The following is a 57,671-nucleotide window of genomic DNA, read 5'->3' on the forward strand; positions in this document are numbered from 1 at the left end:
GGGAGGCATGGTCGCGGGTCGGCGGCATGCTGACGGAGGCGTACCTGCCGGCCGCACAGCGCGCGGCGCTGTTCCGCGCCGCCGCGACCATCCCGCGGCGACGGCGCCGGGGAGGTCGTCGATCGGGCCGAGGGCGACCAGCCGGTCGCGAAGCCGAGCGGGATCGGCCCCGAGTCCGTCGAGCGCGGCGGCGTGGACGACGAGGACCGGTCGGACCAGCGCGGCGCGGAGCCGGGACCAGCCGTCGGCGAACGCCGGGAACAGCCTCTTGCGCGGCACCTGATCGACGTGGACCCAGGCGACGTCGGCGGTCTCGAACGACGCCCGGCGGACGTCGGGCCGCTCGGCGACGGACGCGATCACCGTTTCGTACGACCAGCCGCCGTGGTGCTCGCCGATCAGGCCGTGTACCCGGACGACGGACGGGTCGAGCGTGCTCTCCTCCCCCGCCTCGCGCAGCGCGCCGGCGATCGCGTCCTCGTGGCTGTGCCGCGCGCCGCCGAGGATCCCCCAGGTGCCGCCGCCGATGGACAGACGGGCGCGCTTCTGCAGGAGCACGTGAGGCTCGGGAGCCAGGTGGTACAGGAGCAGACCGGCCGCGCCATGGCGGCCCCAGTGCCGATGACCGGCGTCGCAATTCACCCAGCCGTCCCCGTCGCCCATACCAGTGAGGGTAATGGGCAGGTCGGGACGGCTACCGCTGAAAACCACCCTTACCACCCGGCTGACCACTGGTTTTTCGGGCATTGACGGCGTCTCTCGACCGGGTTAGCTTCCGAGCACTGAAAAGAAAGTTTCTTTTCAGTGAGTACGGCGCCGTGCTCCTCCCGCCACACCGAGGAGCCAACTTGAGACGGAACATCCTCCGGCTCGTCGTCGCGTTCGCGGCGGCGGCCCTCCTCACCCTGCCCCATTCGACCCCGTACGCCCACGCGGCCACCGCCCCGACCGCCACGTTCACCAAGGACTCCGGCTGGGGCAGCGGCTACCAGGGCAAGTACACGATCACCAACGGCGGTTCCACGACCCTCAACGGCTGGAAGGTCGAGTTCGACGTGCCCGCCGGCGGCTCGGTCGGCGCGTACTGGGACGCCCTGATGACCCAGAGCGGCACCCACTACACCTTCACCAACCGGGAGTACAACGGCACGCTGGCGCCCGGCGCGTCGGCGAGCTTCGGCTGGACGGGCGCGCCCGAGTCGGCCACGCCGCTGAACTGCAAGCTCAACGGGCAGCCGTGCGACGGCAGCGGAGGCGGAGGAGGCGGTGGCGGTGACACGTCGCCGCCGACGGTGCCCACCGGTCTGCGCGTGACCGGTACGACGTCCAGTTCGATCAGCCTCTCGTGGACGGCGTCCACCGACAACGTCGGCGTCACGGGCTACCGGGTCTACGAGGGGTCCACGGTGGTCGCCACCACGACCTCGACCAGCGCCACGATCGGCGGGCTGGCCGCGAGCAGCAGCCACACCTACTCCGTCACCGCCCGGGACGCGGCCGGGAACGAGTCCGCCAAGAGCGCCACCGTGTCCGGCACGACGCAGTCCGGCGGCGGGGGCGGCGGCGGGACCTACCAGAAGGTCGGCTACTACCCCCAGTGGGGCATCTACGGCCGCAACTTCTGGATGAAGAACCTCGACACCGACGGCGCGGCCGGCAAGCTCACCGTGCTGAACTACGCGTTCGAGAACCTCGACCCGAACAACCTGACCTGCGCCGAGACGACCAAGGGCACGACGTCCAACCCGGAGGACCCCGACCAGGGCACCGGGGCCGGTGACGCGTACGCCGACTACGGCGCCTCGGTGTCGGCGGCCAACAGCGTCGACGGCGTCGGCGACACGTGGGACCAGAAGCTCAAGGGCAACTTCAACCAGATCAAGAAGTTGAAGGCGAAGTACCCGAACCTGAAGGTGCTCGTGTCGATCGGCGGGTGGACGTACTCGAAGTTCTTCTCCGACGCCGCCAAGACCGACGCCGGGCGCAAGAAGCTCGTCAGCTCCTGCATCGACATGTTCATCAAGGGCAACCTGCCCGTGTCGTCCGACGGTACCGGCGGGTCGGGCACCGGCGCGGGCGTGTTCGACGGCATCGACGTCGACTGGGAGTGGCCGGGCAGCCCGGACGGCCACCCCGGCAACCACTACGATCCCGCCGACAAGGCGAACCTCACCGCGCTGCTGGCGGAGTTCCGCAGCCAGCTGAACGCCCTCGGCAGCGGCTACCTGCTGACCGCCTTCACCCCGGCCGACCCGGTCAAGATCAACGCGGGCTGGGACCTGTCCAAGATCTTCAACTCCTTGGACTTCGCCAACGTGCAGGGGTACGACTTCCACGGCTCGGGCAGCGACAACTCCTGGGAGCCGAACCGCACCGGCCACCAGGCGAACCTGTACGTCGACACGGACGATCCGTACTCCACCCACTTCAGCGTCGACTCGGCCGTGAAGGTCTACACCGACGCCGGGGTGAACACCCGGAAACTCACCATCGGGATCCCGTTCTACGGCCGGGGCTGGCAGCAGGTGGCCGACGGCGGCAAGAACGGCGAGTGGCAGGCGGCGAACGGCGCGGCGCCCGGCGACTTCCCCGAGGAAGCGGGCACGCGCGGATACAAGAACATCGCCACGAACGTCCCGGGCTGCACCGTCTACCACGACGAACAGGCCATCGCGACGTACTGCTACACGGGCGCGAACGGCCAGTGGTGGTCCTTCGACGACCCGTGGTCGATCGGCAAGAAGACCGACTACATCAAGTCCAAGAACCTGCTCGGCGCGATGATCTGGGAGATGTCCGGTGACACCGGCCCCCTGATGACCGCCCTCGACAGCGGCCTGCACTGAGCCGTGCGGGCCGGCGCTCCCTCCGTGAGCGCCGGCCCGCACGGGGCGGTCCGGGGCCGCCGGGTGACGCGAACACCCCGCGACCTGATCACCAGGCCACGCCCCGGTACGTGCGCGTGCCGCATAGGGTTGGGCTCATGGTGGATGCCGGAGCAGTGGTCGACCTGCTGAAAGACGCACGGGAGCGGCGCACCGCCCCGCTGATTCTCGAGTTGGACCTCACCGACGGGATCGTCGAAGGGCCGCCCGCCGACCCGGTGTCCGCGCTGGTCTCGATGCGCCGGGCACACCTGCGGGACGTCCTGGCCGGGCTGCGGAAGGGCGGTTCCGACCCTCGCGTCAAGGCGCTCATCGTACGGATCGGCGGCGGCCGGCTCGGCCTGGCCGTGGCCCAGGAGCTCCGGGCGGCCGTCCAGGCGTTCCGCGACGCGGGCAAGCTGACCGTGGCCTGGGCCGAGTCCTTCGGCGAGACCGGCCGCGGGACCGTCCCCTATTACCTGGCGACCGCGTTCGAGCGGATCTACCTGCAGCCGTCGGGGGACCTCGCGCTGACCGGCGTCGCGCTCGAAGAGCCCTTCTTCAACGAGGCGCTGGAGAAGGCCGGGATCACGCCGCGCTTCGCCAAGCGGCACGAGTACAAGACGGCCGCCAACACCTTCATGGAGCGCACGTACACCCCCGAGCACCGGGAGATGTCCGACCGCATCGTCTCCTCCATCGGTGCGCAGGTGGTCGCGGGGGTGGCCGCCGGGCGCGGGCTGCCGGAGGAGCGCGTCCGTGAGCTGATCGACCAGGCGCCGCTCCTGGGCCCCGAGGCCCTCGAGGCCGGGCTGGTCGACCGGCTGGCCTACCGCGACGAGGTTTATGCCGAGGTCCGCGCCGCGGCCGGCGGCGTCCGCGGCGGCGAGGTCCGGCTGCGCTACGTCGCGCGGTACAACCGGGGTCAGAACGTGACCAAGCGGATACCCCGCCCCCAGCAGGACGTCGTCGCGCTGATCCAGGGGCATGGGCCGATCCGGCTGGGCCGGAGCGGTCGCGGCCTCCTGCCGGGACAGGGCGCCTCGATCGGCTCGGACACCATCGCGGCGGCGTTTCGCGCGGCGGCCCGGGACGACAAGGTCAAGGCGATCGTGTTCCGGGTCGACAGCCCCGGCGGTTCGTACGTCGCGTCGGACACGATCTGGCGCGAGGTCGTCCTCGCCCGCAAGGCCGGCAAGCCCGTCATCGTGTCGATGGGCAACGTCGCCGCGTCGGGCGGCTACTTCGTGGCGGCGCCCGCCGACACCATCGTGGCGCAGCCGGGCACGCTGACCGGCTCGATCGGGGTCGTCATCGGCAAGCCGGTCATCGGTGACCTGCTCGACCGGCTCGGCATCGGGCTCGGCAGCGTGGAGCACGGCGCGCACGCCCGGATGTACGCGCCGACGCGTGACTTCACCGACGAGGAGTGGTCGCGGATCAACACCTTCCTCGACCGGGTGTACGACGACTTCGTCGGCAAGGTGGCCGAGGGCCGCGCGATGTCCCGCGAGCGCGTGCACGAGCTGGCCCGGGGGCGGGTGTGGACCGGCGCCGACGCCCACGAACGCGGCCTGGTCGACGAGCTCGGCGGACTGGCGTACGCCCTCGACCTGGCGAGGAAGAAGGCCGGGCTGGCCGCCGACGCGCCCGTGCGGGCCTACCCTCGCGTCTCGCCGCTCGATCGTCTTCGTCCGGCCGAGTCCAGCGACGACCGTACGGCCGCGAGCGCGCGCGTGGACGCGTGGGGCCCGCTCACCGGAGTCGCCACGCGTATCGGCCTGCCCTCCGGCGGCCCGCTGATGCTGCCGGGCGCCTGGGAGATCCGCTGATGGGGACCGGGCGCACGCCCGGGCCCGGCACGGCGTGACCGTGGGCGAGGTCACGCCGGCCGACTTCACCGAGGCGCTGGCGACGTTCGCGACCGGCGTCGTGGTCGTGACCGTACGGGACGGACGCGACGACATCGGCACGACCCTGACCGCGTTCTCCTCCGTCTCCCTCGACCCGCCGATGGTCCTGATCGGCGTCGGCACCGGCTCGTACCTCGGCGAGGTCCTGCACCGGTGCGATCGCTGGGCCGTGACGGTGCTGTCCGCGGCCCAGCGGGCGATCGCCGGCCGGTTCGCGGCGGCGGGCCGGCCCAGCGCTCGGCTGCTGATCGCCGGAGAGCCGCACCATCGGGGCCCGAGTTCCGGCGCGCTGGTGATCGAGGGAGGCTCGGCCGCCCTGGAGTGCGAGACCCGGCAGCGCGTCACGGCGGGTGACCATGTCCTCTTCATCGCCGAGATCCTCGCGGTCGACTACGTCGACGTCGGACGGCCGCCCCTGATCCGCGTCAACCGCCGATACCGCTGACGATAACGATCACGGCCAGCAGGGCGACGACCCCGAAGATCGCCCGAGCCGTCTACCGCACGCATAGGCCGCGCATCGCCTCGCGAGCTGATTCCCTGTCAGCTTCTCGACCGTGAACGTTCGAGCTTGGGGCTCGGGTGTTCACGCCTTGTTGCGCTCCCCGTCGCGGCTGGGTGTCGTGCCGGGGTCGATTCTCCCCTCCCCCTTTGGGGGTGGGGACGGGCATGCTGACGAATGCCCACGCCACGCACGCCCGTTTCCGATGGTGGCGGCGATGACGTCGGCGGGGCCAGCGAACCCGCACCGGCGACAACAAAAAGTGTTCCGGTCGGGCCGGTTCGCGCGCTCGGTGTGTCCGCACCAGGGCACGGGACACCGCTGGGAGGTGTAGGCCGGGTCCACTGCCGGGCGAACACGCACTGGGCGAACGCGACCGCCGACACCTCATTCGCCGCGGTGTTGCACAGGGACAGGGTCGCCGCCAGCGCCGCCGCCTGCTCAGGCGTCGGCAGCAGCTTCACCCGCACCACCAGCTTCACACTACGTGACCATACCAATACGACCCGTTGATGTCACCGTGAGGGACATCAGACCCGGACGTTCGCCGAGGGCCGCAGTGTTGTCCACGACAGCGGCCGTTACTCAGATGACCGGCGGGACCCCGTCGGCCGTCTGATCGTCGCCGCCGCCTCGCCTGATGGCGATCGCAAGACGCGCGAACGAACGCCGGCAAGGCTCAGTCGCTGGATGGCCCCGAAGTGTCGGCCCCGCGTGCGTCAGCTGCGCTCGCAACCGGACCCGAGCGCAGGACCTTCGCGACGGCGGCCTCGACACAGGCGCCCGATGCGCTGCGCGTGCTTTTGCGCCAAGGTGTTGCCAGGGCGAGTGAGCCTGGATCGGCAGCCATGTGCCTTCTCCTCACCGGATAGCCGGTCGAACAGCCCAGCTGACCGGCATGCTTGATACGCGTAGTCATTACCGTCGGACACCGTGTAACGGATACCCGAAGGTGACGCTGATCTAACCAGACCGGCGAGGCCTCTGGCAGAAGATCATCGGGTTTCATCCAACGCAATACAGATCCATTGCCCGGCCGACCGGCACCCGGTCCGTCGTCGCCCCATCCTGCCATCAGTCGTCGTCGCGCGCATTGCCGTCGGGTCCCTTCGCCCCGGCCGGAACGGGCCGCTTCCCCCGGCCTGCGTCGCGCCCGCCCCACAGGCAGGGCGGCGAACCGAGCGGCGAGACCTGGCGCGGGGCCGGCGGTGCCCGCGGAGCGCCACCGGACGCGTCCCAGAACGAAGGTCGCGAGTATCGCCCATATCGTTCGATACCGCCTGGTAGCCATTCCCGAAAAGGCAGTCATCTGGGCAGATGCCCTGTCCACCTGCTTGCTCCCTTTCACGGTCACATGTCGCCATAGGACATGTTCACGAGTCATTCGTGACACTTGTCCCTAGGCGGCGCATAGCGCGCCCTGCCATTCTCTCTTCTCGTAACACCCGGAACTCACCGGACCAGCCCACTCCTCCGAGCAGAGGACACAGCGGTGGAAAAGCAGTACGAGGTGTATTGCCAGAAAGACCGGCTCTTCTATGACGTCATGGACGGTCAGGAGAGCCCGGCTTTCGCCATCGCCGACGAGCCTCTCCCCGAGGGATGGCAGCGGATTCGCCGTAGCGAATGGCTGGTCTACGTCCCGCCGGCCCAGGAGATCCCCCGGCAAGGTTGGAAGATCCACGTGTCGGCCTGTCACGAGAACGCCGAAGACGTGCTCGTCCGAGTCCGGGACTACTGCGTTCCGAGGACGGTTTCGTTCAAGCACCTGCGCAGTTCCGACGTCCTTCTGATGCGCAACGCGAAATACGCGGGACGCGGGGGGAGCGGGAAACTCATCACCATTTACCCGCGGAATGACGCCGAGCTCGAGCGGATCCTGCACGACCTCGGCGAACTCCTCGCCGGCGAGCCCGGTCCGTACATCCTCACCGACCTGCGGATCGGGGACGGCCCGCTCTACGTGCGCTACGGTGGCTTCGCCGAGCGCCACTGCAAGGACGAGGACGGACGGCTCGTCTCGGCCATCGAGGACGGCGAGGGACGGCTCGTACCCGACCGCCGGGACCCGGTCTTCCGGGTGCCGGACTGGGTTACCGTGCCGGACTGCCTGCGCCCTCACCTGGATGCCCGCAACGCGGTGACGATGGCGGGCCTGCCGTACCAGGTGACCGAGGCGCTCCACTTCTCCAACGGCGGCGGCGTCTACGCCGCCGAGGACACCCGGACCGGCGAACGCGTCGTGCTCAAGGAAGGCCGGCCGTACGCCGGACTGGCGGCCGACGGCGCCGACGCGGTGACCCGGCTCCGCCGCGAGCGCGACATGATGCGGCGCCTCGCCGACATCGACGGCGTGCCCGCGGTGCGCGACTACTTCACCCTCGGCGACCATGAGTTCCTCGTTCAGGAGTTCGTCGAGGGACGGCCGCTCAACACCTTCTTCGCCGAGCGGCATCCGCTGCTCGACCCCGAACCCGATCCGAGCCGGGTCGCCGAGTACACCGCGTGGGCGCTGCAGGTCTACGAGAGCACCGAACGCGTCGTCGAGGCCGTGCACTCCCGCGGGATCGTCTTCAACGACCTGCACATGTTCAACATCATGGTGCGCCCGGACGACACCGTCGCGCTGATCGACTTCGAGACGGCGGCGCCGGCCGCCGACGAGGGCCGGCAGATCCTCGCCAACCCAGGATTCCTCGCCCCGCCGGACCGCCGGGGCGTCGCCGTCGACCGATACTGCCTCGCGTGCCTCAAGCTCGCGCTGTTCGCACCGCTGACCACGATCTTCCAGCTCGACCGTACGAAGGCAGCCCACCTCGCCGAGGTGATCGCCGAGCGGTTCCCGCTGCCGGACGGCTACCTCGAGTCGGCCGTGGCGGAGATCTCCCGTGACGTCGCCACGGGAAGCCGGATCGTCGGGTCCATCCCCTCGATCCAGCCCGATCCGGACGGTTGGGAGGAGGCGCGCTCGGCGCTGAGCAGGGCGATCCTGGCCAGTGCCACGCCGGACCGCGACGACCGGCTGTTCCCCGGCGACATCCAGCAGTTCGGCGGCACCGCCCTCGGCCTGGCGTACGGCGCGGCGGGCGTCCTTTACGCCCTGGACGTCACAGGATGCGCGGTCGAGCACGATGGCTGGCTGATCGAGCACGCCACGAACCCCCCGCCCGGCAGCGGTCTCGGTCTGTACGACGGGCTGTACGGCGCCGCCTTCACGCTGGCCCACCTCGGGCACCTCGACGCCGCGGGCAAGGTCGTCGACATCTGCCTCAGCGAGCGGTGGGATCGTCTCGGCACCGACCTGTACGGCGGACTGCCGGGCATCGCGCTCACACTGGAGCGGCTCGCCGGCCCGCTGGAGGCGCCGGCCCTCCGGGACGCGGCGACGCGGGCCGCACAGTCGGTCGCCGACCAGGTCGTGGCGGCGACCGAGGCGCCCGCCCGGCCCGGGCTGCTGCGCGGGATGTCCGGCCCGGCGCTGATGTTCGTCCGGTTCTACGAGCGCACCGGCGACCCGAACCTTCTCGACCTGGCCGCTGCGGCCATCCGGCTGGACCTCCAGCGATGCGTGACCGACAAGAACGGCGCGCTGCACGTCGACGAGGGCTCACGGATCCTGCCGTACCTCGGCCGGGGCAGCGTGGGGATCGGTCTCGTGATCGACGACTACCTCGCCCACCGGGAGGACGAGCGGTTCCGGGAGGCTCGCGAGGCGATCCGGGTCGCCGCCCACTCGGTCTACTACGCCCAGTCCGGCCTGTTCAGCGGGCGCGCGGGAATGCTCCTCCACCTCGCCCGGCAGGGCGATCCGCGGGCGGCGGCGCACATCCGCGACCTGGCCTGGCACGCCGTCTCGTACGAGGGCGGCCTGGCCTTCATCGGCGAGAACCTGCTCCGGCTCTCGATGGACCTGGGCACCGGGACCGCCGGCGTCCTGCTCGCGCTCGGCGCGGCACTGCACGACCGGCCGGTCCACCTGCCGTTCCTGGCGGCACCAGAGCAACCCGCGAGAACCCTCGCGGGTGTCGGAGACACGAACACGGCGAGGAGGTGAAACACGATGACGCTTCTCGACATGCAGGGCATGGAGTCCACCCCGGGTGGTGGCGGCGAGACGAACAGCAGCCTGAGCCTGCTGTGCCACAGCTCGCACAGCATCACTGTCTGCCTCTGATGAAGGACATCTGGTCCCGGGAACCATGGCCCGGACCGTGAAGGCAGGGAGACCGATGACGGCGAGTGGGCTCGTGATTCGGGCGATCCGCGACGGCGGCGTCTGGGCGAGCCTGCTCGCCGTCACCTCTTTGGTACGGGCGGGAGCGGAGACGCTCCTGCCGGCCGTCCTCGGCCGCGCCGTGGACGGCGTTCTGCATGACGGCGGGACGTCCACCTGGCCGCTCGCCTACGCCGCCCTGGTGGCCGCCGCCATGACCGGCGACGTCCTCACCGAACTCGCGGTCGGGACCAGCGCGGCCGCCGCCACCGCCCGGATGCGGCACCGCTTCGTACGCCGCCTGCTGGCCCTCGGCCCGTCGGCGTCCGGTCTCGCGGCGGGCGACGTGACCAGCCGGGCCGTCACGGCCACCACGGACACGGGCCTCGCCCCGTCCGCCGTCGTCCTCGCGGTCACCGCCGTCCTGCCGCCGGTCGGCGGGATGATCGCCCTCTTGGTGCTCGACCCCTGGCTGGCGCTGACGTTCGCGCTGGGCCTCCCGGTCATCGTCGTGGTGCTGAACGCCTTCGTCCGGGACACCTCCGCCATCGTCGGCCGCTATCTGGCCGTCCAGGGCGTCATCGCCGCGCGACTCGTCGAGGCGCTGGCCGGCAACCGGACGGTCGCGGCCGCCGGCACCGCCGATCGCGAGACCGCCCGGATCCTCGCGCCTCTTCCCGAGCTCGCCGCGCACGGGCACCGGACCTGGCGCGTGCAGGCCGCGACCGCGGGCCGGGGCACCCTCGCGCTTCCGCTGCTGCAGATCGCGGTCCTGGCCGTCGCGGGCTACGAACTGGCCGCCGGGCGGCTGACCGCGGGCGGGCTGCTGGCCGCCACCCAGTACGCCGGGCTGGGCGCCGACATCGGCCCGGTGATCACACAGCTCGGCCGGCTGGCCCGCGTCCGCGCCGGGGCCGCCCGCCTCGCTCCGGTGCTGGACCGGGAGCCGCCCGCCCACGGCACCGCATCGCCGCCGGAGGGGCCGGGACGCCTGGAGTTCCGCGGGGTGTCGGCCGCACCGGTCCTCGACGGCCTGGACCTCGCGGTTCCCGGTGGCCAGGCCGTCGCCGTCGTCGGCCGGTCCGGGTCGGGCAAGTCGCTGCTGGCCGCGCTGGCCGGTCGCCTCGCCGAGCCGGACACGGGCGAGATCCTGCTCGACGGCGTCCCGCTGCGAGACCTGAGCCGTACGGCGCTCCGGCAGACGGTCGGATACGCATTCGCCCGGCCCGCCCTCTTCGGGGCCACCATCGCCGAGGCGATCACGGGCGACGTCACCACCGCCGACGTCGTGCGGGTGAACGGGTCGACGTCGAGCGAGAAGGCCGCCCCGGCGGCCCACCCCGCACGGGCGACCGATGGGGAGGCCGTCCTAGCGGCCCGTGCGGCGCAGGCGGACGGTGGAGAGGCCATCCTGGCGGCCCGTGCGGCGCAGGCGGACGGGTTCATCCGGCGCCTGCCCGCCGGCTACGCGACTCCCCCGGACGCCGCCCCGCTCTCCGGCGGTGAACTGCAGCGGCTGGGCCTGGCCCGGGCGTTCGCCCATCCCGGACGGGTGCTCATCCTGGACGACGCCACCTCCAGCCTCGACACCGCCACCGAGGTGCACATCGGCGACGTCCTCACGCGCGACCCGCGCACCCGGCTGATCATCGCGCACCGGGCGGCGACGGCGGCCAGAGCCGACCTGGTGGCCTGGCTCGACGGCGGGCGGATCCGCGCCTGCGCTCCGCACCGGGAGTTGTGGGCCGATCCGGAGTACCGGGAGGTGTTCCGCTGATGCCGCGGCGGTGGAGACGTCTCGGCGGCACCCGGGTGCTGATCGCCGCCGTACGCCACCATCCTCGCGAGGCGGTGCTGCTCGCGGTGTGGTCGGCGGTCGAGGCCGCGCCCGTCCTGGTCTTCGGCCGGTCCGTCGCGGGGGCCACCGACGCGTTCCTGGCCCACCGCGTCGAGGCGGGACTGGTCTGGCTGGCCGCGCTGGCCGTGGCGGCGGCCGCGGGCGCGGTCGGCAGCGCCGCCGCGTATCGGCCGCTGGCCGGGATCGTCGAACCCTTCCGGGACGCGCTGGTCCGCCGGGTCGTCCGCGGCGCCGTCCACGAGGCCGTGCGCACGGGCCGCCCCGGCGACGCCGCCGTCGCCCGGCTCACCCAGCACGTCGAGATCGTCCGCGACACGTTCGCGGGCCTCCTCGTGGTCGTCCGGGGATTCGTGTTCACGCTCGTGAGCGCGCTGATCGGCCTGACGGCGCTGATGCCGGTGACGCTGCTCCTCGTGGTGCCGCCGGTCGCGGTGGGACTCGGCCTGTTCCTCGGCATGGTGTCGCGGGCGATGACCCGTCAGCGGGAGCTCATCCTCGCCGAGGAGCGGATCGCCGGATCCGCGACCGCGCTGGCCACCGGCCTCCGCGACATCGTCGCCTGCGGCGCGGAGGACGCCATGGCCGCCGACGTCGGACGGCTGATCGACGCTCAGGCTGCGGCGGCCCGGTCGGTGGCGCGACTCGCCGCCGGACGCACGATCGCGCTGGCCGTCGGCGGGCGCCTGCCGCTCCTGGCGATCGTCGCGGCCGCGCCGTGGCTGCTGCGGCACGGCGCGACGCCCGGCGCGGTGCTCGGCGCGCTCACGTACGTCCTGCAGGGACTCGCCCCGGCGCTGCACACCGCCATCCGGGGGCTGGGCGGCAGCGGGCTGCGTCTCGCGGTGACCCTCGACCGTCTGGTCGAGACCGGTGAGGTCCCCGCCGTGCCGCGCCCCACCGGAGCCGGTGGCGACCTGCGGCTGACCGGCGTGACCTTCACGTACGGGCCGGACGCCGAGCCCGTGATCGACGACCTGTCCCTGGCGGTCCCCGACGGCGACCACCTGGCGGTCGTCGGCCCGAGCGGCATCGGCAAGTCGACCCTGGCCCTGCTCGTCGCCGGGCTGCTCACGCCCTCGCGCGGCACCGTGCTCCTGGGCGGCACGCCCGCCTCGGACGTCGCGCCGGAGGCCCGTACGCTCATTCCCCAGGAGGCGTACGTCTTCGCCGGCACGCTGCGGGACAACCTGTGCTACCTCCGCGGGGACGCCGCGCGTCCGGATGACGACGAGCTCGCCGCGGCGGCGGCCGCAGTCGGCCTGACGGCCCTGGTCGAACGCCTCGGCGGGTACGACGCCGAGGTCGACCCGGCCGCGCTGTCCGCCGGCGAGCGCCAGCTCGTCGCGCTGACCCGCGCGTACCTGTCCCCGGCGCGGCTCGTCCTGCTGGACGAGGCCACCTGTCACCTCGACGCCGCGGCCGAGGAACGCGCCGAAGCGGCCTTCGCCGCGCGGCCCGGCTCCCTGATCGTCATCGCGCACCGGATGACCTCGGCCCGGCGGGCCCGCCGGGTGCTCATGCTCGACGGTACGCGGGCCTGGCTCGGCCGCCACGAGGACCTGCTGACCCGCTGCGGGCCGTACCGGGACCTGCACGGGCACTGGGCCGCGAACGGCGTCGGCTCAGAACCGGCCCGCGTCGTCGGCGATGCGGACGGCGTCGGCTCAGAGCCAGCCCGCGTCGTCGGCGATGCGGATGGCGTCGACCCGGTTGCGCGCCCCTATCTTCCCGATGACGCGCGACATGTGGTTCCGGACGGTGCGGACCGACAGGAACAGGTGGTTCGCGATCTCGGCGGATGACGCTCCCTGCGCGGCCAGTCGCAGGACGTCGAGCTCCCGGTCGGTGAGGGGGCTCTCGACGGTCTCGAGGGCCGCGAAGGCCAGCTCCGCGTCGATGACCCGCTCACCCTGCGCGACCCGCCGGACGGCGTCGGCCAGGTCCTCCGGAGGGGTGTCGATGAGGAGATAGCCCATCACTCCGGCGGCCACCGCGCGGCGCAGGTCACCCGGCCGGCGGCGGTCGGCCATGATCAGGACGCTGCAGGAGGGCAACTCGTCGTGCAACGCGCGCGCGACCCCGAATCCGTCCCCGAGCGCCAGGCCGGTGCCGATCAGGGCCACGTCGGGGTTCGTCTCCAGGGCGGTGGGCAGTGCCTTGTCCGCGGACTCTAAGGCGGCGCCGACCAACATATCGGGCTGTGCGTTGAGCAGGGCGACGAGCCCGCCGCGGACCAGGTTCGTATTCTCTACGATGAGAACGCGTATCATTTCCGCCTCTTGGCATTTTTGATTTCACCGGGCCGTCGATTTCCGAGGCTCGCTGAAATCTTTCGTACGTCGACTCAGGCGATCACGCCGTCGGCGACTAAACGTGAGAGGCAGGAAGCAGGCAGTAGGTGGCCACGGATGAACATCAGGAGGCTCCCGAGGGGCTGGGGGCGATCCCCTCAAGAGTGGATGACGATGGGTTAACAGTCAATCCCGCATCGTGGCGCGGCCACCTCGGGCCGCACGATAACTGGTTACACAGCAAGATCAATTATTAGAATAATTGACGCTTACCATTTCTCGATTGTCAGACCGATAGTCCGGCCCGCCAAACCCGCGCCACCTGCGGCACGCCCGGACGGTAGGCCAGGTGGATATGCGAGGGAGCGTCGAGCAGCAGGACGTCGGCCCGCGCCCCGGGCCGCAGGTGCCCCACATCGGTGCGGCGCAGGGCCCGCGCGCCCCCTTCGGTGGCCGCCCGTACCGCCTCCTCCGGGGTCATGCGCATCTCCCGTACCGCGAGGGCCACACAGAACGCCATGCTGGAGGTGTAGCAGGAGCCCGGATTGCAATCGGTCGCCAGCGCGACCCGCGCGCCCGCGTCGATGAGCCGCCGGGCGTCGGGGTACGGCTGGCGGGTGGAGAACTCCACACCGGGCAGCAGCGTCGCCACCGTCTCGGAGTCCGCGAGCGCGGCGACGTCGTCGCCGGTCAGGAACGTGCAGTGGTCGGCCGACGCGGCGTCGTACTCCACCGCGATCCGGACGCCGGGGCCGTGGCCGAGCTGGTTGGCGTGCAGGCGCGGCACCAGCCCGGCGGCGCGGCCCGCAGCCAGGATCTCCCGCGTCTGGTCGGCGTCGAAGGCCCCTCGTTCGCAGAACACGTCGATCCACCGGGCATGCGGCGCGCACGCCTTCAGCATCTCCCCGGTGACGAGCCGGACGTAGTCGCCGGGGTCCGTCCCGGCGGGAACGACGTGCGCGCCCAGGTAGGTGACCTCGTCGACCAGTTCGGCGGCGATGCGCACCGCGCGCTCCTCGTCGGCGACCGTCAGCCCGTACCCGGACTTGCACTCGATCGTGGTGGTGCCCTGCCGGACCATCTCCGTCACCAGCCGCCGTACGTTGGCGCGCAGCTCGTCGTCGGAGGCGGCGCGGGTCTTCGCGACGGTCGTGCGGATGCCGCCGGCGGCGTACGGCCGCCCGCTCATCCGCGCCGCGAACTCCTCCGCGCGCTCCCCCGCGAAGACCAGGTGCGCGTGCGAGTCGACGAACCCGGGCAGCACCGCCCGGCCGCCCGCGTCGACCACCTCGTCCGCGTCGGGCGCGTCGGCCGCCGCCCCGACCCAGGCGACTCGATCACCGTCGATGACCAGCGCGGCGTCCTCGATCGCCCACCGCTCCGAATCGGCCCCGACCAGCTCACCGATGTTCGTGATCAGAATGCTCACGCCCGCCTCCCTCTCCCCGCCAGCATCGCACCCCCACCGCCGCTCCCCCGGACCCGGGAAGCGACCCCCGTCTGACATACGAGACGACACGCCGGCTTCTGGCAGCCAGTCGAGTCGGGCAGGGCCGCCCTAACGACTAGCAGGGTCCTGATGTGCCCCCAGGGAATTGGGCCCACAGCTCGTGGGCCGAATTCGGGCCAGGCCAGCGCGATTCGAGCGAACTCAGTCGGTCAGGGCGCGGATCGCGTCGGACAGGGCGGTGGGGACGTCGTCGATGAGCAGGTGGCGGCCGTCGCGGACGATCCGGTTGCCGGAGATCATGACGTGGCGGACGTCGGCGGGTGACGCGGCGAAGACGGCCGACTCGGCGAGGTGGCCCGGGGCGGCGCCGGCGAGCCGTACGGAGTCCAGGTTCACGGTGACCAGGTCGGCGTACGATCCCGGTTCGATGCGGCCCGCCTCCGGCCAGCCGAGTGCCGAGTGGCCGTTGCACGTCGCGGCGGCCAGGAGCTCCCCGGCGGTCCAGTGGCCGCGCTTGCGGGTGCGGAGCCGCTCGTCGAGTTCGACGGCGCGCGCCTCCTCGAACAGGTCGATCACCGCGTGCTGGTCCGAGCCGAGCGAGAGCGGCGACCCGGCGGCGACCAGGTCGCGGGCGGGGCCGATGCCGTCGGCCAGGTCGCGTTCGGTGGTCGGGCACATGCACACGCCGCTCTGGCTGGCGCCGAGCAGGCCGATGTCCTCGGCGGTGAGGTGAGTGGCGTGGACGGCGACGGTCCGGCCGCCGAGCGCCCGTTTGTCGGCCAGCAGCCGGGTCGGCGTCACGCCGTACGTCTCGAGGCACGCCTCGTTCTCGGCGGGCTGCTCGGACAGGTGGACGTGCAGCGGGGCACGGCGCTGCCGGGCCCACTGGGCGACGGTCCGGATCTGGTCGCCGGGGACGGCGCGTACGGAGTGGATGGCCGCGCCGATCCGGGCGTGCCCGTCCGCCCGCAGCTCCGAGACCCGGTCGGCCCAGGCGTCCGCGGTACCGTCGCCGAACCGGAGCTGCGGTCCCTCCAGCTCCTTGCCGATGCCGCCGGTCAGGTAGCAGGCGTCGAGCAGGGTGATCCGGATGCCGGCCTCGCGCGCGGCCTGCAGGAGCGCCTCGCCGAAGGCGTTCGGATCGGCGTACGGGGTGCCGCCCGGACCGTGGTGGACGTAGTGGAACTCGCCGACGCAGCTGATCCCGGCCAGCGCCATCTCGGCGTAGACGGCGCGGGCCAGCGCGAGGTAGGAGTCCGGGTCGAGGCGGGCCGCGACCTCGTACATGTGGGTGCGCCAGGTCCAGAACGTGCCCCGGCCGGCCTGCACCCGGCCGCGCAGGGCCCGGTGGAAGGCGTGGGAGTGCACGTTGGCCATGCCGGGCAGCGTCAGGCCGGGCAGGCGCTCGGCGTCCGGGGGCGCCGGCACGCCGGGGGTGATCCGGACGAACCGCTCCCCGGCGATCTCGATGAGGACGTCGGCGGCGACGCGGTCGCCCAGCCAGGCGTGTTCGGCGTGCAGTTTCATGAGGTCAGCAGGTCCTCCAGGGCGGTGGCGAGCGCCTCGACGCCGGTGAGGCAGTCGCCGGTCTCGGCGTGCTCCTCCGGCGCGTGCGAGACGCCCGTCGGGTTCCGGACGAACAGCATCGCCGTCGGAACGTGCGCCGACAAGATGCCCGCGTCGTGCCCGGCGCCGGTCGGCAGGACGGGCGCGCCGCCGAGCGTGGTGGCGAGCCGGTCGCGCAGGTCGGGGTGGAAGTCGACGACCTGGGTGTAGGACTCCTCGGCGAGCGCGACCGCGACGCCGTGCTCACCGGCGGCCTTCTCCGCGGCGGCGCGGATCTCCGCGACCGTCGCGCGTACCGCGGCGTCGTCGGGCGCCCGGGTGTCGAGCCAGGCCCGGACGATCGACGGGATGGCGTTCACGCCGTTCGGGGTGACGTGGACCTTGCCCATGGTCGCGACCGCCTCGTGCCGGGCGGCGGCGTCGCGCGCGGCCAGCACGGTCTGCGCGAACGGCAGCATCGGGTCGTGACGGTCCCGTAGCAGCGTGGTGCCGGCGTGGTTGCCCTGGCCGGTGAAGTCGAACCGCCACCGGCCGTGCGGCCAGATCGCGCTCGCGACGCCGACGGGCACGTCCAGGGCGCGGCCCTGTTCGACGTGCAGTTCGACGAAGCAGCCGATGCCCGCCAGCAGATCGGGGTCGGGTCCGATCGCCTCCGGGTCGTGGCCGTCGGCGGCCATCGCGTCGGCCCAGGTGACGCCGTCGCCGTCGCGCAGGCCCCGGGCCCGTACGGGGTCGATCGCGCCGGTCAGCAGGCGGGAGCCCAGACAGGCGACGCCGAACCGTGCGCCCTCCTCCTCGGCGAAGACGGCGACGCCGAGCGGCCGGGCGGGGGTCACGCCGCGCTCACGCAGCAGGTCGATCGCGGCCAGCGACGAGACGACGCCGAGCGGCCCGTCGAACGCGCCGCCGTCCGGCACCGAGTCCAGGTGACTGCCGGTCAGCACGGCGTCCCGGCGCTCGCCGGGAACGTCCCACCAGGCGAAGAGGTTGCCGTTGCGGTCCTCCTCCACGGTCAGCCCCCGGCGCCCCGCCTCCTCGGCGAACCAGGCGCGGCACTCCCGGTCGGCGGGGGTCCAGGAGAACCGCCGGTGACCACCGCCGGAGACGCGCCCGATCGGGAGCAGGTCCCGCCACATCTCTTCGTAGCCCATCGCCTCTCCTCACGCCGGGCGCCGCTCCGCCCGCGGCGGCGGGCGGAGCGGCGGGGATTGCTGCCGCGGTCCTACTGCTCGTTCATCGGGACGCGGACGCCGCGCTCGGCCGCGACGTCGGCGGCGCGGTCGTAGCCGGCGTCGACGTGCCGGATGACGCCCATGCCCGGGTCGTTGGTCAGCACCCGCTCCAGCTTCTGCGCCGCGAGCGGCGTGCCGTCGGCCACCGAGACCTGCCCGGCGTGGATGGACCGGCCGATGCCGACGCCGCCGCCGTGGTGGATCGACACCCAGGAGGCGCCGGAGGAGGCGTTGACCAGGGCGTTCAGCAGCGGCCAGTCGGCGATCGCGTCGGAGCCGTCGGCCATGCCCTCGGTCTCGCGGTAAGGCGAGGCGACGCTGCCGGAGTCGAGGTGGTCGCGGCCGATCACGATCGGCGCGCTGATCTCGCCGGTCTCGACGAGCTTGTTGAACTCCAGGCCGGCCCGGTCGCGTTCGCCGTAGCCGAGCCAGCAGATCCGCGCGGGCAGGCCCTGGAAGTGCACCCTCTCCCCCGCCATCTTGATCCAGCGGGCGAGCTGCTCGTTCTCCGGGAACAGGTCGAGGATCGCCTGGTCCGTACGCGCGATGTCCTTCGGGTCCCCGGACAGCGCCGCCCAGCGGAACGGGCCCTTGCCCTCGCAGAACAGCGGCCGGATGTAGGCGGGGACGAAACCCGGGAAGTCGAACGCGCGGGTGTACCCGGCGAGCTCCGCCTCACCGCGGATCGAGTTGCCGTAGTCGAAGACCTCCGCGCCCGCGTCCTGGAAGCCGACCATCGCCTCGACGTGCGCGGCCATCGACTCGCGGGCGCGGGTGGTGAAGCCCTCGGGGTCCTTGGCCCGCTCGTCGGCCATGTCCTCGAACGCGACGCCGCGCGGCAGGTACGACAGCGGGTCGTGCGCCGAGGTCTGGTCCGTGACGATGTCGATCGGCGCGCCCATCTCCAGCAGCCGCGGCACGATGTCGGCGGCGTTGCCGAGCAGGCCGATGGACAGTGGCCGCCGTGCGTCGCGGGCCTCCACGGCCAGCCGCAGCGCCTCGTCCAGGTCGTCGACGCGCACGTCGCAGTACCGGTGCTCGACGCGGCGGTCGATGCGCGACGGGTCGCACTCGACGCAGATCGCGACGCCGTCGTTCATGGTCACGGCGAGCGGCTGCGCGCCGCCCATGCCGCCGAGCCCGGCGGTGAGCGTGATCGTGCCGGCGAGCGAGCCGCCGAACCGCTTGGCGGCCACCGCCGCGAACGTCTCGTACGTGCCCTGCAGGATGCCCTGCGTGCCGATGTAGATCCACGACCCGGCGGTCATCTGGCCGTACATCGTGAGCCCGAGCGCCTCGAGCCGCCGGAACTCCTCCCAGGTCGCCCACTGCGGGACGAGGTTGGAGTTCGCGATGAGGACGCGCGGCGCCCACTCGTGGGTGCGCATGACGCCGACCGGCTTGCCGGACTGGACGAGCAGCGTCTCGTCCGCCTCCAGGGAGCGCAGCGAGCGCACCATCGCGTCGAACGCGTCCCACGAGCGCGCCGCGCGGCCGGACCCGCCGTAGACGATCAGCTCGTCGGGGTGCTCGGCGACCTCCGGGTCGAGGTTGTTCATCAGCATGCGCAGGGCGGCCTCCTGCTGCCAGCCCTTGGCGCTCAGCGTCGTGCCGCGCGGCGCGCGGACCGGACGAGGACCCATCGTGTGTCTCCTTATTCAGGCCAGCGGGCCGGTGACGGTTTCGGCGGCGGCGACGAGGGAGCCGTCGCGGACCAGGTCGACGGTGGCGGCGATCTCCGGCGCCAGGTAGCGGTCGGGGCCGGGGGCGGGTACCCGGGTGCGCAGGGCGGCGACGACGGCGCCGGTGGCGGGGCCGGGGCGCAGGGGCGCCCGCAGGTCCAGCGCGCGGGCGGCGGTCAGCAGCTCGACGGCGACGACGCGGGTCAGGCCGTCGACGGCCCGCCGCAGCTTGCGGGCCCCGCTCCAGCCCATCGAGACGTGATCCTCCTGCATCGCGGAGCTGGGGATCGAGTCGGCGCTGGCCGGAACCGCGAGCCGCTTCAGCTCCGAGACGATGCCCGCCTGGGTGTACTGCGCGATCATGTGGCCGGAGTCCACGCCCGGGTCGTCGGCGAGGAACGCCGGCAGCCCGTGGGACCGGGCGGGGTCGAGCATCCGGTCGGTACGGCGTTCGGAGATCGAGGCGACGTCCGCGACCGGGATGGCGAGGAAGTCCAGGACGTACGCGACCGGCGCGCCGTGGAAGTTGCCGTTCGACTCGACCCGCCCATCGGGCAGCACGACCGGGTTGTCGATCGCCGAGGCCAGTTCGCGGGAGGCGACGAGGGCGGCGTATTCGAGGGTGTCGCGGGCGGCGCCGTGCACCTGCGGCGAGCAGCGCAGCGAGTACGCGTCCTGTACGCGCGTGCAGTCCGGGCCGCGGTGCGACTCCATGATCGCCGAGTCGGCGAGCAGTGCCCGGAGGTTGGCGGCGCTGACGGCCTGGCCGGGGTGCGGCCGCAGCTCCTGGAGGTCGGCGGCGAAGACCCGGTCGGTGCCGAGCTGCGCCTCGACGCTCATCGCGGCGGCGACGTCGGCGGCCTTGAGGACGTCGCGGAGGTCCTCGATGGCCAGCACGAGCATGCCGAGCATGCCGTCGGTGCCGTTGAGCAGGGCGAGGCCCTCCTTGGCGACGAGGCTCAGCGGTTCGATGCCGGCCTCGGCCAGCGCCTCGGCGGCGGGGCGCAGCCGTCCTTCCGCGTCGCGGACCTCGCCCTCGCCGATCAGCGCGAGGGCGACGTGGGAGAGCGGCGCCAGGTCACCGGAGCAGCCGAGGCTGCCGTACTCGTATACGACGGGTGTGATCCCGGCGTTGAGGAGCGCGGTGAGGGTCTCGGCGGTGACGGGGCGCACGCCGGTACGGCCGGTGGCGAGCGTGCTCAGCCGCAGCAGCATCATCGCCCGGACGACCTCGCGCTCCACCTCCGCGCCGGAGCCGGCGGCGTGCGAGCGGACGATGTTGAGCTGGAGCCGGGCCCGCAGGTCCTCGTGGATGTGCCGGGTGGCCAGCGCGCCGAAGCCGGTGGAGATGCCGTACGCGGGCGTCGGCCGGGCGGCGAGCTCGTCGACGTGCGCCCGGGCGGCGGCGATCGCCTTGAGCGCCTCGTCGGTCAGCGCGACCCGCGCGCCGTGGCGGGCGACGGCCACGACCTGGTCGAAGGCGAGCGGCCCCACCCCGACGTCGACACACGCACCAGTCGTCGTTTCCATACCCCCATTGGACTCGACCGGCCCGTGTGCCGGGGACCGGGGGGCCGCGGTCGTGTCTGACATGCGAGACTTCTCCGTAGGAGGAGGGTTGAGGATGGCGGCCGGACAGGTGCCCGCGGCGCGCCGCGCGCTGGCCGTCCTGCGCCTGCTGGCGTCCTCGGCCCGGCCGCTCGCCGCGTCCACCATCGCCCGCGAGCTCGCCCTGCCGAGGTCGAGCACGTACCACCTGCTCACCGCCATGGCCGAGGACGGCTTCGTCACCTACCTCCCGGAGGACCGGCTGTGGGGCCTGGGCGTGACGGCGTTCGAGATCGGCTCGGCGTACCTGCGGCAGGGGCCGCTCGAACGGCTCGCCCGCCCGCTCCTCGTACGCCTGGTGGACCGGCTCGGCGAGATCGGCCAGCTCGGCGTGCTGCACGGCGCCGAGACGCTGTACCTGCTCAAGGAGCAGCCCCGGCACCACGCCACGCTCGTCACCGACGTGGGCGTACGGCTCCCGGCGCACCTCACCGCGAGCGGCCGGTCGATGCTGGCGCACCTTCCGCCCGCCCAGGTCCGGGCGCTGTTCCCCGGCGAGTTCGTGAACCGCACCGGCGCCGGGCCGCGGTCGCTGCGCGAGCTGCGGCGGACGCTCGCCGAAGACGCGCGGCGCGGCTGGGCGGTCGAGGACGGGCACGTGACCGAGGGCTTCGCCAGCATCGCCGCGTGCAGCTTCGACCACGTCGGCCGCCCGGCCGCCGCGCTGGCCGTGACGTTCCGCCGCGAGTCGCGCGACGAGACGGAGTGGCCGGACCTCGCCGCCCGCGTCCGCGAGGCCGCCGCTGAGCTCACCCGCCGTCTCGGCGGCCACTCCCCGGGCTGAGCACAGTCGCCATCGCTCACGTCGGCTGCGCCATCGGGACGGGCTCGTCCGACCTATGTCGGCGACCAGCCCGTGCCGCCCTGCCGAGTCGATTGCGAAGGGGAGATTCATCCGGACAGTCCTGGTCCGTGGCGATCAACGTGACGCCATGTGAACAAACCAGGAGATTGACATGTACGAAACCACGGGCACGGGCGAACGTTCGCCCGGCCTTGAAATGTCGGGGGGTATCACCCGCCTCGATGGGGCCGCGCTGCGGCTCCGGCTCGACACCTACCTCAAGTCCTCGGGCGAGGAGCTGGTCGCGTTCCGGCGCGACCTCCACCGGCACCCCGAGCTGGGACGCGAGGAGGTCCGGACCAGCCGCCAGATCTTCAAGCGACTGAAGGCGGCCGGTCTCAACCCGCGGATGCTGCGCTGCGGAACCGGGCTGATCTGCGAATTCGGCCCCAAGACGAACGCTCCGGTGATCGCACTGCGGGCCGAACTCGACGCCCTGCCGGTGCAGGAGGAGAACGACGTCGAGTACCGATCGGAGGTGGACGGCAAGGCTCACGCCTGTGGGCACGACGTTCACATCGCCGTCGTGCTGGGGACGGGTCTGTTCCTGGCAGAGCTCCACAAGCGCGGGCTGCTGCCCGGGCGGGTCCGGCTGATCTTCGAGCCCGCCGAGGAAATGATTCCGTGTGGCGCCCTCGACGTGATCGAGGAGGGCGGTATCGACGGGGTCGACCGGATCTACACGGTCCATGGCTGGCCGCATCTTCCGGTCGGCACGTTCGGCACCTACGTCGGCGCGGTGACGTCGGCTTGCGACCAGGTCGTGGTGAACGTCACCGGACCGGGTGGGCACACCTCACGGCCGCAGCTCACCGCCGACGTGGTGTTCGCCCTCGCGAAGATCGTGACCGAGGTGCCTGCGGCGCTGTCGCGGCGGGTCGCCCCGCAAGCCGGCCTCTCGCTCGTCTGGGGAGAAATCCACGCCGGAGAGGCGTTCAACAGGATTCCTGCCTCGGGCACCGCCCAGGGATCCGTCCGCTGCCGGGACAACGAGGCGTGGGAGCAGGCACCGGAGCTGGTGAAGGACTTGGTGGCGGCCGAAGCCAGCAAGTTCAAGGCCGAGGCGGAGGTGGAGTACCTGCGCGGCATGCCGGCCTCGGTGAACGACGCCGAGAGCGTCCAGCCGTTCCATGACGCGGCCGCGTTCCTCCTCGGGAAGAACGCGATCGTCCCCGATGTCGCGAGTCTGGGGGGCGACAGCTTCGGCTACTACCAGATGCGGATCCCGGGCGCGTACCTGTGGATGGGTACGGCAGCGCCGGATTCTGCTGAAGGAATCGACCTGCACCAGGGGGGGTACAACCCGGACGAGCGCTGCATCCCCGCCACGGTGAAGGTCCTGGCGGGCACGGTGCTGACCGCCCAGGGTCTGGTGCTCTAGCCACCAGCATCGGCAGATCGGCTACTGGACGATCGCCCCAACCGAAGGGCCCGGCGAATGCCGGGCCCTTCTCTCCCACATTCCGCGTAATTCGACCCGGAGATCATCCTTTGTCATTACGCTGGGTCTTCCCTGCGGCTGCTGAACCCGGGGAGCACCTCGCCGGACCACCTCCGGCGGCGTCCCGTGCGCCATCGACCGACGGATGGCGGCGCCATTCACGCATGCCCTCTCACCAGCAGCCCCAGGAAGGCCCCATGACGACCTCCAAGCGGCGGACCACCGCCGTCTCCGCCACCGACCACAGACTCGTCCGCGCCGACGAGGACTGGCTAACCCTGCCGAACCGGTGGGGCATCCCCGTCGACGTCTGCGCCGGAGCGGACGTGCCCATCGAGTCCAGCGCGGTCGACGAGATCCTCACCGTGCTGGAGACCGCCGACACGCTCGAGCGGCTCGCGGCCGCGACCGGGCATCCCGGCGCGACCATCGACCGGGTGGCGCTCACCCCCGATCTGCACAAGGGCGCGGGCATCCCGATCGGCACCGTGCTGCGGACCCGTGGCGCGCTGATCCCCCAGGCCGTCGGCAACGACGTCAACTGCGGCATGCGGCTGGAGACGACCTCGCTGACCGTCGACCGGGTGCGCCCGCACCTGGACTCGATCGAGCGGCGGCTCCGGCACCTGTTCTTCGAGGGCGGCCGGCGGATCGCCCTGTCCGGCGTGCAGCGCGAGGCGCTGCTGCGGGACGGTCTGCCCGGCCTGCTGGACGCCGGTGACCCGCCCGCCGACGGGGTGTGGTCGGCCCTCCGGCCCGGCGACGCCGATCCCGGGCGGCTCCATGCCGCTCGGTATCCGACCACGACGGCGGACGCGTTCCGGGACTGGATCGAGAGCGCCGGCGGCACCAGCTACGACAGCATCATCGGCGGTGTCGGCGGCGGGAACCACTTCGCCGAGCTGCAGTACGTCGCGGCCGTGCACGACCGGCAGGCCGCGTACGCCTGGGGCTTCACGGTCGGCCAGGTGGTCCTGATGGTGCACAGCGGCTCGCTCTCGCTCGGGCACCAGGCGAACGGAACGGGCCTGGAGCAGGCGAGGACGATGTGGCCGGACGGCGTGCCGCTGCCCGACAACGGGATCCTGCCGCTGCTGCTCGACGAGCGCTCGGCGGCGGCCCGGCGGCGTTACCTCGACGCGTTCGGCAACGCGGCGAACTTCGCGGTGGGCAACCGCTTCTTCCTCGCGCTCATGATGCGGGCCGGGCTGGCCGCGGAGTGCGGGGAGCTGTCGGGCGAGGTGGTGTACGACGCTCCGCACAACCTGCTCTGGCAGGAGGAGGACGGCCACGTCGTGCACCGGAAGGGCGCCACGCCGGCCGGCGGGTACGCCGAGGCGGCCGGCGGACCGTACGCCCTGTGGGGAGAGCCCGTCATCGTGCCCGGCTCGATGGGCGCCGCCAGCCACGTCCTGCGCGGGCGCGGGAATCCCCGGACGCTGGCGAGCGCCTGCCACGGCGCGGGCCGGCGCGTTCCGCGCGGCGCCGCCTCGCGCGGGAACGACGCCGAGCTGGACGCCTTCCTGCGCGAGTTCCGGGTCGTGACGCCGCTCGACCACCGCGACCCGTCCGTCACCCACCGGTCGGACGTGATGGCCGCGTGGCGCCGCGACCTCAAGCAGGAGGCGCCCTGGGTCTACAAGGACGTCGGCCCGGTCGTCTCCAGTCTGGGCCGGGCGGGCGTCGCCGACCCCGTCGTCGAGCTCCGCCCCCTGCTGACGGTCAAGGGCTGACGCCGGCCGGTCTCACCGCCCCGGATTTCCGTTGCTCCAGCCTCGGAGATCCGGGGCACTGATGTCATCAGAGGCCGAGGGAGCGGACGAGGTCGCGCATCTCGGCGCGGTAGATGGCCGCCGGGTCGTTGGCGAGCGGGCTCAGGTGGCCGTAGATCTCCAGGGCGACCAGGCCGTGCATGCGACCCCAGACCCGGAGCGCCAGCGCGACCACGGCGGGGGGCAGGCCGGGGAACTCCTCCTGGACCTGGGCGACCAGGCCCGGGTCGAAGTCCGCCCATCGGTAGTCGCCGTCGTGCAGTGCCCCGGCGCGCGGCCAGGCCGCGGCCACCAGTCCGGTCAGCCCGGCACAGGCGCGGTGTTCGGCCTCGCTCGCCGCGCCGCCCTCGGGTGCCTGATAGCCCGGAACCGGATCGCCGTAGATGAGCCGGAATCCCTCGGGGTTGGCCAGCGCCCACGCGCGTACGGCCTGGGCCCAGGCGATGACGCGGCCCCCCGGATCGGTCTCCGGCACGGTGTCGCGGGCGGCCTCCGCCCGGTCGACCAGGTCCGTGTAGACGTCGGTGATGAGCGTGGTGATCAGGTCGTCGCGGGTCGGGAAGTAGCTGTAGATCGCCCCCGCGGTCATGCCCATCTCGCGGGCGATGGCCCGCAGCGCGATGGCGTCCGGCCCGCCGTCCGCCATCAGCCGAAGCGCGATCTCCTTGATCTCCCTGGTCGTCTCGGCGCGGAGCCGGGCCCGCCGGCTGATCGTCTGCTCTCCCACGGTTGACAGTCTACAGCGTTGCACTACTGTTCGGCGTGGCAAGTTTGAACGCCGTGTAGTAATTGGACGGCGAATAGGGAGCGTGATCGTGGAAACGTCCCGTCACCGGGCCGGCCTCCGGCTGGCCCTGCTGGCATTCACCCAGCTCATCGTGGCTTTGGACTACAACATCGTGTACGTCGCCCTGCCGGACGTCGGCCGGGCGCTCGGCTTCACCGCCCAGTCCGTGCAGTGGGTGGTCAGCGCCTACGCCGTCGGGCTGGGCGGCCTGCTGCTCTTCGGGGGCCGCGCGGTCGACCGGCTCGGCGCCCGGCGGATGTTCACGCTGGGCCTCGCGCTCTACGGACTGGCCTCCCTCGCCGGGGGTCTCGCCTCCAGCCCCGGAGTGCTCATCGGCGCGCGTGCCGTCCAGGGAGTCGGCGGCGCCCTGCTGACCCCCGCGACGCTGGCGCTGATCTTCACCGGTTTCCCGGAGGGACCGGAGCGGAACCGCGCCATGGGCGCCTGGGGCATGGCGGGCAGCGCGGGCCTGGCGGCGGGATCGCTGCTCGGCGGCGTCCTCACCAACTACCTGGGCTGGGAGTGGGTCTTCTTCGTCAACGTGCCGCTGGCCCTGGGCGCGGCGCTGGCCGGGCGCCGGCTGCTTTCGGCGGATCCGCCGCGCCGGGCGGGCCGGTCGCCCTTCGACGTGCCGGGAGCGCTGTTGGCCACCGCCGGGTCGGCCCTCCTGGTGCTCGGCCTGGCGAGCGGCCCGGAGGCGGGATGGGCCTCACTCCGTGGCGCGGGCGCGCTCGTGGCGGGCGCGGTGCTGCTGGCGCTGCTGCTGGTCGTCGAGTGGCGCACCCCCGACCCCCTCGTCCCGCTGCGGCTGCTGCGCAACCGCGGGCTCGCGACGACGATGGTGGTGATCGCCGTCTTCCAGGCGACGCTGGGCGGCGGGTACTACGTGCTCACCACCTACCTGCAGCCGGTCCTCGGCTACAGCGCGCTGCAGGCGGGCCTGGCCTTCCTGCCCCTCACGCTCGTCTGCATGGGCGCGGCGCTGAAGGCGGCGCCGATGATGCTCGGCCGATGGGGCTTCCGCACCACGCTCTGCGTCGGCATGCTCGGGGCCGGCGTGGGGATCGGCGCCCTCGTCGCCGGCTTCTCGGCGCACGGGACCTTCTGGACACTGCTCCCCGGAAGTGTTGTCTGGGGCTTCTTCGGCGGCGTCGCGTTCGTCGCGGTGTTCGTCGCCGCCGGTTCGGGCGTGGCACCGGCCGAGCAGGGCGTCGCGTCCGGGCTCGCCACCACCGCCAAGGAGATCGGCGGGGCCATGGGCCTCGCGGCCTTCGTCGCCGTGGCGAACGCGGGCCTCCCCGCGAACCCGGCGCCGGCCCGTTTGCTCGACGGCCTGCATGCGGCCGGCTGGGCGGCGGCCGCCGTCACGGTCGCCGGCGGCCTCGTCGCCCTCATCCTCAAGCGTCCCTCGGCCCCCGCGCCGCAGGACACCCCCACTGTTGGAACCCTGGAAGGAATCGGCTCATGAGCGACGTCAACCGGCTCATCACCCAGTACCTCGGCATCTGGAACGAGCGGGACGAGGCCCGCCGGAACGCGATCATCAAGGAGGTCATGACGGAGGACTCCGTCTACTCGGACCCGGACTACGCCGGCATCGAGGGCCACGCCGCGCTCTCCGCCGCGATCGGCACGGCGCACGAGAAGTTCGGCGACCTCGTGTTCGGTCTGGGCGAGATCATCGGCGCCCACCACGACACCGCGCTGTTCACCTGGCGGCTCGGCCCGGCGGGGACGGACGAGGCGGTGGGCACGGGATACGACGTGATCGAGTTCGCCGACGGTCGCATCCGCCGGGTGGTCGGCTTCTTCTGACCGCGCAACCGCGGACGTCCCGGGACGTCTCGGGACGGCCGGTCAGGTCAGGTCGCCGACCACGACCTTGGCGGCGTCGCGGACGAGGTCGTCGTTCGTGGCGGCGTCCTTGGTCGAGCGGGTGGACAGGACCGCGATCACGATCGGCGCCCGGTGCGGCGGCCAGGCCACGGCGATGTCGTTCCGCGTTCCGTAGTCGGCGGTCCCGGTCTTGTCCCCGACGGTCCAGTCGGCCGGGACGCCGGCGCGGATGACCTTGTCGCCCGTGGTGTTGCGCCGCATCCAGTCGATGAGCAGGTCACGCTTGGGCCGGGGCAGCACGTGGCCGAGCGTGTACGCCCGCAGGTCGGTGCCGAACTGCCGCGGCGTGCTCGTGTCGCGGACGTCCCCCGGGATCGCGGTGTTGAGGTCGGGCTCGACGCGGTCGGGGTGGGTGGTGTGGTCCCCGATCCGCCGCAGGGCGGCACTGAGACCGCTCGGCCCGCCGATCTCGCGGAACAGCAGGTTCGCGGCCGTGTTGTCGCTGAACCGGAGCGCGGCGTCGCACAGCTCGCGGATGGTCATTCCCGTGTCGACGTGCTTCTCGGTCTCGGGGGAATTGGCGACGAGGTCGGCCTTCGTGTACTTGACCACATGGTCCAGCCGCTTGATCGAGTCCTGGCGCAGGACGGTGCCCGCGAGGGGGACCTTGGACGTGGACGCGTAGGCGAACCGTTCGTCGGCGCGCCAGGCGACGACCTTCCCCGTGCCCGTGTCGAGCGCCCAGACGCCGAGCCGGGCGTCGTACTGCTTCTCCAGGTTCTGGAACGCCTGGTCGTTCCGCTGCGCCGCGGGCTTCGTCGCGGCGGGCGCCTTGGCGGACACGGCCCCCGCGTCGTCGGCCGCGCCGCACCCCGTCAGCGGGACCAGCGCGATGGCGGCGAGCGCCGCGAGCGGAGTCCGGAGGCGCATGGACCGCTTCTCCTGTCGTGCGTTCGTCATGGTCGGGAGTCTTCCGAGGGTCGTCGTATGCCGTCAAAGACGAAAACCGGCGTATCAATGCTTGAACGGCATAGGCTCTGCTCATGGATCTCCTCGGGGCGTGGCGAGCCTTCGTCAACGTGAGCGAGCACGGCAGTTTCACCGAAGGGGCGGCCGCGACGCGAGTCCCCCAGTCGGTGGCGAGCCGCCGGATCGCCGCCCTCGAGAAGCATCTCGGCGAGCGCCTGCTGGACCGGTCGTCCCGCCACGTCACGCTCACGCGCTTCGGCCGCGACATGCTGCCCTCGGCCAAGCGCCTGGTCCGCCTGGCGGAGGCGATGGAGGACGAGGCCGAACGCGCCAGGCTCAGTCCCCTGCGTCTCGCCGTTCCGGACGTCTGCTCCGTCCGCGACCTGGCCCTGCTCGCCGCCGAGGCGCGCAGCAAGGGCGTCTACCTGGACTTCCATCCGGCCCCACCCGGCGAACGCGCCGAGCTCGTCCGGTCCAGGGAGGTCCGCGCCGCCCTGACGGCCGTGCCGCCGGACGACGGCACCTGGACGGTGCGCCTCGGGCTGGCCGGTGTCTCGGCTCCCGCCGTACGGACCGTCTACCTGGAGACCCTCCGGGCGGGGCGGGCCGGCCTGGAATCGGGGCGGCGTCGCATCTGGATCCAGCCGGAGGACGATGTGCCGCACATCCGGGACCGCGTCTTCCGGGTCCGCGACGCGGTCGGCCTGCAGCCCGCGCAGGTCGCCGTCGCGAGTACTCTCGTCGCCGCGACGGCGGAGGTGGTGGCGTCGGAAGATCTCCTCCTGTGCTCGCCGCACCAGGCCGAGGAGCTCGGGCTGCGCTGGTGCCCGATCGGTGAGGTCCGGGTGGCGCGCGGCTTCGACGTCGCCGCGGCCATCGGCGACGACGCGGAGCGCCTCCGCACCCGGCTGCGCGCGCAGATCGCCCGTTGCCTGGGCGCCGACGAGCCCGAACCCGAGGAAGGACCGGCACGGTGACGAGCGTCGAGGGGATGATCCGGGACCTGCGGCGGACGCTGCACGACGGCGGGCTGAGCGGGTCGTTCCTGGTCCGGGACCTGCACTCCGGCGACGAGCTCGGCATCGACCCGGACCTGGAGTTCCCGGTCGCCTCCCTCGTGAAGATCCCGCTGGCCGTCGCCACGCTCGAGCGCGTACGACGGGGAGAGCTCGACGGCTCCGAGCGGATCCTGATCGAGCCGGGCGTGGCGTCTCCGGGGCCGAACGGGCTGAGCCGCTTCCGGCACCCCACCCGGGTGGCCGTCGACGACCTGCTCTACCTCGGCATGGCCGTCAGCGACAACGCCGCGACGGACGCGCTGTTCGCGCTGACCCCGCCGGCCGAGGTCGCCGCGATCCTCCAGGACCTGGGCGTGCGCGGCGTCACGGTACGGCACACGATCCGGGAGCTGACCGGGACGCTGGCCGAACTGCTCCCGCCGGAGGACGTGCACTTCGCCCACGTCCTGGCGATCGAGGCGGGCACGACGGGGCGGGGGCACCGGATCCGGCAGCTCGACGTGACCCTCGCCAACTCCGGGTCCGCGCGGGCGTACCTCGACCTGCTGCAGGCGCTCTGGACGCCGTCGAAGATCGACGCGGACGTCGCCGCGCGGGTCCGGGAGCTCATGGGCGACAACCTGATGCGGCAGCGCCTCGCATCGGACTTCCGGTCCGACGCGGCCCGCTGGTCGTCCAAGACCGGCACGCTCCTCAACCTCCGTCACGAGGTGGGGGTGGTCGAGCACGCCGACGGTCGCGTCTTCGGGGTCGCCGCGTTCACCGAGTCGCGGGTGCCGGCTCTGCACCAGCCCGAGGCCGAGGCGCTGATGGGCCGGGTCGCGCGGACGCTCCGCGACCGGCTGCGCGAGATGTGACCCCCGGGGGCTCGACGCGGCCGTCAGCTGGGCTCGTCCGCCATGCCGGCCAAGGCCTCGGGCGGGCGCGACGCATCAGGCGTACGCGACGCGTCGGTCCGACGGACCGCACCGGAACCTTCGCCCGGCTTTCCGGCGGCGACGGGACCCGCCGTCGCCAGGACCGAACCGGCCAGGATCAGGGTGAAGGCGGTGACGATCCCGGGCGTCAGCGGTTCGCCCAGGAACAACGCCCCGGCCGCCACCGCGACCGCCGGGTTGACGTACGTGATGACGGTGGCGCGGGCGGGACCCGCCTCCTTGATCAGCTCCAGAAAGGCCACGAAGGCGACCGCGGTGCATACGACGCCGAGACCTGCGAGGGCGGCCAGGACCTCGGCGGACGGCATGGCGGACGGACGGGTGACGGCGGCCGCGGGCGCGTAGACCACGGCGGCCAGGGTCAGGCAGGCGGCCGTGAGCTGGAGCGAGGAGACGCGCTTCAGGTGGCGGGCGGCGATCAGCGGGGCCGTGGCGTACCCCAGCACGGTCAGCAGCACCTCGGCCAGCGAGCGGGCGTCACCGCCGGTCAGGTGTGGTGCTGTGAGGACCGCGACGCCCGCGAGGCCCACCGTCAGGCCGGCCGCCCGCCGGGGCCCGAGCCGGTCCGTGTCGCCGAAGAAACGGGCCGCGACGACTCCGACGATCGGCACGCCCGCGATCAGCAGGCCCGCCGTGGAGCTGGACAGGTGCCGCTCGGCGTCGCTGAGGGTGAACCAGGGGACGATGATCTCGACGCACGCGAAGGCCAGCAGGGGACGCCAGTGCGCCCGTGCGGTGCGGGCGAGGCCGCCCTGCCGCAGCGCGAAGGGCAACAGCAATACGGCGCCGAGCGCGCAGCGCGTGAACACCACCGTGGACGGCGACACCGCGTCCACCGCCACCTTGATCATCAGATAAGGGATGCCCCAGACGACTCCCATCAGGGAGAAGAGGAACCAACCGCGTGCAGTCATGCCGCGAGTATCGGCCAGGCCGGCGGGCGCCGTCTTGAACGCTGTTGCGCCCGGGGCGTGTCCGGTGGCGTCAGGCCGCCCTTGCCACGCTGGCGCGATACGCCGCCGGTGTCACCCCCAGCACCCGCCGGAACCACCGGGTGAGGTGCGCCTGATCGGCGAAGCCGACGAGTGCGGCCACCTCGGCGGGGCGCAGTCCCGACTCCAGGAGTGCGCGGGCCCTGGCCACCCGATACTGGGCGAGCCACGCGTACGGCGGTACCCCCATCGCCGTACGGAAGGCGCGCAGGAGCTGGTAGCGAGAAAGGCCCAGCTCGGCGGCGAGACTGGTGAGCGAGGGCGGGGTGGTGAGGTCGTCGGCCAGGCGGTCGCGGACGGTGTGGGCGATCCGGGTGGCGCCCGGGACCGTGTCGCTCGCCGGGCGGGCGGTGGAGTGTCGGCGGGCGAGCGCGGTCAGCAGCCAGGGGAGGCGGCACTCCGCCTCCAGGGGGTCGGGGCGGCGGACGATGTCGATGTGCGCGGCGCGCAGGGCCTTGGCGAGCTCGGGGTCATCGAGGAGCGGCTCGCGAAAGTGCGGAAGGCCGCCGCGGGTGCCGTCGGTGACCAGGGTGGGATCGGCGTACAGAGCGAGGTAGGCGTAGCCGGCGATGGGTGTGGCGGGGCCGCCGGTGTGCATCTCGCCGGGCTCCAGAACGATGATGGAGCCCGGGCCCGTACGGATGCGGCCGCCGCGGTAGTCGATGGACTCCACACCGCCGACGCAGACGCCGATGGTGAACTCCTCGTGCGCGTGCGGGGCGTAGACGTGCTTGTCAAAGCGGGCGGTGAGCAGGTCGAGCCGGGGCCCGCCCCGGCCGAGCCTCGTCCTGGTCCACTGCGCCTGTTCCCGTGCGCTCACCTTGGCGTCCTTTCGCCCTGGCGCGGCCCCTCGGCGATCGCCGAGGGGCCGCATTGCCGGGTCAGCCGCCGAGGCCGGCCTGCTTCAGCCAGTCCTTGGCGACGGTGCTCGCGTCCTCCTTGTCGCTGACGACCTTGGTCATCATGGCGAGGAGGTCGTTGGTGGTGAGCTTGGCCGAGACGGCGTTCAGCGCGGCCACGCCGGTCTCGTTCAGGCCGGACTTGTAGACCAGCGGCGTGACGTTCTGCGCGCTGAAGACGCTCTGTGGGTCCTCCAACACGACGAACTTGTTGGCCGTGATCGTCGGGTCGGTGGTGAACAGGTCGGCGGCCTGGATGCTGTCGTTCTTCAGCAGCTTGACCAGCGTCGTCTGGGCATTGGCGTCGAACGGCTGGAACTTCTTGAACTTCAGGCCGTACTTGCTCTCCAGCCCGACGAGGCCCTGCTGCCGGGTCTTGAACTCCGACGGCCCGCCGATCGTGAGCTGCCCGGCCACCGACTTGAGGTCGGCGATCGACTTCAGGTGGTACTTGGCCGCGGTCTGGGAGTTGACCGTCACCGAGTCCTTGTCCTCGGCCTTGGAGGAGTCGAGCACCTCCAGCGTCGCGGGCAGCTTCGCCTTGAGCTCGGAGTTCACCTGGTCGGTCGTCACGGCCTTGCTGGCCTTGTCGACCGACGTGGTCAGCAGCGCGCCGTTGTACTCCGGCATCACGGTGATGCCGCCGGACTTGACCTGGTCGAAGTAGATCTCGCGGCTGCCGATGTTGAACTTCTTGGTGACCTTGACGCCCTTGGCCTCCAGCGCCTGGGCGTACAGCTCGCCGATCAACTGGCTCTCGGGGAAGTTGGCCGAGCCGACGACGACGCTCCCCGCGCCGCCGCTGCCGCCGGACTTCTGATCGAGGGGATTACCACCGCTCTTGCCACCGCTGCCGCCTCCGCAGGCGGCGAGCGCTAGGGCGACGGTCACGCCGAGGGCGGCGCCACGGACAATGCGGATCATGGGGGATTCCTTCCGTTGAAACAGCACGGTCTCAGTTGCGCAGGCCGCGGGACACGACCGCTCGGCGGATGCCGACGAAGGCGAGCTGGACGAGGACCGCGAGCAGGACGACGAGCACGGAGCCGCCGACGACCGAGGGGTAGTCCTTGCGGGCGAGGCCGTCGACGATGTAGCGGCCGAGCCCGCCGATGCCCGCGTACGCCGCGATGGTGGCGGTCGCGACGACCTGGATGGCGGCGGTGCGCAGGCCGAGGAGGATGAGCGGCATCGCCACCGGGAGCTCGGCCTTCAGCAGGATGCCCGGACCGGTCATGCCCATTCCCCGAGCGGCGTCCTTGACGTCGTTGTCGACACCGCGGACGCCCTCGTACGTGTTGACGAGGATCGGCGGGGTGGCCAGCGCGATCAGCGGGATGATCACCGGGGTCAGGCCGATGGACGTCACCGTCACGACGAGCAGGACCAGACCCAGCGTGGGGATGGCCCGCGCGAAGTTGGCGACGGTGACGACGGCGAACCCGCCGCGCCCGGTGTGGCCGACGAGTGCGCCGAGCGGCAGCGCGATGAGCGCGGCGACCACCAGGGCCAGCGCGCTGTATCCGAGGTGCTCGAGCAGGCGGTGCGGGATGCCGTCGCCGCCGCTCCAGTGGGCCGAGGCGGTCAGCCAGGTCCAGGCGGCCCTGATCTGGTCGGTCAGGTTCATCCGGTCCTCCTCCGGGCCCAGGGCGTGAGCAGGCGCTGCGCGGCGACGAGGATTCCGTCGCTGAGCAGGGCCAGGACGATGATCAGTACAGAGGAGGCGATGATCGGGGTGGTGAAGTCGCGGGAGTAGCCGTCGATGAACAACTGCCCGAGCCCGCCGTTGCCGATGAGCATGCCGACGCTGACCAGGCTGATGGAGGAGACGGTGGCGACCCGGGCCCCGGCGATGACGACGGGCACCGCGATCGGCAGCTCGACCTGCACGAGCCGTCGCAGCGTGCCGAATCCCATGGCGGTGGCCGCCTGGCGCACCGGGTCGGGGACCGAGCGAAGCCCGTCGACGACGTTCGGCACGAGGACGGACAGGGAGAACAGCGTCAGCGGCACGATGATGGTGAAGTCGGCCCGCCCCCCGCTGCCGACGCCGAAGTACGGGATGAACAGCATGAACAGCGCGAGCGACGGCAGGCCGTACAGGACGTTGGCCACGCCCAGTGTCGGCGGGTACAGCCAGCGCCACCGCGCGCACAGGACGCCGAGCGGGATCGCGATGACGAGCCCGAACAGGATGGGCAGCAGCGCGAGCTTGAGATGGTGCACGGTCAGGTCGGCCATCTGCCCGGTGTGGTCGCCGATCCAGTCCCAGCGGATCAGCGGCTCGCCGCCGTCCGTGGCAGCCAGGGTCATCGATCCGCCGCCTCGGTGTCCTGGCGGTCGAGGTCGCGGTTGAAGCGCAACCGCTTCAGCCCCTTCTCGCCGCCGAGGAACTCCTTGACGAAGTCGTCGGCCGGTTCGGCCAGCAGCTCGTCGGGCGTGGAGTGCTGGGCGAGGACGCCACCCACCTTGAAGACCGCGACCGTGTGGCCGAGCTTGACCGCCTCGTCGATGTCGTGGGTGACGAACGCGATGGTCTTGCGCAGCTCGGACTGCAGCCGGATGAACTCGTCCTGCAGGCTCGCGCGCACGATCGGGTCGACGGCGCTGAACGGCTCGTCCATCAGCATGACGGGCGGGTCGGCGGCGAGCGCGCGGGCGACGCCGACGCGCTGCTGCTGGCCGCCGGACAACTGGTACGGGTAGCGCTTGGCCATCTTCGTGTCGAGGCCGACCCGCTCCATCAGCTCCAGCGCCGTCGTCCGGGCCTTCTTCTTGTCCCAGCCGAGGAGGTACGGGACGGTGGCGATGTTGTCGACGATCGTCCGGTGCGGGAACAGGCCGGCGTGCTGGATGACGTAGCCGATGCCGCGGCGCAGGCGGGCGGGGTCCTGGGCGCGGACGTCCTCGCCGTCGATCGTGATGGTGCCGCTCGTGGGTTCGATCAGCCGGTTTATCATCCGCAGTGTCGTGGTCTTGCCGCAGCCGGAGGGCCCGACGAGCACGGTGATCTGGCCGGTGGGGATCTGCAGCGTCAGGTCGTCGACGGCCACGGTGCCGTCGGCGTATCGCTTCGTTACGCCATCGAATTTGATCAAGAGTGGCTCAGCCCCTGGGGGTATCCGGGATAAAAGGTCAAGATAGTGTGATTTATCTACTTGCCATAAGGTTCCACCGATGAGTCCGACATCCGTAGCCGTCAACGGTAGCGGCCTGACCTGCGAGGCTGTAGCCGCGGTGGCCCGTGACGGCGTTTTTGTTACAGTTCCGCCACAAGCGGTGGAGCGGGCGCGACAGGCCTGGGAGGTCGCCCGGGAGGTCGCCGAGCGGCAGCCGGTGTACGGCCGTACGACGGGCGTCGGCGCCAACCGGAACGTCACGATCGAGGACGACGACGCCCATGGCCTGCGGCTTCTGCGCAGCCACGCGGGCGGGGCCGGGCCGCTGCTCGCCTCGGAGATCGTCCGCGCGATGCTCGTCGTGCGCCTCAACCAGATCGCCGCGGGGGGCTCCGGCGTCGACCCGGAGGTGCTCGGCGCGCTCGCCGAGGTGATCAATCGCTGGCTGGTCCCGCCGATCCCGGCGTACGGCGCGATCGGCACCGGGGACCTGACCGCGCTCGCCGCGACCGCGCTGTGCCTGATCGGCGAGCGCCCCTGGCAGGGCGGCGCGGGCGGCCCGCACTTCGCGCTGCGCCCCACGGACGCGCTGGCCTTCATCAGCTCGAGCGCCGCCACCTTCGGCGAGTCGGCGCTGGCCGTCCGGGACGTCACCGAACTGCTGCGCGCCTCGATCCCGGTGGCCGCGCTGTCGCTGCACGCGGTGCGCGGCTCGGCCGAGCCCTTCGCCGCCCCTGTGCACGAGGCCTGCCCGCACCCCGGGCAGCGCCGGGTCGCCGAGGCCGTGCGCGGCCTGCTCCCCGAGGAGATCGCCCCGGCCCGCATCCAGGACCCGTACGGCTACCGGGCCTTCCCCCAGGTGCACGGGCCCGCGGTGGACGCCGCCGAGCAGGCGGAGGGCGTCGTCACCCGGGAGATCAACGCGGCGGCCGAGAACCCGCTCGTCGACGTCGCGAACCGCACGGTCTGGCACAACGGCAACTTCCACACCGCGTCCGTCGGGCTGGCGCTCGACGCCGTACGGGCCGCGCTCTTCCAGACGGCGGCGCTGTCGGCGGCCCGGCTCGGCACGCTGGTGGAGCCCGCCTTCACCGGCTTGGAGGCGTTTCAGGCGGCCCCGGGCGAGCCCGGCTCGGGGATCATGATCCTGGAGTACGTCGCGCACTCGGCCATCGCCGACATCCGGCGGCTGGCCTCCCCCGCCGCGCTCGGCAGCGCCGTGCTGTCGCGGGGCGTCGAGGAGCACGCGGGCTTCGCCACCCAGTCGGCGCGCGCCACCACCGACGTCGTCACGGCGTACCGCACCGCGTTGGCCTGTGAGCTCGTCGCGGCGGTACGGGCGCTGCGGATGCAGGGCCGCACGCCACTGGGCCGGCTCGGCGAGGTCTACGCCCAGGCCGCCGACGCGCTGGACCCCGCGGTCGAGGACCGGCCACTCGACGCCGACATCGGCGCCGCGGCCGACCTGCTTCCCCGGATCGCCGTCTACGGTGCCTACTGAGAACATTTACCGGTCGATTCGCGGAGCAGGAGGCTGGGCTCGCAGACGATGCGGCGGCGGCGCGGCTTGCCCTCGATGGCACCGACGATGACCCGCACCGCCGAGTGCACGATGTCGTCGATGTCCCAGTCCATGCTGGTCAGCGGCGGGGTGAGCAACGCGGACATCGGGTGGTTGTCGAAGCCGGCGACCGACAGGTCACCGGGCACGTTGAGACCGAGCTCGCGGGTCGCGGCGTAGACGCCGTAGGCGATCGAGTCGGAGAAGCAGAACATCGCGGTCGGCGGGCCGGGCGAGGTCAGCACTCCCAGGGCCGCCTCGGTGGCGCCGGGGAGCGCCTGCGGCGAGGTGACCACGTCGACCTCGATGCCGATCCGCTCGGCCTCGGCGTTGACGTGCAGGTCGGCGGGGCGGTCCGGGGTGCTGGCACGCGTGGGGGTGAGCACGGCGACGTGCCGGTGCCCGAGCTGGTGCAGGTGCTCCAGCGCGAGCGTGACGCCCGCGCGGTTGTCGAACACCACCTCGCCGTACGCGTGCCCGCCGTGCAGCGAGTCGCCGATCGACACGATCGGCAGGCTCTCCCCCAGCTCGGCCCACACCTCGCCGGCCGGGTCCACCGGCTGCACGATCAGGCCGTCGACGCGCTGGTCACGGAGCTGCCGGGCGAGCATGGCCTCCCGGTCGGGGTCACCGGCCGCGTCGAGGATGATGGCGTAGCGGTCGCGGGCGAACAGCGCCCGGCCGATGCCGACGGCGAGCGCCTGCTGCCACAGGTCCTCGAGGGAGCCGCACAGCAGCCCCACCATGCCGGTGCGCCCGCTGGCCAGGGCCCGCGCGATGGGATGCGCCTCGTAGCCCAGCTCGGCGGCGGCCTGCCGGACCCGCTGCTGGGTCTCCTCCGACGTCTGAATGCCGCGCAACGCATACGAGACCGCGGCCGGCGAGAGCCCCGTCGCCTTCGCCACTTCGCGGATGGTCGCTCGCTTACGTTGCTGCGCCACGACCCCAACAGTACAGATCTCCACCGACAAACCCGGGCCCCAGAAGAAGAGAACCGGTCCCCGGTCCCGCCACGAGGGCGGGAGCGGGGACCGGTCTGTTCCCTGGCGGCGACAGCTCAGACGGCCGTCAGCCGTGGCGGATGATGTCCGCGGCCTTTCCGATGTCCTTGCGGACGTTCGCCATGCCCGCGTTCAGCACCGCGTTCGCCTCGGAGTTGCCGCCGGACCGGCCGGAGCCGGGGGTGTGCGGCGTCGAGTCGATCTTGGCCTTGTCGCTGGGAACCACGCTGCCGTGAACGAAACCGCCGGACTTCTTACTCATGGTCACTTCCTTTGATCTTCTGCCGTGTCGTGCGCTGCGGACTTTGGCCGCAGTGACTATTACCGTTCGGACGCATCGGTCTTCGTCAAGGCCGGTTCGACGGTGGATCAGGCAGACCTGATGAGGCTGCGGAGAACTCGCCCCGGGACGAAGCCGAGCCATAACGAAAACCGGTCCCCGGTCCCGCCACGAGGGCGGGACCGGGGACCGGTCTGTTCGGCTGGCGGCGACGGCTCAGCGGGCCGTTACTCCTTCGGCCAGCCCGCCGTCACGGCGTCGCCGACCGCGCTCATGTCCGTGCCACCGTTGGACGTGTGGCCCGACCCGCCGCCGGAGCGGGTGGTGACCGGCGCGTTCGTGGCCCCACCGCTGGTCGGCGTCCCGTTGGTGCCGGTGTGCGTCGGCGTCCCGTTGGTGCCGGTGTGCGTCGGCGCCCCGTTTGTGCCGGTGTGCGTCGGCGTCATGCTGGCTCGCATGGTGACTCCTCGAGTCTCGTCCGAATTCCACGCCGCGGACCTTGGCCGCGGCGTTCTTTACTGTCCGGACGCCCCGGTTTTCGGCAAGGCCTGATCAGACGGGCCTGAGCAGGCTGAGGGAGAAGTCGCCGTCGGGGTCGGTCCACCAACGGTCGATGCGCAGGCCCGCCGCACCCGCCTCCGCGTCGAGGCGGTCCCGGCGGAACTTCGCGGAGATCTCCGTGCGCACCTCCTCGCCCTCGTCGAACTCCACCTTCAGGTCGAGGGTCGGGATGTGCACGACCTGCGCTGCCGTCGAGCGCAGCCGCATCTCGATCCACTCGTCGTTCGGGTTCCAGACGGCGACGTGCTCGAACCGGTCGGGGACGAAGTCGGCGCCGAGCTCGCGGTTGATGACGTTGAGGACGTTGCGGTTGAACTCGGCGGTGACGCCACGGGCGTCGTCGTACGCGCGGACGAGCCGGTCCTCGTCCTTGACGAGGTCGGCGCCGAGCAGGAGCGCGTCGTCCTCGCTCATCGTGGCGCCCACCGCGCTGAGGAACGACACCCGCTCGGCCGGGCCCATGTTGCCGATCGTGCCGCCGAGGAACGCCACGAGGCGGCGCTCCCCGCCGGGCAGCAGGGCCAGGTGCCGCTCGTAGTCGGCGACGACGGGCCGCACCGTCAGGCCCGGGTGGTCCTCGGCGATCTGCCCGGCCGCGCGGCCGAGGAAGTCGCCGCTGACGTCGACCGGCACGTACGTGCGCAGGGTGCCGCTCAGCGCGTCGAGCAGCATCCGGGTCTTCTCCCCCGAGCCCGCGCCCAGCTCCATGAGGGTGACCGCGCCGGTCGCCTCGGCGATCTCGCCCGCCCGCTCGGCGAGGATCGCGCGTTCGCGGCGGGTCGGGTAGTACTCCTCCAGCCGGGTGATCTCCTCGAACAGCTCGCTGCCGCGCTCGTCGTAGAACCACTTGGCGGGCAGCGTCTTCGGCCGCGTGCTCAGGCCGTCGGCGACGTCCCGGCGCAGCGCCTTACCGAGATCGTCCGGGGTCAGATACCGATCCACGATGCCTCCCGATGTTCTCTTGTCCGTCGTCGGCCCGCTGGGGTCCGTCACAGTGGGCTCACCCGTACCCGATCGTGGTCGACCATCACCAGTGAGCGATCGGGGACCTCTTCCCACTCGGCCGACTCGTCGTACGGCTCGGAGGCGATGACGACGTCCTCGCCCCGGCGCACGTACAGCGTGTCGCCCCACCGGGTCGCGGCCAGCGAGCGCCCGTCGGCCGCGAGGAGGTTGTACCGGCCGGGGGCGAGCGCGGCAGTGGCCTCGACAGCGTACGCGAGCCCGTCCGCGAGATCGTGACCGGCCCGCCACCGGCCGGCGGCCAGCGCGAACAGCAGCGCCGAGTCGACGGGGGCGCGGGCGTCCGGGATCGGCGCGAGGTCGCCGGCGAGCTCCCGCAGCTTCGCCTCGACGCCCGGGAAGCCCTCGACCGCGCCGTTGTGGCTGAACAGCCGCTCGGCGTCCGTGAACGGCTGGGCGCACGACTCGTCGACCGGGAAGCCCGGCGTCGCGGAGCGGACCGCGGCGACCGCGCAGCGGCTACGGACGACCTCGGCGATGTCGGCGAAGGACAGGTCCGTCCAGATCGGCTGGGACCGGCGGTACCGGACGGGCCGGGCACGGGACGGGTCGTACCAGCCCGCGCCGAACCCGTCGGCGTTGACGACGCAGTTGGCGTTCATGTGCGGCGCGTACGACTGCCGCTCCAGGGAGTGCTCCGGGGCGTACAGCAGTTCGTGCAGGGTGCGCGGTGCGCCGAGGTAGGCGAGGTGACGGCACATCAGGCGGCGTCCCTCGCACAGCGGAACCCGGCGAAGATCTGCCGGCGGATCGGGTGGTCCCAGTTGCGGAAGGTCGTCCGGCAGGCCAGCGGATGCGTCGCCCAGGAGCCGCCGCGCAGCACTTTGTAGTCGCCGCCGAAGAACACCTCGGAGTACTCCTTGTACGGAAAGGCGCGGAACCCCGGATAGCCGTGGAAACCGCTCGACGTCCACTCCCACACGTCGCCGAGCAACTGCCGCACGCCGTACGCCGACGCGCCCTCGGGGTGGGAGCCGACCGGCGCGGGCCGCATCATCCGCTGCCCGAGGTTGGCGTGCTGCCCCGTGTCGCCCCAGGGCAGGCGGCGTTTGCGGCCCGTCTCCGGGTCCCAGCTCGCGGCCTTCTCCCACTCGGCCTCGGTGGGCAGCCGCTTGCCCGCCCAGCGGGCGTAGGCGTCCGCCTCGTACCAGCAGACGTGCTGCACCGGCTCGTCGAGCGGCACCGGTTCGGTCCGGCCGAACCGCCGCCGCAGCCACCGGCCGTCCTCGCGTCTCCAGAACGCGGGCGCGCGCTTGCCGGACCCCGTCCGCCAGTCCCAGCCGGCCGGCTGCCACCAGCGCGGGTCGTCGTACCCGCCGTCCTCCATGAACGCCAGGTACGCGGCGTTCGACACCGGCGTGACGTCGATGAAGAAGGCGGGCAGGTCGACCGTGTGGGCGCCGCGCTCGTTGTCGTACGCCCACGGGTCGTCGGAGGTGCCCATGACGAACGGGCCCGCGTCGACCAGCGCCTCGTGCCCGGCCAGGGCCGGGGCGCCGGCGGGAGGCTCCTCCGGCGACCGGCCGAGCAGCGTGGGACCGTTCGCCCGGAGCTGGTGGGTGGCGAGCATCGTCTCGTCGTGCTGGTGCTCGTGCTGGATGACCATGTTGTAGACGAAGCCGCCCGCCGCGAGCGGTCCGGTCAGCGGCACCTTCTCCAGGGAGTCGAGCACCTTGGACCGTACGGTGTCGATGTACGCGCGGCTCTCGGCCGGGGTGAGCAGCGGAAGCTTCGGCCGTTCGGCGCGGGGGTGCTCGAAGGCGTTGTACAGATCGTCGATCTCCGGGCGCATCGCCTCCTGGCCGGCGGCCGCGCGCAGCAGCCAGAGCTCCTCGTAGTTGCCGATGTGCGCCAGGTCCCAGACCAGCGGTGACATCAGCGGCGAGACCTGCGCCATCAGGTCCGGTTCCTCGAGCGCCTCCAGGGTGAGGCCGACGCTCCGGTCGCGCGCGGCGATCAGCTCCGTCGCGATCCGTTCCTTCAGGTCCACGTGGCTTCCTCCTCGGTGGCCGTGGCGGGCGGCTCGGCGCGCGTGCCCGGCACGGTCCTGCATGCATCGGGTTTCGGGGGGACCGCCGGGCGTACGGCGGTGTCGGCGGGCCGCTCGGCCCGCTCACCCGCTCCGCGGCGACCGCGCTCCTCGCCCGTCGGTGGGTCGTCGGCCGGGCAGCGGCCGCGTTCGACGAACCGGCCGGCGTAGGCGTCGACGATGGGGACGAGCGCCTCCGCGCCCAGCCTGGGCAGGGCGTCCAGGGCGGCGGCGAAGCAGCGGCGCGCGGCGCGGGCCAGCACCGGGTCGGTGAGGGCGTCGCGCGCGGCCTGGCGCCAGCGGTCCCGCGCGGGGGCGGCGGCCTCGGTCGCGAGGTCGGCCGCGACCGGATCGTCGAGCAGCGCGGCGGCCACGGCGATGGGCACCGGCCAGTACGGCTCCGGCAGCGCGTCGATCATCCGCAGCTCGAGCCAGCCCTGCGGCCGGACGGGCGGGAACAGCGTCGACAGGTGGTACGCCAGGTCGCCGAGGTCGGGCCGGCCCGTCGCCATCCACTCCCGGAAGGTCATCCCCGGAGCCGCCACCCAGCCGTCGCGGATGAGCATGACCTGCGCGTCGAGGGCGTACCGGACCCAGGCCTCGACGGGGTCGTCACCGCCCACTGCCGCCGTACGCCCTGGGTCGAGCCTCTCCCAGACGATCTGCCGGCGAGACCGGGCCGACGGGCCGGGCGAGTTGGCGAAGGCCGCGACCAGCACCGGTCCGAGCGCGTGCGCGAGCCGCCAGCGCCGGGCGGCGTCCTCGGCGTCGGCGCCGATGTCGAGGCAGACCTGGAGCGAGGCGGTGCCGCACATCATCCGCAGGCCGTATTCGCCGAAGTACTCGCGCATGCACCGGTAGCGGCCTTCGGTCGCCTGGAACACCGACGGCCGGGAGTCGGCGCCGCGCCCGTCGAGGATCAGGTCCTCTTTGGCCAGGTGCGCGGTGACGTGCGCGATGTCGCGGGCGACGGCGACGCACGCCGCGGCAGGGCCCGGACGCGGGGGCGAGCTGAGCTCGAGCTGGCCGCCGGGTTCGTACGTGATGCGGCTTCCGGCGGGCGGCGGGCCGGCCGCCTCCATCACCGCCTGGACGCGCGGCAGTACAGCGGGCCGGGACGGGGCGTTCCGGTCGATGACGAACCATTCGGTCTCGGCGCCGACCAGCCCGGGCGGGCCGGTCTTGAAGCAGACCCCCTGGACGTGCTCGTAGATCTGGTCGATGGTCAGTCGGCTCATGGCACCTCCGAACGAGCGACGAACGGAGGTCTTTCCCTACTGAACCGCATCAATAATCCGAAAAGTACCTTTCGTTGCCAAAAGCGGCAGATGTCGTTGAGGTGGCGGGGACGTATGTGAAACGGTCCACTGAACCGCTACACTGATACGGTTCAGTGAACCGGTTCAGGAGGCTGACCTGCGAGTAAGGAGCACATCCGTGCGGATCGACGTGCACCAGCACCTCTGGGGTCCGGCCTTCCTCGACGCCCTCCGGCGGCGTACGGCGGCTCCCCGGCTCGACGGCTGGACGCTCCATCTCGCGGGCGAGGCCCCGTACGACGTCGACCCGGCCGACCACGACCCCCGGCGCCGCGCCGACGAAGCCGCCGAGGACGGTTTCGGCCTCGTGCTGATCTCGCTCTCCGCTCCGCTCGGCGTCGAATCGCTGCCGCCCGACCAGGCCGCTCCCCTCCTCGACGCCTACCACGCGGACGCGCTGGCGCTGCCCGAGCCGTTCCGCGCCTGGGCCGCCGCCGGCCTGGCCGAGATCGACGTGGACGCCCTCGCCCGGCTCCTCGACCAGGGGTTCGTCGGCCTGCAGCTGCCCGCGACCGCGCTGCTCGACCCGGCGGGCTACGAGCGCTGCGCGCCCCTCCTCGCGCTCCTGGAGGAACGCCGGCTGCCGCTGTTCGTCCACCCCGGGCCCGCGCCCGCCGCGGACGGCCCGGCATGGTGGCCCGCGCTCGTCCCGTACGTCCACCAGATGCACGCCGCCTGGTACGCCTTCCGCGCCTTCGGCCGGCCGCGCCATCCCGACCTGCGCGTCTGCTTCGCCCTGCTCGCCGGGCTCGCTCCTCTGCACGGCGAGCGGCTGGCCGCCCGCGGCGGCGGACGCGGCCAGGTCGACTCGAACGCCTACGTGGAGACGTCCTCGTACGGACCGCGCGCCGTCGACGCCACCGTCCGGGCGATCGGCATCGACACGATCGTGAGCGGCTCCGACCGCCCGTACGCCCGTGTCCCCCGCGACTTCGGCTTCGGCGACGCCGCCGAGCACGCCATCCGCACCGCCAACCCGCACCGACTGCTCACCGGAAAGGACTGAACTCCGTTGACCATCGAGTCCCTCCCCGAACGAAGCCTCGACCGGCACGAACTGCGCCGACTGGTCGACGACCTGGCCGCTCACCCCGAGACGTGGCAGGAGCTGGTCGACTTCCCCGACGGCCACCGCCACTACGTGTCGCTGCACCGCGACGAGTACGTCGACGTGTGGCTGCTGTGCTGGACTCCGGAGAGCGACACGGGCTGGCACGACCACGACATCTCCTCCGGCGCGGTCGCGGTCGTCGACGGCACCCTCATGGAGTGCAACCCCCGGATCGGCGGCGAGCACGTCGAGGTGGCGGTCGAGGCGGCGACGTCGTTCTGCTTCGGGCCCGAGCACATCCACCGCCTGGTCGGGGTGGCGGACCGCAGCGTGTCCATCCACGCGTACTCACCCCCGCTCTGGCGCATGGGGCAGTACTCCATCGACGACGGCGGCGTGATGCGCCGCGTCTCGGTCAGCTACGCCGACGAGCTCCGCCCCCTCGACCCCGCCGCCTGATCGCCGGAAGCAAAAGCCTCTGGCGCCGATTTTTGGCACGCTGGTAGTTTGCCTTTTACTTGTAGTGACAGGTCCGCGTGCTGGAACGGAGTCGAAGGTGTCCCTGACGGAGGCGCTGCGCGCCGGCGAGCCGGAGGTCTTCGGCCTGCTCTACGACGAGCACGGGCCGCGGATCCACGCCTACTGCCACCGCATGGTCGGTGACGAGGCCGCCGACGCCGTACGCGACGCCTTCGTCACCGCCGCCCGTTACCCGGCCGGGGCCCCGGCCGGCGATGACGCGCTGCCGATCTGGCTGTACGCGCTCGCCCGCGCCGAGGTGCTGCGCCGCGGCGCCCTGGAGCGCTCCGTCCCGGTCGACCCCGGGGCGGCGCCGCTGGAGCGCGCCCTGGCCCGGCTGCGGCCCGAGCAGCGGGAGGCCCTCGCACTGACCGACGCGCTCGAGGTGGAGGAGTTCGCGCGGCTCACCGGAGTGGCCCTCGACACCGCCGAGCTGCTGGTCCGCATGGCGCGTCGCCGACTCGAACAGGCCGTCGTCGCCGTGCTCGAAGCCGGCTCCGCCGCGGACGACGAGCTGCTGACGGCCCTCGCGAAGGGCCGCCTGCACGCGCTCGTGAGCCGGCGGGCGGCCGAGCCGTCCGCGTCGTTGCGGGACGCGGTGGTCGCCGCCTGCGTCGCGGCCGAGCGGACGTTCATCGGCGTGCCGCTGTCCTACGCCGACGGCCTGCCCCTCTCCTTCGAGGGAGTGTTCGGTCCAGCCGACGCCGGCACCGGTCCGCGCCCGAAGGCCGACCGGCCGGGCGCCCCGGCACCGGCCCGCCACCGGCGCAAGCCCCGCCGGCGCAACGCCCTGCTCACCGAGACGCTCACGCTGGCGGCCTGCGCCGCGGCGGTCATCGGCGCCATCCTGGTCTGGCCCACCGGCTCCGACCAGGGCGCCTCGAACGTCGGCGACAACAGCCGGCTGGTGCGGCACGGCACGCCGACGAGCCGTCCATCGCCGTCGGCCGGCCACGCGGGGCCGCTGGGCGACGGGTCCTCGCCCGTCGGCAGTGCGCGGACCACACCGCGGCCCGGGCCCGGGTCTCCGTCGGCCGCGGCCACGCACGCCTCGCCCTCGCCGACGGCGACGGCGACGGCGACGGTAAGTAGTTCGCCCGTGTCTCCCACGAGTCCGGCCCCGTCCGGGACCCCGACGCCAGAGCCGACGTCCGCGTCACCGACTCCCACCCCGAGCCTCTCGACGCTGCCCCTCCCGGCGCCCATCGGCGGAAGGCCGAGCACCACCCCGACGCCGAAGAAGACCGGCCCGAAGAAGTCCTAGTTCCGCGTTCCGCGACGGCGCTCAGGTGAGCGGGTAGCCGCTTCGGTCGTCGTGGCCGGAGGGGTCCTCGTAGCAATCGCCGAAAATCCAACGAACCTATAGCTGACCTGCGCTTATCCGGGGCGACCTGCACTACGCCCAGCAGGGCGCCGTTGAAGGCGGAGCTTAGGGGGTTCGCGGGCTCGGGGCGGGGGCTGTGAGGATGCCGTTGAGCAGGACGAGGAATTGCCATCGGCTGCGGGCCTCGGGGGTGCCTGAGACCAGTTCGGCGGTGGCGGCCGTGATGTGCGGATGCCGGTCGGGCCGGATGGTGCGCAGTGCGGTGAGGAAGGCTTGCCATTCCTGCGCGGCGTTGGGGTCCTGGTTGCGGGTGCCGTGTTCGACGGCGGTCGCGGTGGCGAGCTGGAGCAGCAGGTCCACTCCCCAGGCTGCGCGTTCAGTGTCCATGCCGCCTTCGTACAGGACACTCATCAATGCCTCGATGAGGTCGAAGTAGTTGCGGCCGCGTGGCCGTGACACCAGCGCGGAGCGGGCGAGGTTCGGCCGCGTGTAGAGGATGTGGATGTAGGAGGCAAGGATCTTCATCAGGCGCTCGCGCCAGTCCCCGGGGGCCGTCACAGGGGTGAGGTCCACTTCGCCGAGCATCTCGTCCAGCATCGCGGCGTGCAGTTCGTCGGCGTTGCGGAAGTAGACGTACAGCGAGGCCGGCCCGGTGTCGAGTTCCCGGGCCAGGAGCCGCAGCGTCACCTGGTCGTGCCCCTGGTTCATCAGCTTGACGGCCGCCGCGACGATCCCGTCCGCGGTGAGGGCCGGCTTGGCGGGCCTGTCGCGGCGGCTGCGGGGGGATGCGTCAGGGGCAGGCATGACGCCCACAGTAACGAACATGTTCGACGCTGTACAAGTCGATAGCCGCGCCCAACTCACCGAGCCGTTACTTATTGTGATTATCTACGCACTCGCTGCGTAAATCCAAGGTTCGTTGAGGAGCATAGCTCGTCACATTTGCCCAGGTACATCCTGCATCGTCGGTGTCGGCGGGCGTTCCGCCGGTCGTCGAGCCCGCCCGTCGGATGGGCCAGAACGGTGAACGAACTTGTTCTTAGCGAACATGTTCGTTACTTTGCGGATGGGACAGCGACTCTTCGACCGCTTTTGGAGGAATCATGTCGACCTACATCACCAACGTCCGCGTTTTCGACGGTGAGCACGTCTTGGACGCCCGCACTGTGGGCATCGACGGGACCGAGATCGTCTCTGTCGGCCAGCAGCCGCCGCAGGACGCCGAGCTCGTCGACGGCCAGGGCGGCACGCTGCTGCCGGGCCTGATCGACGGTCACGTCCACACCTCGCTGGAAGGGCTGCGGCTCGCATTGGCGTTCGGGGTCACCACCGAGCTGGAGATGCAGGGGTACTGGACGCCTGAGCAGCGTGCACAGATCGGCGCCGACGACGAGATCGCCGACGTCCGGTCCGCCCTACTCGCTCTGATGGCGCCCGGAGGACACCCCAGCGAGCTGATGGGCGACCTCGGCGATCACGCCCCCGACAGCGGCGGCTGGACCATGCCCTCGGTATCGACCCCCCAGGAGGCCGTGGCCTACGTCAACGCGCGAGTAGCCGAAGGCGCCGACTACATCAAGGTCATGATCGAGGACGGTGCGGTCATGGGGCACCCCGGCCTACCGATGATCAGCACCGAGACCCTGAAGGCAGGAGTGGCCGAGGCACACCGGCTCGGCAAGCAGGTCATCGCCCATGCCCTGACCGTGGCGGCCACGCAGCAGGCCCTGGACGTCGGCGTGGACGGCTTCGCGCACCTGTTCATCGACCAGGCGCACACACCGCAGATCATCGCCGCCATCGCCGACGCCGGCGTCTTCGTCACCCCGTGCCTGGCCGTCAGCGCCTCGGTCATGGGCGGTACCGGCGCTGTGCTCGCCGAGGACCCCCGGGTGGAACGGCGACTGCCCGAGCCCTGGCTCGAAACGCTGCGTGGGACCTTCAACACCTTCCCGGACGGGCGCTTCGAGGACGTCCTCGGTTCCGCCGCGGCACTGCGCGACGCGGGCGTCGACATCATCGCCGGCACCGACTCCTCGGTTCCGGTGCCCTCCCACGGCGGCGTCGTGCACGGCGCGAGCCTGCACCACGAACTCCAGCTACTGGTCCGAGCGGGCCTCAGCCCTCAGGAGGCGCTGCGCGCGGCGACCGGCACACCGGCCCGCAGGTTCGGCCTCACCGACCGAGGCCGTATCGCCCCCGGAGCACGAGCCGACCTGCTCCTGGTCGACGGCGATCCCACGACCCGCATCGGCGACTCCCTGTCCATCCGAACGATCTGGCGCCGCGGTACCGCCACGGCAGCGCACTGAACGGCCAACGCACCGGGGGCCTCGACCAGTGCCCCACCACCTAGGAGTGATCCATCATGTCGACCCCAACACCCGCCCCCACGGGCGCCGCTCAGCCGGCCGAGCCCGCCGTGCCCAAGAACGTCCGCTGGGTGCTGCTGGGGATCCTGCTCGCAATGCTGCTGGCGCAGCTGGACGGGCTGATCGTCGGCACCGCCATGCCCACCATCGTCAGTGAGATCGGAGGGCTGGACCACATCTCCTGGGTGGTGACCGCCTACACCCTCACCATGGCCTGCTCGACCCCGATCTGGGGCAAGCTCGGCGACCTTTTCAACCGCAAGCTGATGTTCCTGTCCTCGATCGTGCTCTTCCTGATCGCCTCGGCCCTGTCCGGGGCGTCGACGACCATGACCGAGTTGATCATCTTCCGCGCGGTCCAGGGCGTCGGCGCAGGCGGGCTCGCCGCAGGAGCGTTCGCACTGATCGGCGCACTGCTGCCGCCCCGCGAACGCGGCCGGTACCAGGGCATGGTCGCCATCGTCATGGCGCTCGGCAGCATCGGCGGCCCGCTGGTGGGCGGTCTCATCACCGGCCACCTCGGCTGGCGGTGGGCGTTCTACATCAACCTCCCCATCGGGATCATCTGCATCGTGTGGTGCCAGCTGCTGCTGCACGTCCCGTCGGTCCGCAAGGAGAAGGCCGTCATCGACTGGCTGGGCATCACGCTGTTGACCAGCACGATCGCCGCGACTGTGCTGGCCTTCACCTGGGCGGGCAGCACCTACGCCTGGGAATCCCGGCAGATCCTCGCCCTCGCCGCCGGGGCCGCCTCCGGGTTGGCCCTGTTCATCGCCTCCCAGAAGCGGGCCGCTGACCCGCTCATGCCGCTGCGGATCTTCACCGAGAGCCGCAACTTCCCGCTCGCCTCGCTGCTGCTGATCGTCGCGGGCGTGGCCATGTTCGGCGCCACGCTCTACTTGCCACTCTTCCAGCAGACCGTGCAGGGCGCCTCGGCCACCAACTCGGGTCTGCTGCTGGTCCCGATGATGGCCGGCACCGTCATTGCCTCCAACATCGCCGGGAAGGTGATGACCAAGACCGGCAAGTACAAGATCTTCCCCGTGCTCGGCACCGCGTCACTGGTGGTCGGCATGTACCTGCTGTCGACCATGGACACCGGCACCGCCCGGTTCACCACCAGCCTGTTCATGGTCCTGGTCGGCATCGGCACCGGCTTCACCCTCCAGATGGCCAATACCATCGCCCAAAACAGCGTGGAACTGCGCGACATCGGAGCCGCCTCCGCCGCCGCGACCCTGTTCCGCACCGTCGGCGGCTCCCTCGGCGTCGCGGTCTTCGGCTCCCTGTTCACCAGCTCCGTCCAAGGCCACGCCGCACCAGGCGAAGGAAGCACCAACCACGTCGCGCACATGACCGCCGCAGCAAAGGACGCCTACCTCCACGCCGTCGCCCACGCCACCCACCAGATCTTCCTCGTCGGCGCAGCCATCGCCGCCGTCGGCCTCATCGCCGCCATCGCCATTGAAGAAGTACCGCTACGTGCCAAGCCCGGCAGCGGTCCCGCTCCCGCCAAACCCACCACCCCACAACCAGCCGGCAAATAGCTTTCGGACCGGGCCGACGCCCACGCTCTATCCCAGATAGTGGTGGGTGCCGTCAGCCGCTTCGACACCGGCCGACAGGTCCCACGCTCCGCCAAGCCGTCGAGACGTTCCTAGCCTCGGCGACCGCCAACACCCGCACGCCGCCGCCACCGCGGTCCTCCTGCACCAGCTCGGCGAGCAGCAGACCCTGGCCGTCCTGGAGGCCGAAGAAGCCGCCGACACGATGTCAGGCCTCGCTCAGGGCGGCCTCGCGGGCGAGGGCTCGTGGTCCGGCTTCACCGGGGCCGTCCTGCCCCGCACCGGCGCGCTCGCGCCGGGCGAAGATCAGGCCGACGAGAGCACCGACGAGCAGGGCGACGACGTGGCCCACCGCCGCGACGCCCAGCCGGTCCAGCCCGCTGAACAGGTGCGGGGCGAGGAAGGCCAGGGCCAGGCCCGCCCCGATGCGCCACCAGCGGCTCGGCACGCGGTCGAACAGCCGGTGGCCGTGCCGGGCGGTGCGCACGAGGGGCTCGGCGCCGTACAGCATCGTGGCGATGAGCGCCGAGGCGATGACGTAGGACGGGCCGACGTCGTCGAGGTACCGCATGGAGGCGGGCATGGCACCCGTCGAGATCCGCCAGGCGAGCAGTCCCTCGCTGATGAGCGTCCCGACGACCTGGGCCCCGCCGACCAGGGCCAGCGTCCGGACGTTGCCGAAGCGGTGCGCGACCGGGAACAGCCCGACGATCGCCAGGACCACCCACATCCACGGCACGGCCTCGGCCACGAAGGCCGAGGCGATCATGGTGCCGAAGGGGTCGCTCCTCAGGTTCACCAGGTTGGTCGCCGTCGTGGCGACGACCGAGCGCTGCTGCGCCGGCCCCAGGCCGTACGCGTACACCGCCGACACCGCGCAGAACGCGACGATGAAAGAGATGGGCAGCGGATAGCGCCTGAGGGTCGAGTGCACGCGTGAAAGCGTAGGGGCTGTTTCTGAGAGCTTGATGACTTCCAGATGATCGTCAGCTCGGTCTTACCGTCGAGACAGGCGACCCTCCCGGTACCGCACGAATCAGCCCCGGGCTCCGCCGGCGGCCGCGTTCCAGCCGTGTTCGAGCAGCTCGAAGGCACCGGCGATGACGGTGCCGACATCGGCCTTCTCGCAGGTGAGGAAGCGGGTCTCCAGAGTGAAGTGGGCCAGTGCCCGGCAGGTCGGGTCCTCGGCGGGCGCGCCGATCTCCTCGGCGATCGCCCGCGCCAGGGCGGTCTCGTGCCGCATCCACATGCGGCGCTCGTACTCGCGCAGGTCGGGAGTGTTCTCGACGAGTTCGATGAACCGGGTGAAGCGCGCGTCGGCGTCGTCGCCCTTGGGCCGCCGAGTGCGCAGGACGTACTCCCGCAGGGCACCGGGGATCGACCGGCCCTCGGGGCGTTCGCGTACGGCGGCGATCAGGGCGGCCTCCAGCTCGGCGTCCTCGTCGAAGACGAGGGCCTCCTTGCCGGGGAAGTGCTTGAACAGCGTGGTGGTGGAGACGTCGGCGGCCTCGGCGATGTCCCGGATGCCCACGTGGTCGTAGCCATGCTCGAGGAAGAGGCGCAGGGCGGCGTCCGCGAGGGCCTGGCGGGTGGCGGCCTTCTTGCGCTCGCGCCGGCCCAGTGGTGCACGCTCCGTCGTCGCGTCGGTCATGGCGGTGATCCTATCCGACTCGGTTGACCGGAGCAAAAAGTTGAACTGTTGCACTTATTAACCGAGTGTGCTTTTGTGGAACGGTCGGCCGGCCGCCTCTGCCCGGCTCTTCTTCCTCGAACCCCCCTCCGTACCGGAAGGACCGTTCAGCATGTCCGCGCCCACCTCCTCGCCCTCCCCCGGCGGCCCGGCCGCCGGGGCTCCTCCCTCCCCGAACGTGCGCTGGGTCCTGCTCGGCGTGATGCTCGCGATGCTGCTGTCGATGCTCGACACCATGGTCGTCGGCACCGCGATGCCGACGATCGTCGCTGACCTGGGCGGCCTGCGGCACATCTCCTGGGTGGTGACCGCCTACACCCTGGTCACCGCCGTGACGACCCCGGTGTGGGGGAAGCTCGGCGACCTGTACGGCCGCAAGCACACCTACCTCGCCTCGGTGGCGGTGTTCGTCGTCGGCTCCGCGGTGTGCGGAGCGGCGCAGTCCATGACCTGGCTCATCCTCGCCCGCGCGCTGCAGGGCATCGGAGCGGGCGGGATCGGCGCCGGGGCGTTCGCGCTGATCGGCGCGCTCGTCCCGCCGCGGGAACGCGGCAGGTACCAGGGCATGTCGGCGTCCGTGATGGCGATCGGCACGATCGGCGGGCCGCTGCTGGGCGGCTTCGTCGCCGGTCACCTCGGCTGGCGCTGGGCGTTCTACATCAACCTGCCGCTCGGCGTGCTCGCCTTCGTCTGGCTGTGGGTGATGCTGCGCCTGCCCGTCAACCGGAGCAAGGCGACGATCGACTGGCCGGGCATCGCCCTCCTGACGGCGACGATCACCGCCGCCGTGCTGGCCACGACCTGGGCGGGGACCACTTATGCCTGGGGCTCCTGGCAGATCGTCGCGCTCGGCGTCGTCACCCTCGTCGGGCTCGCCGGGTTCATCGCCTGGCAGAAGAGGGCGACGGAACCGCTCATGCCGCTACGGATCTTCGCCGGGCACCGCAACTTCCCGCTCGCCCTCGGCATGATCCTGGTCGCCGGCGTGGTCATGTTCGCCGGTGGGCTCTACCTGCCGCTGTTCCAGCAGACCGTGCAGGGCGCGTCGGCCACCAACTCGGGGCTCCTCATGGTGCCGATGCTGGTCCCGGTCGTGATCGTCTCCACCGTCGCGGGCAAGGTGATGTCCGCCACCGGCAGGTACAAGATCTTCCCCGTGCTCGGCGCGGCCTTCCTGACCGCCGGCGCGGCCCTCCTGGCCACCATGGACACCGGCACGTCCCGCCTTGTCACCTGCTCCTACATGGTGCTGATCGGCCTCGGACTCGGCTGCCTGATGCAGATGGCCACCACGATCGCGCAGAACAGCGTCGAGATGCGCGACATGGGCGCCGCCATGTCGTCGACCCAGCTGTTCCGCACGCTCGGCGGCTCTCTCGCGGTCGCGGCCTTCGGATCGATGGTCACCCGCGCGATCCAGCACCACCTGCCCGGCGCCGCCGCCGCTTCCGGTGCGCCGGCCGCGCTGTCCGCCGCGGCCAGGGCCGCCTACGTGGACGGGCTGGCCGGCGCGACCCGGCAGATCTTCCTGGTGATCGCGGTACTGTGCGCCGCCGCGTTCGCCCTCGCACTCGCCGTCAAGGAGGTCCCACTGAAGAAGGCCGGCCCGCCCCGGCCGGCGCCTCGTACGGTCCGTACGGGCGAGGCTCTCAGTAAATCTTCGATCCGCCGCGTAATCCGCTGACGCCTTCTTCGAGACGTACTACCGCAACGTCTTCGGCTACGTCGTGCTGCGCGTTCCGGCCCAGGCCGCCGAGGACGTCACCAACGAAGTGTTCACGATCGCGTGGCGCAAGATCGACAAGTTCCCGAGCAGGCGCTGCCGTGGCTCCTGGCCGTCGCCAGGAACCTGGCCCGCCAGTCCCACGGCACCGCCGGTCAGACGCGCCGCCTGGTCGACCGGCTGGCCGGCCTGACCACCGACGCGGACCTGCGCGCCTGGGACGCCGCCGACCATGTCGTCGCCCGTGACCAGGCGCTGGCCGCGCTGCGCACCCTGTCCCCCAAGGAGGCCGAAGCGATCACCCTGACCGTCTGGCACGGCCTCGAGCCGGCCGACGCGGCCCGGGTCGTTCGTCAGCGCCGGAGACCTGTTCCGGGCGCCGACCACCCCCGGCACGCGCGCGGCGCTCTACCGGATCCTCGCGGACCTCCCGTCCGTCCACGTCACCGGACGGATCACGGACCGGGAGGGCAGGTCCGGCGTGGCCATCAGCACCGGAACCTCCGACGGCGCCATCGTGCGGCTGGTGGTCGACCCGGCGACCGCCCGGCTCCTCGACTTCGAGCAGCAGCCCGGCGACCGCCCCGGCACCCCGGGTGCGCACGCCGCCAACCTGTACGTGGCCTTCGAACACCAGGGCTGGGTGAACACGATCGGCGCCGTCCCCACCTCCTGACCGGCGACAGGGGGCGCCGCGCGCCGGCCGCCGCGCAATCCGGCCGGGCGGGCGATCTCCCGGTGACGCGTCAATCACCAGAACCACGATTTCCCCTCGTAAGGAAGGTCTTCACATGCGTGAAGTAAGAAGGAGAACGATCCGCGCCGCTGCCGCAGGAGTCGTGCTGGCCGCCGTGGCGACGGCCGCACCGACGGCGGCGGTGGCGGGCACGAAGGTGGCGCCCACGGCGAAGGCGGCCGTGTCCTCGCCCTGGCAGCTGTTCGACGTGCCCGTTCAGGGGAAGGTCAGCCTGCTCAGTGTCACCACGACCGGTCCCGACGACGCGTGGGCCGGTGGACTCCTCCTGAACCCGAACGACAATCCCCCGAATCCCTCGCAGACTCCCGATCTCCGACGGCTCGCCAAAGATTCCTCCCTGGGCTTCCGGCAGCTCGCCAAGGCCGCGTCCGGTGACGACGACGAGGACACGTGCACCTTCGCGAAGGGCATGTTCACCTCCGTCATGCTGCACTGGGACGGGCACGGCTGGCAGCAGACACCCGTCCCCCCATCCGCCCGCATCAACCACCTCAGCGCATCCAGCCCCGAGGACGCCTGGGCCTCCACCGACTGCGGCATACTGCACTGGGACGGCCAGACCTGGACGACCGTCCCGATCGCCCCGGTCCACGCACAACAGGTGGAACCGAGGCCATCAAGGCGATCAGTCCCACCGAAGCGTGGCTCACCGGCACGACGTACGACAACACGACCCAGGCCGCCCGCGCGTTCGTCCAACAGTGGGACGGACACAAATGGCGAAACGTCCCCCTGCCCGCACTCGGCGACAATTTCGGTCTGCAGAACATGGACGCGCGGGGGCCGGACGACGTGTGGGCCGCAGGAACGGTGGACACCGACAACGACGTCCACCCCGACCCCTTGCTGCTGCTGCACTGGAACGGCCGCACCTGGAAACGGTTCCCCGAACCGGAGACCGGCGAGTGGACGAAGTGGCTCAGGTCGGTACGGGCGGTGGCCGAGAACGACGTGTGGATCGCCGGCTGGGGGAAGCGCGCCCCCGGCATCGAGGAGATCCGCCGCCCGATGCTGCTGCACTGGGACGGCCGGAAGTGGTCCAGTGAGAAGGTGCCGGACGAACGTGGCGAACTGTGGGACGTGGCGGTGAACCGCGGACAGGCACTGGCCGTCGGCGACACGTTCGCGCCCGCCGAGCCTGACTACACGATGTACGCCCTGCGCCGGACCTCGTCCGGCTGGCAGCGAGAGCCGAATTTCGTCGAGGGCGAGACCACATTGTTCGGGCTGGCGCCGATTCCCGGCGGCGGCATCTGGAGCGTCGGCACGGCCGGTGATTACCTCCCCGTGATCGCCCGCCGGCGGTAGCCGTTCGTCCCGGGCACTCCGGCCGCCGCCGGGGTGCCCGGGACACCACCGGTGGTCGCGCTTGCGACCCGCGCCCCTCGCCGAAGGGGGTCCTACCGCGAGGACAGCCGGGCCTGGCGGAATCGCCGGACGCGGAGGGAGACCCGGCCGACCGCGGTCGTCACCACGACCGAGCGGAACCTCCCGGGCACCTCCGCGACCCAGAACGCCCCGGCGATCGTCACCGCGGGGGCCTTCAGCACGGACCGCCCGGCGTGGAACTCCACGAGCACCTCGCCGCCGGGCGGCAGTTCGCCCCAGGCGACGGACCAGCCCCGGCCGCGTACCGCGCCGCGGATCAGTGTGGTGTCGACGCCGCGGGCCACGGCCACGTCGATGAGGCCGTCGCCGGTGTGCACCTCGAGGGCGGGGCGCCGGCGGCTGCCGCGGCCGACACGCAGCTCCCAGCCGCTCGCGGGCAACGGTGTGGCGGGGAACGCCATCGCGTGGGACATGGTCGAACTCCGTTCGGGGCGCGGGTACGGGTGGCGGCGGCCGCCCGTACCCGGGTGGGACTCAGATGGCGATGGCGCCTTCGACCGGGGACTCGCCGCGCCGTACGAGGAGGGCGGCGAACGCGGCGACGAGTGCGACCACCGCGGCGACGGTCATGGACGTCTGGAAGCCGTCCATGAAGGCGAGGTGGCTGCCGGTGGTGATGGCCTTGGCGACCGGTCCCGGAGCGCCGGCGGGCACCGGGGCGACGCCCTGGGCGATGTAGTCCTTGGCGGCGGTGAGCTGGTGGGCCGCCGGTGCGGGCAGCCCCGCGCCGGTCAGCCGGTCGATGAGAACGTTCCCGACGCGGCTGGACAGGATCGTGCCGAGGACCGAGGTGCCCAGGACGCCGCCGACCTGGAACGCGGTCTGCTGCAGACCGCCCGCGACGCCGGCCAGATGCGCGGGGGCGTTCGCGACGATCGCCTCGGTGCCCGCGGTGAGGATGAAGCCGAACGCCATTCCCATCATGATGAACCACGGCCAGATGGTGTTGTACGAGGCGTCGACCCCGATCCGGGAGAGCCCGAACAGCGCGCCGGCGGTGAGGACCATGCCGATGGCGAGCGGCACACGCGGCCCGAACCGCTGGGTCAGCGCCCCGCCCAGCGGCGAGGAGACGATGAAGATCGCGGTCATCGGCAGCATCCGGACGCCCGCCTGTACCGGGGACATCCCGTGGACCTGCTGCAGGTACAGGGTGATGAAGAAGATCGTCCCGAACAGGGCGAACGCGCCGAGGACGATGAGTCCGGTCGCGGCCGACAGCGACGCCGAGCGGAACAGGCTCATCGGCAGGATCGGGTGGGCCGCCCGCAGCTCACGGATCACGAACCCGACGAGCAGGACCGCGAACGCGGCGAACGACACCAGCGGCACCGTGTCGCCGAAGCCGTACGTCCCCGCCTTGATCAGGCCCCAGACCAGGGCGAACAGCGAGCCGGACAGCAGGAGCACCCCGAGGACGTCGAACGAGCCGACGGCTCCCTCGTCGCGGGACTCGCGGATCACCCACAGGCCGACCAGGAGGGCGACCAGGCCGAGCGGAGCGTTGAGGAAGAAGACCGATTCCCAGTTCACGTGCTGAACGAGCAGGCCGCCGACGATCGGGCCACCGGCGATGGAGATGCCGACGGTGGCGCCCCAGATTCCGATCGCGGCGTTGAGCCGTTCGGCGGGGAAGGTGTTGCGCAGGATGGCCAGGCTGGCGGGCTGCAGCAGCGCGCCGGCGAAGCCCTGCACGACCCGCCAGAAGATCA

The 57,671-nt window shown here is 72.0% G+C and carries 50 protein-coding genes and 2 pseudogenes (1 of these 52 running past the window's edge); 23 read left to right on the top strand and 29 right to left on the bottom strand.

Annotated elements, in window-relative coordinates; all coding sequences use genetic code 11:
* Positions 1-663, bottom strand: a 663-nt coding sequence (locus AB0L00_RS29715; RefSeq protein ID WP_364440385.1) for an NUDIX domain-containing protein, incomplete at its 3' end; no start/stop codon positions are given.
* Positions 664-848: 185 nt separating this feature from the next.
* Here AB0L00_RS29715 and AB0L00_RS29720 point away from each other — a divergent pair.
* The 3 genes from AB0L00_RS29720 to AB0L00_RS29730 all read left to right on the top strand — a co-directional run bounded on the left by AB0L00_RS29720 (position 849) and on the right by AB0L00_RS29730 (position 5,222).
* Positions 849-2,846: a glycosyl hydrolase family 18 protein gene (locus AB0L00_RS29720; protein ID WP_364440386.1), complete on the top strand. Its 1,998-nt coding sequence runs from the start codon at positions 849-851 to the stop codon at positions 2,844-2,846.
* A gap of 137 nt (positions 2,847-2,983) precedes the next feature.
* Entirely contained in the window at positions 2,984-4,696 is a 1,713-nt protein-coding gene (gene sppA, locus AB0L00_RS29725) for a signal peptide peptidase SppA (RefSeq protein ID WP_364440387.1), read from the top strand.
* A gap of 40 nt (positions 4,697-4,736) precedes the next feature.
* Entirely contained in the window at positions 4,737-5,222 is a 486-nt protein-coding gene (locus tag AB0L00_RS29730) for a flavin reductase family protein (RefSeq protein WP_364440388.1), read from the top strand.
* A gap of 141 nt (positions 5,223-5,363) precedes the next feature.
* Here AB0L00_RS29730 and AB0L00_RS29735 read toward each other — a convergent pair whose 3' ends face one another.
* Positions 5,364-5,642, bottom strand: coding sequence for a zinc ribbon domain-containing protein (locus AB0L00_RS29735; protein ID WP_364440389.1), 279 nt, complete (start codon positions 5,640-5,642; stop codon positions 5,364-5,366).
* A gap of 1,129 nt (positions 5,643-6,771) precedes the next feature.
* Between AB0L00_RS29735 and lanKC the strand changes: the two genes are divergently transcribed.
* The 4 genes and pseudogenes from lanKC to AB0L00_RS29755 all read left to right on the top strand — a co-directional run.
* A complete protein-coding gene (lanKC, locus tag AB0L00_RS29740) occupies positions 6,772-9,333 on the top strand; it encodes a class III lanthionine synthetase LanKC (RefSeq protein WP_364440390.1) in 2,562 nt (853 codons plus the stop codon).
* A gap of 6 nt (positions 9,334-9,339) precedes the next feature.
* Positions 9,340-9,453, top strand: coding sequence for a SapB/AmfS family lanthipeptide (locus AB0L00_RS29745; RefSeq protein ID WP_345357096.1), 114 nt, complete (start codon positions 9,340-9,342; stop codon positions 9,451-9,453).
* Positions 9,454-9,508: 55 nt separating this feature from the next.
* Entirely contained in the window at positions 9,509-11,269 is a 1,761-nt protein-coding gene (locus AB0L00_RS29750) for an ABC transporter ATP-binding protein (RefSeq protein WP_364440391.1), read from the top strand.
* A gap of 659 nt (positions 11,270-11,928) precedes the next feature.
* Positions 11,929-12,738: pseudogene (locus AB0L00_RS29755) on the top strand (ABC transporter ATP-binding protein); the annotation flags it as partial.
* 276 nt (positions 12,739-13,014) lie between these two features.
* Here the strand turns inward: AB0L00_RS29755 and AB0L00_RS29760 are convergent.
* The 6 genes from AB0L00_RS29760 to hutH form a co-directional block, all read right to left on the bottom strand.
* Positions 13,015-13,620, bottom strand: a complete 606-nt coding sequence (locus tag AB0L00_RS29760) for a response regulator transcription factor (protein WP_345357089.1) — start codon at positions 13,618-13,620, stop codon at positions 13,015-13,017.
* A 307-nt stretch (positions 13,621-13,927) separates the two neighbouring features.
* Positions 13,928-15,070, bottom strand: coding sequence for an imidazolonepropionase (hutI, locus tag AB0L00_RS29765; protein WP_364440392.1), 1,143 nt, complete (start codon positions 15,068-15,070; stop codon positions 13,928-13,930).
* A 222-nt stretch (positions 15,071-15,292) separates the two neighbouring features.
* Entirely contained in the window at positions 15,293-16,618 is a 1,326-nt protein-coding gene (locus tag AB0L00_RS29770) for a formimidoylglutamate deiminase (RefSeq protein WP_364440393.1), read from the bottom strand.
* Complete coding sequence (locus AB0L00_RS29775) at positions 16,615-17,808, bottom strand: allantoate amidohydrolase (protein ID WP_364440394.1); 1,194 nt, start codon at positions 17,806-17,808, stop codon at positions 16,615-16,617. The genes AB0L00_RS29770 and AB0L00_RS29775 overlap by 4 nt, the downstream gene beginning before the upstream one ends.
* Positions 17,809-17,879: 71 nt before the next feature.
* Complete coding sequence (hutU, locus tag AB0L00_RS29780) at positions 17,880-19,532, bottom strand: urocanate hydratase (RefSeq protein WP_364440395.1); 1,653 nt, start codon at positions 19,530-19,532, stop codon at positions 17,880-17,882.
* A gap of 15 nt (positions 19,533-19,547) precedes the next feature.
* Positions 19,548-21,101, bottom strand: coding sequence for a histidine ammonia-lyase (gene hutH, locus AB0L00_RS29785; protein ID WP_364440396.1), 1,554 nt, complete (start codon positions 21,099-21,101; stop codon positions 19,548-19,550).
* 94 nt (positions 21,102-21,195) lie between these two features.
* Between hutH and AB0L00_RS29790 the strand changes: the two genes are divergently transcribed.
* The 3 genes from AB0L00_RS29790 (at position 21,196) to AB0L00_RS29800 (ending at position 25,197) form a co-directional block, all read left to right on the top strand.
* Positions 21,196-21,963 (top strand): IclR family transcriptional regulator, encoded by a 768-nt coding sequence (locus AB0L00_RS29790; protein WP_364440397.1) that lies wholly within the window; start codon positions 21,196-21,198, stop codon positions 21,961-21,963.
* Positions 21,964-22,135: 172 nt separating this feature from the next.
* Positions 22,136-23,404, top strand: coding sequence for an amidohydrolase (locus AB0L00_RS29795; RefSeq protein WP_364440398.1), 1,269 nt, complete (start codon positions 22,136-22,138; stop codon positions 23,402-23,404).
* A gap of 257 nt (positions 23,405-23,661) precedes the next feature.
* Entirely contained in the window at positions 23,662-25,197 is a 1,536-nt protein-coding gene (locus AB0L00_RS29800) for an RtcB family protein (protein ID WP_364440399.1), read from the top strand.
* Positions 25,198-25,264: 67 nt separating this feature from the next.
* On the opposite strand, the gene AB0L00_RS29805 is transcribed toward AB0L00_RS29800, so the two are convergent.
* Complete coding sequence (locus tag AB0L00_RS29805; protein ID WP_364440400.1) at positions 25,265-25,963, bottom strand: TetR/AcrR family transcriptional regulator; 699 nt, start codon at positions 25,961-25,963, stop codon at positions 25,265-25,267.
* A gap of 88 nt (positions 25,964-26,051) precedes the next feature.
* On the opposite strand from AB0L00_RS29805, the gene AB0L00_RS29810 reads away from it, so the two are divergent.
* Positions 26,052-27,491, top strand: a complete 1,440-nt coding sequence (locus AB0L00_RS29810) for an MFS transporter (protein ID WP_364440401.1) — start codon at positions 26,052-26,054, stop codon at positions 27,489-27,491.
* Positions 27,488-27,838 (top strand): nuclear transport factor 2 family protein, encoded by a 351-nt coding sequence (locus AB0L00_RS29815; protein ID WP_364440402.1) that lies wholly within the window; start codon positions 27,488-27,490, stop codon positions 27,836-27,838. The genes AB0L00_RS29810 and AB0L00_RS29815 overlap by 4 nt, the downstream gene beginning before the upstream one ends.
* A 42-nt stretch (positions 27,839-27,880) precedes the next feature.
* Here the strand turns inward: AB0L00_RS29815 and bla are convergent, their stop codons facing one another.
* Positions 27,881-28,819, bottom strand: a complete 939-nt coding sequence (gene bla / locus AB0L00_RS29820) for a class A beta-lactamase (RefSeq protein WP_364440403.1) — start codon at positions 28,817-28,819, stop codon at positions 27,881-27,883.
* A gap of 83 nt (positions 28,820-28,902) precedes the next feature.
* Between bla and AB0L00_RS29825 the strand changes: the two genes are divergently transcribed.
* Both AB0L00_RS29825 and AB0L00_RS29830 read left to right on the top strand, forming a co-directional pair.
* Positions 28,903-29,805, top strand: a complete 903-nt coding sequence (locus AB0L00_RS29825) for a LysR family transcriptional regulator (protein ID WP_364440404.1) — start codon at positions 28,903-28,905, stop codon at positions 29,803-29,805.
* 14 nt (positions 29,806-29,819) lie between these two features.
* Positions 29,820-30,704: a serine hydrolase gene (locus tag AB0L00_RS29830; protein WP_364440530.1), complete on the top strand. Its 885-nt coding sequence runs from the start codon at positions 29,820-29,822 to the stop codon at positions 30,702-30,704.
* Between the two features lie 23 nt (positions 30,705-30,727).
* Here the strand turns inward: AB0L00_RS29830 and AB0L00_RS29835 are convergent, their stop codons facing one another.
* The 6 genes and pseudogenes from AB0L00_RS29835 to AB0L00_RS29860 form a co-directional block, all read right to left on the bottom strand.
* Positions 30,728-31,699 (bottom strand): EamA family transporter, encoded by a 972-nt coding sequence (locus AB0L00_RS29835; RefSeq protein ID WP_364440405.1) that lies wholly within the window; start codon positions 31,697-31,699, stop codon positions 30,728-30,730.
* A 70-nt stretch (positions 31,700-31,769) separates the two neighbouring features.
* Positions 31,770-32,597, bottom strand: a complete 828-nt coding sequence (locus tag AB0L00_RS29840) for an AraC family transcriptional regulator (protein WP_364440406.1) — start codon at positions 32,595-32,597, stop codon at positions 31,770-31,772.
* 61 nt (positions 32,598-32,658) lie between these two features.
* Positions 32,659-33,600 (bottom strand): ABC transporter substrate-binding protein, encoded by a 942-nt coding sequence (locus AB0L00_RS29845; RefSeq protein ID WP_364440407.1) that lies wholly within the window; start codon positions 33,598-33,600, stop codon positions 32,659-32,661.
* A 31-nt stretch (positions 33,601-33,631) separates the two neighbouring features.
* Positions 33,632-34,303, bottom strand: a complete 672-nt coding sequence (locus AB0L00_RS29850) for an ABC transporter permease (protein ID WP_364440408.1) — start codon at positions 34,301-34,303, stop codon at positions 33,632-33,634.
* Entirely contained in the window at positions 34,300-34,989 is a 690-nt protein-coding gene (locus AB0L00_RS29855; protein ID WP_364440409.1) for an ABC transporter permease, read from the bottom strand. Before AB0L00_RS29855 ends, AB0L00_RS29850 begins: the two co-directional genes overlap by 4 nt.
* A 41-nt stretch (positions 34,990-35,030) precedes the next feature.
* Positions 35,031-35,774: pseudogene (locus tag AB0L00_RS29860) on the bottom strand (ATP-binding cassette domain-containing protein); the annotation flags it as partial.
* A gap of 79 nt (positions 35,775-35,853) precedes the next feature.
* On the opposite strand from AB0L00_RS29860, the gene AB0L00_RS29865 reads away from it, so the two are divergent.
* Complete coding sequence (locus tag AB0L00_RS29865; protein WP_364440410.1) at positions 35,854-37,296, top strand: aromatic amino acid ammonia-lyase; 1,443 nt, start codon at positions 35,854-35,856, stop codon at positions 37,294-37,296.
* Here AB0L00_RS29865 and AB0L00_RS29870 read toward each other — a convergent pair.
* The 7 genes from AB0L00_RS29870 to AB0L00_RS29900 form a co-directional block, all read right to left on the bottom strand.
* Positions 37,290-38,297, bottom strand: coding sequence for a LacI family DNA-binding transcriptional regulator (locus AB0L00_RS29870; protein WP_364440411.1), 1,008 nt, complete (start codon positions 38,295-38,297; stop codon positions 37,290-37,292). The two genes, AB0L00_RS29865 and AB0L00_RS29870, sit on opposite strands and share 7 nt — an antisense overlap.
* 127 nt (positions 38,298-38,424) lie before the next feature.
* A complete protein-coding gene (locus tag AB0L00_RS29875; RefSeq protein WP_364440412.1) occupies positions 38,425-38,619 on the bottom strand; it encodes a hypothetical protein in 195 nt (64 codons plus the stop codon).
* Between the two features lie 245 nt (positions 38,620-38,864).
* Positions 38,865-39,095, bottom strand: a complete 231-nt coding sequence (locus AB0L00_RS29880; RefSeq protein WP_364440413.1) for a hypothetical protein — start codon at positions 39,093-39,095, stop codon at positions 38,865-38,867.
* A 94-nt stretch (positions 39,096-39,189) separates the two neighbouring features.
* Positions 39,190-40,143: an L-histidine N(alpha)-methyltransferase gene (gene egtD / locus AB0L00_RS29885; protein ID WP_364440531.1), complete on the bottom strand. Its 954-nt coding sequence runs from the start codon at positions 40,141-40,143 to the stop codon at positions 39,190-39,192.
* Between the two features lie 44 nt (positions 40,144-40,187).
* A complete protein-coding gene (gene egtC / locus AB0L00_RS29890) occupies positions 40,188-40,922 on the bottom strand; it encodes an ergothioneine biosynthesis protein EgtC (protein WP_364440414.1) in 735 nt (244 codons plus the stop codon).
* Positions 40,922-42,211 (bottom strand): ergothioneine biosynthesis protein EgtB, encoded by a 1,290-nt coding sequence (egtB, locus tag AB0L00_RS29895; protein WP_364440415.1) that lies wholly within the window; start codon positions 42,209-42,211, stop codon positions 40,922-40,924. The genes egtC and egtB overlap by 1 nt, the downstream gene beginning before the upstream one ends.
* Entirely contained in the window at positions 42,202-43,488 is a 1,287-nt protein-coding gene (locus tag AB0L00_RS29900) for a glutamate-cysteine ligase family protein (RefSeq protein ID WP_364440416.1), read from the bottom strand. Before AB0L00_RS29900 ends, egtB begins: the two co-directional genes overlap by 10 nt.
* A gap of 199 nt (positions 43,489-43,687) precedes the next feature.
* Between AB0L00_RS29900 and AB0L00_RS29905 the strand changes: the two genes are divergently transcribed.
* From AB0L00_RS29905 to AB0L00_RS29915, 3 genes are all read left to right on the top strand, one after another.
* Positions 43,688-44,575: an amidohydrolase gene (locus AB0L00_RS29905; RefSeq protein WP_364440417.1), complete on the top strand. Its 888-nt coding sequence runs from the start codon at positions 43,688-43,690 to the stop codon at positions 44,573-44,575.
* A 6-nt stretch (positions 44,576-44,581) separates the two neighbouring features.
* Complete coding sequence (locus tag AB0L00_RS29910; protein WP_364440418.1) at positions 44,582-45,079, top strand: cysteine dioxygenase family protein; 498 nt, start codon at positions 44,582-44,584, stop codon at positions 45,077-45,079.
* Positions 45,080-45,176: 97 nt separating this feature from the next.
* A complete protein-coding gene (locus tag AB0L00_RS29915) occupies positions 45,177-46,403 on the top strand; it encodes a hypothetical protein (RefSeq protein WP_364440419.1) in 1,227 nt (408 codons plus the stop codon).
* Between the two features lie 165 nt (positions 46,404-46,568).
* Here AB0L00_RS29915 and AB0L00_RS29920 read toward each other — a convergent pair whose 3' ends face one another.
* Positions 46,569-47,267 carry a TetR/AcrR family transcriptional regulator gene (locus AB0L00_RS29920; RefSeq protein WP_364440420.1) on the bottom strand — a complete coding sequence of 233 codons (699 nt, stop codon included), beginning with the start codon at positions 47,265-47,267 and terminating at the stop codon, positions 46,569-46,571.
* A 299-nt stretch (positions 47,268-47,566) separates the two neighbouring features.
* Between AB0L00_RS29920 and AB0L00_RS29925 the strand changes: the two genes are divergently transcribed.
* Together AB0L00_RS29925 and AB0L00_RS29930 are read left to right on the top strand one after the other, a co-directional pair.
* The gene (locus AB0L00_RS29925) at positions 47,567-48,775 is read left to right on the top strand and encodes an amidohydrolase family protein (RefSeq protein WP_364440421.1); all 1,209 of its coding nucleotides are present in this window, start codon (positions 47,567-47,569) and stop codon (positions 48,773-48,775) included.
* Positions 48,776-48,831: 56 nt separating this feature from the next.
* On the top strand, positions 48,832-50,382 hold the full coding sequence (locus AB0L00_RS29930) for an MDR family MFS transporter (RefSeq protein ID WP_364440422.1): 1,551 nt from the start codon (positions 48,832-48,834) through the stop codon (positions 50,380-50,382).
* Positions 50,383-50,608: 226 nt separating this feature from the next.
* Here the strand turns inward: AB0L00_RS29930 and AB0L00_RS29935 are convergent, their stop codons facing one another.
* Positions 50,609-51,334 (bottom strand): rhomboid-like protein, encoded by a 726-nt coding sequence (locus tag AB0L00_RS29935; RefSeq protein ID WP_364440423.1) that lies wholly within the window; start codon positions 51,332-51,334, stop codon positions 50,609-50,611.
* Positions 51,335-51,436: 102 nt separating this feature from the next.
* Complete coding sequence (locus tag AB0L00_RS29940) at positions 51,437-52,051, bottom strand: helix-turn-helix domain-containing protein (RefSeq protein ID WP_364440424.1); 615 nt, start codon at positions 52,049-52,051, stop codon at positions 51,437-51,439.
* Between the two features lie 151 nt (positions 52,052-52,202).
* On the opposite strand from AB0L00_RS29940, the gene AB0L00_RS29945 reads away from it, so the two are divergent.
* Complete coding sequence (locus tag AB0L00_RS29945; protein ID WP_364440425.1) at positions 52,203-53,774, top strand: MDR family MFS transporter; 1,572 nt, start codon at positions 52,203-52,205, stop codon at positions 53,772-53,774.
* A gap of 36 nt (positions 53,775-53,810) precedes the next feature.
* On the opposite strand, the gene AB0L00_RS29950 is transcribed toward AB0L00_RS29945, so the two are convergent.
* A complete protein-coding gene (locus AB0L00_RS29950) occupies positions 53,811-54,209 on the bottom strand; it encodes a hypothetical protein (protein WP_364440426.1) in 399 nt (132 codons plus the stop codon).
* An 85-nt stretch (positions 54,210-54,294) separates the two neighbouring features.
* Between AB0L00_RS29950 and AB0L00_RS29955 the strand changes: the two genes are divergently transcribed.
* Positions 54,295-54,489: a hypothetical protein gene (locus AB0L00_RS29955; protein ID WP_364440427.1), complete on the top strand. Its 195-nt coding sequence runs from the start codon at positions 54,295-54,297 to the stop codon at positions 54,487-54,489.
* Positions 54,490-55,338: 849 nt separating this feature from the next.
* On the top strand, positions 55,339-55,878 hold the full coding sequence (locus AB0L00_RS29960) for a hypothetical protein (RefSeq protein ID WP_364440428.1): 540 nt from the start codon (positions 55,339-55,341) through the stop codon (positions 55,876-55,878).
* Positions 55,879-55,970: 92 nt separating this feature from the next.
* Here AB0L00_RS29960 and AB0L00_RS29965 read toward each other — a convergent pair whose 3' ends face one another.
* Both AB0L00_RS29965 and AB0L00_RS29970 read right to left on the bottom strand, forming a co-directional pair.
* A complete protein-coding gene (locus tag AB0L00_RS29965) occupies positions 55,971-56,372 on the bottom strand; it encodes a hypothetical protein (RefSeq protein WP_364440429.1) in 402 nt (133 codons plus the stop codon).
* Positions 56,373-56,433: 61 nt separating this feature from the next.
* Positions 56,434-57,671, bottom strand: the 3' portion of a protein-coding gene (locus AB0L00_RS29970) for an MFS transporter (protein WP_364440430.1). 352 nt of this gene lie beyond the right edge of the window; the window shows 1,238 of its 1,590 coding nt (coding positions 353-1,590); its start codon lies off the right edge, out of view; the stop codon is at positions 56,434-56,436.

The organism is Actinoallomurus sp. NPDC052308, assembly GCF_040679195.1.
In the GTDB taxonomy this organism is placed as follows: domain Bacteria; phylum Actinomycetota; class Actinomycetes; order Streptosporangiales; family Streptosporangiaceae; genus Actinoallomurus; species Actinoallomurus liliacearum.

Bases quoted from the DNA above. Each gene is read 5' to 3' on its own strand.
- sppA (WP_364440387.1), top strand. From the start codon at position 2,984: ATGGTGGATGCCGGAGCAGTGGTCGACCTGCTGAAAGACGCACGGGAG.
- AB0L00_RS29745 (WP_345357096.1), top strand. From the start codon at position 9,340: ATGACGCTTCTCGACATGCAGGGCATGGAGTCCACCCCGGGTGGTGGC.
- AB0L00_RS29750 (WP_364440391.1), top strand. From the start codon at position 9,509: ATGACGGCGAGTGGGCTCGTGATTCGGGCGATCCGCGACGGCGGCGTC.
- AB0L00_RS29760 (WP_345357089.1), bottom strand. From the start codon at position 13,620: ATGATACGCGTTCTCATCGTAGAGAATACGAACCTGGTCCGCGGCGGG.
- AB0L00_RS29770 (WP_364440393.1), bottom strand. From the start codon at position 16,618: ATGAAACTGCACGCCGAACACGCCTGGCTGGGCGACCGCGTCGCCGCC.
- AB0L00_RS29775 (WP_364440394.1), bottom strand. From the start codon at position 17,808: ATGGGCTACGAAGAGATGTGGCGGGACCTGCTCCCGATCGGGCGCGTC.
- hutU (WP_364440395.1), bottom strand. From the start codon at position 19,532: ATGGGTCCTCGTCCGGTCCGCGCGCCGCGCGGCACGACGCTGAGCGCC.
- hutH (WP_364440396.1), bottom strand. From the start codon at position 21,101: ATGGAAACGACGACTGGTGCGTGTGTCGACGTCGGGGTGGGGCCGCTC.
- AB0L00_RS29790 (WP_364440397.1), top strand. From the start codon at position 21,196: ATGGCGGCCGGACAGGTGCCCGCGGCGCGCCGCGCGCTGGCCGTCCTG.
- AB0L00_RS29795 (WP_364440398.1), top strand. From the start codon at position 22,136: ATGTACGAAACCACGGGCACGGGCGAACGTTCGCCCGGCCTTGAAATG.
- AB0L00_RS29800 (WP_364440399.1), top strand. From the start codon at position 23,662: ATGACGACCTCCAAGCGGCGGACCACCGCCGTCTCCGCCACCGACCAC.
- AB0L00_RS29815 (WP_364440402.1), top strand. From the start codon at position 27,488: ATGAGCGACGTCAACCGGCTCATCACCCAGTACCTCGGCATCTGGAAC.
- bla (WP_364440403.1), bottom strand. From the start codon at position 28,819: ATGACGAACGCACGACAGGAGAAGCGGTCCATGCGCCTCCGGACTCCG.
- AB0L00_RS29825 (WP_364440404.1), top strand. From the start codon at position 28,903: ATGGATCTCCTCGGGGCGTGGCGAGCCTTCGTCAACGTGAGCGAGCAC.
- AB0L00_RS29830 (WP_364440530.1), top strand. From the start codon at position 29,820: ATGATCCGGGACCTGCGGCGGACGCTGCACGACGGCGGGCTGAGCGGG.
- AB0L00_RS29835 (WP_364440405.1), bottom strand. From the start codon at position 31,699: ATGACTGCACGCGGTTGGTTCCTCTTCTCCCTGATGGGAGTCGTCTGG.
- AB0L00_RS29845 (WP_364440407.1), bottom strand. From the start codon at position 33,600: ATGATCCGCATTGTCCGTGGCGCCGCCCTCGGCGTGACCGTCGCCCTA.
- AB0L00_RS29850 (WP_364440408.1), bottom strand. From the start codon at position 34,303: ATGAACCTGACCGACCAGATCAGGGCCGCCTGGACCTGGCTGACCGCC.
- AB0L00_RS29855 (WP_364440409.1), bottom strand. From the start codon at position 34,989: ATGACCCTGGCTGCCACGGACGGCGGCGAGCCGCTGATCCGCTGGGAC.
- AB0L00_RS29865 (WP_364440410.1), top strand. From the start codon at position 35,854: ATGAGTCCGACATCCGTAGCCGTCAACGGTAGCGGCCTGACCTGCGAG.
- AB0L00_RS29875 (WP_364440412.1), bottom strand. From the start codon at position 38,619: ATGAGTAAGAAGTCCGGCGGTTTCGTTCACGGCAGCGTGGTTCCCAGC.
- AB0L00_RS29880 (WP_364440413.1), bottom strand. From the start codon at position 39,095: ATGCGAGCCAGCATGACGCCGACGCACACCGGCACAAACGGGGCGCCG.
- egtC (WP_364440414.1), bottom strand. From the start codon at position 40,922: ATGTGCCGTCACCTCGCCTACCTCGGCGCACCGCGCACCCTGCACGAA.
- AB0L00_RS29900 (WP_364440416.1), bottom strand. From the start codon at position 43,488: ATGAGCCGACTGACCATCGACCAGATCTACGAGCACGTCCAGGGGGTC.
- AB0L00_RS29920 (WP_364440420.1), bottom strand. From the start codon at position 47,267: ATGCCTGCCCCTGACGCATCCCCCCGCAGCCGCCGCGACAGGCCCGCC.
- AB0L00_RS29925 (WP_364440421.1), top strand. From the start codon at position 47,567: ATGTCGACCTACATCACCAACGTCCGCGTTTTCGACGGTGAGCACGTC.
- AB0L00_RS29930 (WP_364440422.1), top strand. From the start codon at position 48,832: ATGTCGACCCCAACACCCGCCCCCACGGGCGCCGCTCAGCCGGCCGAG.
- AB0L00_RS29940 (WP_364440424.1), bottom strand. From the start codon at position 52,051: ATGACCGACGCGACGACGGAGCGTGCACCACTGGGCCGGCGCGAGCGC.
- AB0L00_RS29945 (WP_364440425.1), top strand. From the start codon at position 52,203: ATGTCCGCGCCCACCTCCTCGCCCTCCCCCGGCGGCCCGGCCGCCGGG.
- AB0L00_RS29960 (WP_364440428.1), top strand. From the start codon at position 55,339: ATGGACGCGCGGGGGCCGGACGACGTGTGGGCCGCAGGAACGGTGGAC.
- AB0L00_RS29965 (WP_364440429.1), bottom strand. From the start codon at position 56,372: ATGTCCCACGCGATGGCGTTCCCCGCCACACCGTTGCCCGCGAGCGGC.